This is a genomic window from Halorubrum salipaludis, from assembly GCF_002286985.1.
Classification (GTDB): Archaea; Halobacteriota; Halobacteria; order Halobacteriales; family Haloferacaceae; genus Halorubrum; species Halorubrum salipaludis.
Window position 1 is genome coordinate 276181 of the sequence record NZ_NSKC01000005.1, and the last position, 55367, is coordinate 331547.

The 55367-nt window shown below is 69.9% G+C and carries 58 protein-coding genes and 4 tRNA genes (2 of these 62 only partly in view); 29 read left to right on the forward strand and 33 right to left on the reverse strand.

Going from position 1 to position 55367, the window contains the following annotated elements; all coding sequences use genetic code 11:
• Positions 1-397, forward strand: partial view of a hypothetical protein gene (locus CK500_RS11225; RefSeq protein WP_095637309.1) — the 3' end only. The gene continues 416 nt to the left of window position 1, outside the view; 397 of the gene's 813 nt are visible here — the last part of the coding sequence; its start codon lies beyond the left edge, outside the window; it ends in the stop codon at positions 395-397.
• Between the two features lie 15 nt (positions 398-412).
• Here CK500_RS11225 and CK500_RS11230 read toward each other — a convergent pair whose 3' ends face one another.
• Both CK500_RS11230 and CK500_RS17410 read right to left on the reverse strand, forming a co-directional pair.
• Positions 413-1096 carry an HAD family hydrolase gene (locus CK500_RS11230; protein ID WP_095637310.1) on the reverse strand — a complete coding sequence of 228 codons (684 nt, stop codon included), beginning with the start codon at positions 1094-1096 and terminating at the stop codon, positions 413-415.
• Positions 1097-1147: 51 nt separating this feature from the next.
• A complete protein-coding gene (locus CK500_RS17410) occupies positions 1148-1288 on the reverse strand; it encodes a hypothetical protein (protein ID WP_198951551.1) in 141 nt (46 codons plus the stop codon).
• A 126-nt stretch (positions 1289-1414) separates the two neighbouring features.
• On the opposite strand from CK500_RS17410, the gene CK500_RS11235 reads away from it, so the two are divergent.
• On the forward strand, positions 1415-2554 hold the full coding sequence (locus CK500_RS11235) for a CBS domain-containing protein (protein WP_095637311.1): 1140 nt from the start codon (positions 1415-1417) through the stop codon (positions 2552-2554).
• A gap of 103 nt (positions 2555-2657) precedes the next feature.
• On the opposite strand, the gene CK500_RS11240 is transcribed toward CK500_RS11235, so the two are convergent.
• The 3 genes from CK500_RS11240 to CK500_RS11250 form a co-directional block, all read right to left on the reverse strand.
• Positions 2658-6251, reverse strand: a complete 3594-nt coding sequence (locus CK500_RS11240) for a S8 family serine peptidase (protein WP_233139126.1) — start codon at positions 6249-6251, stop codon at positions 2658-2660.
• A 77-nt stretch (positions 6252-6328) separates the two neighbouring features.
• Positions 6329-7030, reverse strand: coding sequence for a DNA repair and recombination protein RadB (gene radB / locus CK500_RS11245; protein WP_095637313.1), 702 nt, complete (start codon positions 7028-7030; stop codon positions 6329-6331).
• Positions 7031-7247: 217 nt separating this feature from the next.
• Complete coding sequence (locus tag CK500_RS11250) at positions 7248-7454, reverse strand: cold-shock protein (RefSeq protein WP_004595330.1); 207 nt, start codon at positions 7452-7454, stop codon at positions 7248-7250.
• A gap of 199 nt (positions 7455-7653) precedes the next feature.
• Here CK500_RS11250 and CK500_RS11255 point away from each other — a divergent pair, with 199 nt between their 5' ends.
• The 4 genes from CK500_RS11255 to CK500_RS11270 all read left to right on the forward strand — a co-directional run bounded on the left by CK500_RS11255 (position 7654) and on the right by CK500_RS11270 (position 10378).
• Positions 7654-8349 (forward strand): SCO family protein, encoded by a 696-nt coding sequence (locus tag CK500_RS11255; RefSeq protein WP_095637314.1) that lies wholly within the window; start codon positions 7654-7656, stop codon positions 8347-8349.
• A complete protein-coding gene (locus CK500_RS11260; protein WP_095637315.1) occupies positions 8346-8891 on the forward strand; it encodes a TlpA family protein disulfide reductase in 546 nt (181 codons plus the stop codon). The genes CK500_RS11255 and CK500_RS11260 overlap by 4 nt, the downstream gene beginning before the upstream one ends.
• Before the next feature lie 40 nt (positions 8892-8931).
• Positions 8932-9597 (forward strand): cytochrome c biogenesis CcdA family protein, encoded by a 666-nt coding sequence (locus CK500_RS11265; RefSeq protein WP_095637316.1) that lies wholly within the window; start codon positions 8932-8934, stop codon positions 9595-9597.
• Between the two features lie 124 nt (positions 9598-9721).
• Entirely contained in the window at positions 9722-10378 is a 657-nt protein-coding gene (locus tag CK500_RS11270) for an AIM24 family protein (RefSeq protein WP_095637380.1), read from the forward strand.
• A gap of 33 nt (positions 10379-10411) precedes the next feature.
• On the opposite strand, the gene CK500_RS11275 is transcribed toward CK500_RS11270, so the two are convergent.
• Positions 10412-11767, reverse strand: a complete 1356-nt coding sequence (locus CK500_RS11275; RefSeq protein WP_095637317.1) for a sodium-dependent transporter — start codon at positions 11765-11767, stop codon at positions 10412-10414.
• Between the two features lie 198 nt (positions 11768-11965).
• On the opposite strand from CK500_RS11275, the gene CK500_RS11280 reads away from it, so the two are divergent.
• The gene (locus CK500_RS11280; RefSeq protein WP_095637318.1) at positions 11966-13354 is read left to right on the forward strand and encodes an NAD(P)/FAD-dependent oxidoreductase; all 1389 of its coding nucleotides are present in this window, start codon (positions 11966-11968) and stop codon (positions 13352-13354) included.
• A gap of 44 nt (positions 13355-13398) precedes the next feature.
• Here the strand turns inward: CK500_RS11280 and CK500_RS11285 are convergent, their stop codons facing one another.
• Positions 13399-14520, reverse strand: a complete 1122-nt coding sequence (locus CK500_RS11285; protein WP_095637319.1) for a M24 family metallopeptidase — start codon at positions 14518-14520, stop codon at positions 13399-13401.
• A 169-nt stretch (positions 14521-14689) separates the two neighbouring features.
• Between CK500_RS11285 and CK500_RS11290 the strand changes: the two genes are divergently transcribed.
• The 3 genes from CK500_RS11290 to CK500_RS11300 all read left to right on the forward strand — a co-directional run bounded on the left by CK500_RS11290 (position 14690) and on the right by CK500_RS11300 (position 15782).
• Positions 14690-14764, forward strand: a tRNA-Val gene (locus CK500_RS11290).
• A 121-nt stretch (positions 14765-14885) separates the two neighbouring features.
• Entirely contained in the window at positions 14886-15236 is a 351-nt protein-coding gene (locus tag CK500_RS11295) for a 4a-hydroxytetrahydrobiopterin dehydratase (RefSeq protein WP_095637320.1), read from the forward strand.
• A gap of 63 nt (positions 15237-15299) precedes the next feature.
• Positions 15300-15782 (forward strand): hypothetical protein, encoded by a 483-nt coding sequence (locus CK500_RS11300; RefSeq protein WP_095637321.1) that lies wholly within the window; start codon positions 15300-15302, stop codon positions 15780-15782.
• 54 nt (positions 15783-15836) lie between these two features.
• Here CK500_RS11300 and CK500_RS11305 read toward each other — a convergent pair whose 3' ends face one another.
• The 6 genes from CK500_RS11305 to CK500_RS11330 all read right to left on the reverse strand — a co-directional run bounded on the left by CK500_RS11305 (position 15837) and on the right by CK500_RS11330 (position 19973).
• Positions 15837-16754, reverse strand: a complete 918-nt coding sequence (locus tag CK500_RS11305) for an ATPase (RefSeq protein ID WP_095637322.1) — start codon at positions 16752-16754, stop codon at positions 15837-15839.
• Positions 16751-17053 (reverse strand): DUF5827 family protein, encoded by a 303-nt coding sequence (locus CK500_RS11310; RefSeq protein WP_095637323.1) that lies wholly within the window; start codon positions 17051-17053, stop codon positions 16751-16753. The genes CK500_RS11305 and CK500_RS11310 overlap by 4 nt, the downstream gene beginning before the upstream one ends.
• Before the next feature lie 148 nt (positions 17054-17201).
• Positions 17202-17801 (reverse strand): superoxide dismutase, encoded by a 600-nt coding sequence (gene sod / locus CK500_RS11315; RefSeq protein ID WP_095637324.1) that lies wholly within the window; start codon positions 17799-17801, stop codon positions 17202-17204.
• 843 nt (positions 17802-18644) lie between these two features.
• A tRNA-Ser gene (locus CK500_RS11320) sits at positions 18645-18728 on the reverse strand.
• 64 nt (positions 18729-18792) lie between these two features.
• Positions 18793-19389, reverse strand: a complete 597-nt coding sequence (locus CK500_RS11325; protein ID WP_095637325.1) for a hypothetical protein — start codon at positions 19387-19389, stop codon at positions 18793-18795.
• A 59-nt stretch (positions 19390-19448) separates the two neighbouring features.
• Entirely contained in the window at positions 19449-19973 is a 525-nt protein-coding gene (locus CK500_RS11330; protein WP_095637381.1) for a hypothetical protein, read from the reverse strand.
• A 182-nt stretch (positions 19974-20155) separates the two neighbouring features.
• Between CK500_RS11330 and CK500_RS11335 the strand changes: the two genes are divergently transcribed.
• Positions 20156-20839, forward strand: a complete 684-nt coding sequence (locus CK500_RS11335) for an undecaprenyl diphosphate synthase family protein (protein WP_095637326.1) — start codon at positions 20156-20158, stop codon at positions 20837-20839.
• A 34-nt stretch (positions 20840-20873) separates the two neighbouring features.
• Here CK500_RS11335 and CK500_RS11340 read toward each other — a convergent pair whose 3' ends face one another.
• Positions 20874-22040 (reverse strand): inorganic phosphate transporter, encoded by a 1167-nt coding sequence (locus tag CK500_RS11340; RefSeq protein WP_095637327.1) that lies wholly within the window; start codon positions 22038-22040, stop codon positions 20874-20876.
• Between the two features lie 120 nt (positions 22041-22160).
• Here CK500_RS11340 and larC point away from each other — a divergent pair, with 120 nt between their 5' ends.
• Positions 22161-23660, forward strand: a complete 1500-nt coding sequence (gene larC, locus CK500_RS11345; RefSeq protein ID WP_095637328.1) for a nickel pincer cofactor biosynthesis protein LarC — start codon at positions 22161-22163, stop codon at positions 23658-23660.
• A 38-nt stretch (positions 23661-23698) separates the two neighbouring features.
• On the opposite strand, the gene CK500_RS11350 is transcribed toward larC, so the two are convergent.
• The gene (locus tag CK500_RS11350) at positions 23699-24010 is read right to left on the reverse strand and encodes a hypothetical protein (protein ID WP_095637329.1); all 312 of its coding nucleotides are present in this window, start codon (positions 24008-24010) and stop codon (positions 23699-23701) included.
• A gap of 542 nt (positions 24011-24552) precedes the next feature.
• On the opposite strand from CK500_RS11350, the gene aspS reads away from it, so the two are divergent.
• The 3 genes from aspS to CK500_RS11365 all read left to right on the forward strand — a co-directional run bounded on the left by aspS (position 24553) and on the right by CK500_RS11365 (position 27147).
• The gene (gene aspS / locus CK500_RS11355) at positions 24553-25857 is read left to right on the forward strand and encodes an aspartate--tRNA(Asn) ligase (RefSeq protein ID WP_095637330.1); all 1305 of its coding nucleotides are present in this window, start codon (positions 24553-24555) and stop codon (positions 25855-25857) included.
• Positions 25858-26111: 254 nt separating this feature from the next.
• Positions 26112-26411, forward strand: a complete 300-nt coding sequence (locus CK500_RS11360; RefSeq protein ID WP_095637331.1) for a hypothetical protein — start codon at positions 26112-26114, stop codon at positions 26409-26411.
• 1 nt (position 26412) lies between these two features.
• Entirely contained in the window at positions 26413-27147 is a 735-nt protein-coding gene (locus CK500_RS11365) for a DUF4382 domain-containing protein (RefSeq protein ID WP_095637332.1), read from the forward strand.
• 284 nt (positions 27148-27431) lie between these two features.
• Here CK500_RS11365 and CK500_RS11370 read toward each other — a convergent pair whose 3' ends face one another.
• The 3 genes from CK500_RS11370 to CK500_RS11380 form a co-directional block, all read right to left on the reverse strand.
• Positions 27432-28109 (reverse strand): TVP38/TMEM64 family protein, encoded by a 678-nt coding sequence (locus CK500_RS11370; RefSeq protein WP_095637333.1) that lies wholly within the window; start codon positions 28107-28109, stop codon positions 27432-27434.
• Positions 28110-28166: 57 nt separating this feature from the next.
• The gene (locus CK500_RS11375; RefSeq protein ID WP_095637334.1) at positions 28167-28694 is read right to left on the reverse strand and encodes a hypothetical protein; all 528 of its coding nucleotides are present in this window, start codon (positions 28692-28694) and stop codon (positions 28167-28169) included.
• Between the two features lie 161 nt (positions 28695-28855).
• Complete coding sequence (locus tag CK500_RS11380) at positions 28856-29683, reverse strand: NAD(+)/NADH kinase (protein ID WP_095637335.1); 828 nt, start codon at positions 29681-29683, stop codon at positions 28856-28858.
• A 121-nt stretch (positions 29684-29804) separates the two neighbouring features.
• On the opposite strand from CK500_RS11380, the gene CK500_RS11385 reads away from it, so the two are divergent.
• Positions 29805-31322, forward strand: a complete 1518-nt coding sequence (locus CK500_RS11385) for a KaiC domain-containing protein (protein ID WP_095637336.1) — start codon at positions 29805-29807, stop codon at positions 31320-31322.
• Positions 31323-31384: 62 nt separating this feature from the next.
• Positions 31385-31819, forward strand: a complete 435-nt coding sequence (locus tag CK500_RS11390) for a hypothetical protein (protein ID WP_095637337.1) — start codon at positions 31385-31387, stop codon at positions 31817-31819.
• Between the two features lie 270 nt (positions 31820-32089).
• Here CK500_RS11390 and CK500_RS11395 read toward each other — a convergent pair.
• Positions 32090-32160: transfer RNA gene (locus CK500_RS11395), tRNA-Gly, on the reverse strand.
• Between the two features lie 91 nt (positions 32161-32251).
• Between CK500_RS11395 and CK500_RS11400 the strand changes: the two genes are divergently transcribed.
• Entirely contained in the window at positions 32252-33697 is a 1446-nt protein-coding gene (locus tag CK500_RS11400) for a M28 family metallopeptidase (protein WP_095637338.1), read from the forward strand.
• Between the two features lies 1 nt (position 33698).
• On the opposite strand, the gene CK500_RS11405 is transcribed toward CK500_RS11400, so the two are convergent.
• The gene (locus CK500_RS11405; RefSeq protein ID WP_095637339.1) at positions 33699-34628 is read right to left on the reverse strand and encodes an NAD+ synthase; all 930 of its coding nucleotides are present in this window, start codon (positions 34626-34628) and stop codon (positions 33699-33701) included.
• A 493-nt stretch (positions 34629-35121) separates the two neighbouring features.
• Between CK500_RS11405 and CK500_RS11410 the strand changes: the two genes are divergently transcribed.
• Positions 35122-35655, forward strand: a complete 534-nt coding sequence (locus CK500_RS11410) for an Rrf2 family transcriptional regulator (protein WP_095637340.1) — start codon at positions 35122-35124, stop codon at positions 35653-35655.
• A 12-nt stretch (positions 35656-35667) separates the two neighbouring features.
• On the opposite strand, the gene truA is transcribed toward CK500_RS11410, so the two are convergent.
• From truA to CK500_RS11425, 3 genes are all read right to left on the reverse strand, one after another.
• Positions 35668-36600 (reverse strand): tRNA pseudouridine(38-40) synthase TruA, encoded by a 933-nt coding sequence (truA, locus tag CK500_RS11415; protein ID WP_095637341.1) that lies wholly within the window; start codon positions 36598-36600, stop codon positions 35668-35670.
• Positions 36597-37088: a universal stress protein gene (locus CK500_RS11420; RefSeq protein ID WP_095637342.1), complete on the reverse strand. Its 492-nt coding sequence runs from the start codon at positions 37086-37088 to the stop codon at positions 36597-36599. The genes truA and CK500_RS11420 overlap by 4 nt, the downstream gene beginning before the upstream one ends.
• 108 nt (positions 37089-37196) lie before the next feature.
• Positions 37197-37397: a XapX domain-containing protein gene (locus tag CK500_RS11425; protein ID WP_095637343.1), complete on the reverse strand. Its 201-nt coding sequence runs from the start codon at positions 37395-37397 to the stop codon at positions 37197-37199.
• A 134-nt stretch (positions 37398-37531) separates the two neighbouring features.
• Here CK500_RS11425 and CK500_RS11430 point away from each other — a divergent pair, with 134 nt between their 5' ends.
• Both CK500_RS11430 and CK500_RS11435 read left to right on the forward strand, forming a co-directional pair.
• The gene (locus CK500_RS11430) at positions 37532-38098 is read left to right on the forward strand and encodes a peptidylprolyl isomerase (RefSeq protein ID WP_095637344.1); all 567 of its coding nucleotides are present in this window, start codon (positions 37532-37534) and stop codon (positions 38096-38098) included.
• A gap of 87 nt (positions 38099-38185) precedes the next feature.
• The gene (locus CK500_RS11435; protein ID WP_095637345.1) at positions 38186-38551 is read left to right on the forward strand and encodes a hypothetical protein; all 366 of its coding nucleotides are present in this window, start codon (positions 38186-38188) and stop codon (positions 38549-38551) included.
• 69 nt (positions 38552-38620) lie between these two features.
• On the opposite strand, the gene CK500_RS11440 is transcribed toward CK500_RS11435, so the two are convergent.
• The 3 genes from CK500_RS11440 to CK500_RS11450 form a co-directional block, all read right to left on the reverse strand.
• On the reverse strand, positions 38621-39568 hold the full coding sequence (locus tag CK500_RS11440; protein WP_095637346.1) for a D-2-hydroxyacid dehydrogenase: 948 nt from the start codon (positions 39566-39568) through the stop codon (positions 38621-38623).
• A gap of 84 nt (positions 39569-39652) precedes the next feature.
• Positions 39653-40888 carry a cystathionine gamma-synthase gene (locus tag CK500_RS11445; protein ID WP_095637347.1) on the reverse strand — a complete coding sequence of 412 codons (1236 nt, stop codon included), beginning with the start codon at positions 40886-40888 and terminating at the stop codon, positions 39653-39655.
• 122 nt (positions 40889-41010) lie between these two features.
• Positions 41011-41121 (reverse strand) — tRNA-Glu (locus CK500_RS11450).
• Between the two features lie 351 nt (positions 41122-41472).
• Here CK500_RS11450 and CK500_RS11455 point away from each other — a divergent pair.
• The 7 genes from CK500_RS11455 to CK500_RS16890 all read left to right on the forward strand — a co-directional run bounded on the left by CK500_RS11455 (position 41473) and on the right by CK500_RS16890 (position 45591).
• On the forward strand, positions 41473-42471 hold the full coding sequence (locus CK500_RS11455; protein WP_095637348.1) for a phosphate signaling complex PhoU family protein: 999 nt from the start codon (positions 41473-41475) through the stop codon (positions 42469-42471).
• 111 nt (positions 42472-42582) lie between these two features.
• Positions 42583-42966, forward strand: a complete 384-nt coding sequence (locus tag CK500_RS11460) for a hypothetical protein (protein ID WP_095637349.1) — start codon at positions 42583-42585, stop codon at positions 42964-42966.
• Between the two features lie 61 nt (positions 42967-43027).
• Positions 43028-43315 (forward strand): ubiquitin-like small modifier protein 1, encoded by a 288-nt coding sequence (locus tag CK500_RS11465; protein ID WP_095637350.1) that lies wholly within the window; start codon positions 43028-43030, stop codon positions 43313-43315.
• Positions 43312-43677 carry a hypothetical protein gene (locus tag CK500_RS11470; RefSeq protein WP_095637351.1) on the forward strand — a complete coding sequence of 122 codons (366 nt, stop codon included), beginning with the start codon at positions 43312-43314 and terminating at the stop codon, positions 43675-43677. Before CK500_RS11465 ends, CK500_RS11470 begins: the two co-directional genes overlap by 4 nt.
• Positions 43677-44186 (forward strand): hypothetical protein, encoded by a 510-nt coding sequence (locus CK500_RS11475; RefSeq protein WP_233139128.1) that lies wholly within the window; start codon positions 43677-43679, stop codon positions 44184-44186. Before CK500_RS11470 ends, CK500_RS11475 begins: the two co-directional genes overlap by 1 nt.
• A 54-nt stretch (positions 44187-44240) precedes the next feature.
• Entirely contained in the window at positions 44241-44960 is a 720-nt protein-coding gene (locus CK500_RS11480) for a fumarylacetoacetate hydrolase family protein (RefSeq protein WP_095637352.1), read from the forward strand.
• Positions 44961-45312: 352 nt separating this feature from the next.
• Complete coding sequence (locus CK500_RS16890; protein ID WP_144049553.1) at positions 45313-45591, forward strand: hypothetical protein; 279 nt, start codon at positions 45313-45315, stop codon at positions 45589-45591.
• Between the two features lie 379 nt (positions 45592-45970).
• Here the strand turns inward: CK500_RS16890 and CK500_RS11485 are convergent, their stop codons facing one another.
• The 4 genes from CK500_RS11485 to CK500_RS11500 all read right to left on the reverse strand — a co-directional run bounded on the left by CK500_RS11485 (position 45971) and on the right by CK500_RS11500 (position 50720).
• Positions 45971-47191: a DUF418 domain-containing protein gene (locus tag CK500_RS11485; protein WP_095637353.1), complete on the reverse strand. Its 1221-nt coding sequence runs from the start codon at positions 47189-47191 to the stop codon at positions 45971-45973.
• Positions 47192-47275: 84 nt separating this feature from the next.
• The gene (locus CK500_RS11490; protein WP_095637354.1) at positions 47276-48346 is read right to left on the reverse strand and encodes a Gfo/Idh/MocA family protein; all 1071 of its coding nucleotides are present in this window, start codon (positions 48344-48346) and stop codon (positions 47276-47278) included.
• A 41-nt stretch (positions 48347-48387) separates the two neighbouring features.
• Positions 48388-48828 (reverse strand): hypothetical protein, encoded by a 441-nt coding sequence (locus CK500_RS11495; protein WP_095637355.1) that lies wholly within the window; start codon positions 48826-48828, stop codon positions 48388-48390.
• Between the two features lie 128 nt (positions 48829-48956).
• A complete protein-coding gene (locus tag CK500_RS11500; RefSeq protein WP_095637356.1) occupies positions 48957-50720 on the reverse strand; it encodes a thiamine pyrophosphate-binding protein in 1764 nt (587 codons plus the stop codon).
• Positions 50721-50831: 111 nt separating this feature from the next.
• Here CK500_RS11500 and CK500_RS11505 point away from each other — a divergent pair, with 111 nt between their 5' ends.
• Complete coding sequence (locus tag CK500_RS11505) at positions 50832-51596, forward strand: sugar phosphate isomerase/epimerase family protein (protein WP_095637357.1); 765 nt, start codon at positions 50832-50834, stop codon at positions 51594-51596.
• 18 nt (positions 51597-51614) lie between these two features.
• On the opposite strand, the gene CK500_RS11510 is transcribed toward CK500_RS11505, so the two are convergent.
• The 3 genes from CK500_RS11510 to trmB form a co-directional block, all read right to left on the reverse strand.
• Complete coding sequence (locus tag CK500_RS11510) at positions 51615-53522, reverse strand: DEAD/DEAH box helicase family protein (RefSeq protein ID WP_095637358.1); 1908 nt, start codon at positions 53520-53522, stop codon at positions 51615-51617.
• 638 nt (positions 53523-54160) lie between these two features.
• Positions 54161-54883 (reverse strand): hypothetical protein, encoded by a 723-nt coding sequence (locus CK500_RS11515; protein WP_095637359.1) that lies wholly within the window; start codon positions 54881-54883, stop codon positions 54161-54163.
• Between the two features lie 260 nt (positions 54884-55143).
• Positions 55144-55367, reverse strand: partial view of an HTH-type sugar sensing transcriptional regulator TrmB gene (gene trmB, locus CK500_RS11520; protein WP_095637360.1) — the end only. The gene runs 829 nt beyond the window's last position; 224 of the gene's 1053 nt are visible here — the last part of the coding sequence; its start codon lies beyond the right edge, outside the window — the gene reads right to left on this strand; it ends in the stop codon at positions 55144-55146.

Below are 55367 nucleotides of genomic sequence, written 5' to 3' on the forward strand. Positions count from 1 at the left end.
CCGGCTGCGGAACCTCCCGCCTGCGCCGTCGCGAGTCCGCGACGCCGCCCTCGTCGGCGTCGCTCTCGGTGGGGTCTTCGGCGTCGCCGCGGCCGCGCGGGTCGCCGCGTTCGGCGTCTCTCCGCGGACCGCGGTCCCGGTGATGGTCGCGACGACCACGCTCGCGGCCGCGGTACCGATCGCCGCGGCGGCCCTGGGGCTCGTCGCCCCGGCGGCCTGTTTCGCGCCGTTCGTTCCGCCGATCGCGCGCGGCGTGATCGCGGGGGGAGAAGGGGGTCCAATCCTCCTGTTATTTCTGGGGCCGGCGGCGGTCGCGTTCGCGGCGGTCGGGCTCGCTGAGCGGTGGCTTCGGCGGCGGCTGGACCGTGGGTCGGCGGAGCCTACGGGGACGCGGTGACCATCGGCCGGGCCGTCAGACCGGATCGCGCTTCTCGACCGGCGTCCGCCCGCAGATGCTCACAAGGTCGTGGAGGTCGTCGATCTCGTAGGTGGGCTGACAGGAGAGTTCGGTCGATCGCCGGTGCGGCCGCCGGACGAACGCGGAGTCGATCCCGGCGTTGTCGGCGGCGCGCACGTCGGACTCGTTGTCGCCGACGAAGATGGCGGTCTCGGCGCCGAGATCCTCGAGTGCGCGCTCGATGTAGTACGGGGACGGCTTCTTGCGCGAGAGGCTGGCGATGGAGGGCTCGCGGCCGTACGCGACCTCGAAGCGCCCGGAGAGCCCGAAGTGGTCGAGGACGGCGTCGACGGTGGCCTGCTGGTTCGAGGAGACGACCCCGAGCGAGGCCTCGAGGTGGCGGAGCGCGTCCACGTCGTCGTAAGGGGTCTTCCGCCCGCTCCGCGCCGCGTCGATCTGCGCTGTCGCCGCGGTCTCGTCGCGGACCCGCCAGAACTCGGCCGGGTCCAGCCCGTATCGCTCGCAGATGTCCGTCAGGGTGGCCGGGTCGACGCCGACCGCGATGTCGTCGACGTGGGCGAGATCGGGGTCCTCGACGCCGAGGCTCACGAAGGCGTCCCAGGCGGCCTCCCTGAGGGTGTCGAACGGGGTCCGACCGACGAGGACCCCGTCTTTGTCCAGGACAACGGCGTCGTACACGACATCCTCTCGGTCGGTAACCGGCAAAAAGCTTTCACCGGCCGGCGCGCCTCACAGGCCGAACAGTCTGAGCGCGAGCCCGGCGAGGAGGAGGACGGTTCCCGCGAGCAGGCCGACGAAGGGGATCGGAACCGGGAGCGGGACCACGATGAGCAGGAGTCCGACGGCGATCAGCGCCGTTGACGGTCGCATACCCCCGTTTCGTCGCCCGAACGGAAAGGAGTTCACACGCGCGTCGGTCGGGCGCCGAGCGATCCCAGCGACGGGCACGCCTCCCGCACTTTCAATACCCGGCGCGTCCAACCCTCAGATTGGACCATGAATATTGTTGATATCGCGGTGCCGGAGTACGTCGAGGTCGACGTCAGCGAACGACTCGCCAAGGTCCGGTCCATCTTCGAGCGCGAGAATCCGAAGGGGATCGTCGTCACCGAGGACGGCGAGTACGCGGGCGTCGTGGGCGAGAAACAGCTCATGCGCTCCCGAATGGAGGACGACACCAAGGTGTCGGCCGTGATGAAGTCGGCCCCGTCGGTCGACCGCCACGAAGACCTCCGCGAGACCGCCCGGCTCCTCGTCGAGGGCGACGTGAAGATCGCGCCGGTGTACGAGGGCGAGAAGCTCTACGGGATCGTCACCGTCGACCAGATCCTCGAGGCCGTCCTCGACAGCCTCGACGCGATCACCGTCGGCCAGATCGCGACCGAGGACGTGATCGGCATCAACGAGAAGGACACCGTCGGGAGCGCGATCAACCGCCTCCGCGAGAACGGGATCTCACGGCTCCCCGCTCTCGACGAGGACGGTCAGCTCGTCGGCGTCGTCACCACCAACGACATCGTCGAGTTCGTCGTCCGCGACCAGGAGCGGCAGGGCAGCGGCGACCGCGCGGGCGACATCGACCGGATGCTCGACATCCCCGTCTACGACATCATGTCGAGCCCCGTCGTCACCGCGACCGCCGACGAGACCGCGGAGACGGTCGTACAGCGCATGTTCGACAACGAGGTCTCCGGGCTGGTCGTCACGCCGACGGGCGCCGACACCGTCGCCGGCATGGTGACGAAGACCGACGTGTTGCGCGCGCTCACGTTCACCGAGCAGGACTCGATGGACGTGCAGATCACCAACGTCGAGCTGCTTGACACGACCTCCCGCGAGCACATCGTCGAGTCCATCGAGGAGGTCGCGAACAAGTACGCGGACATGCACGTCATCCACGCGCACGTCCGGCTCCACGCCCACAAGGAGAAGCTCCGCGGCACCCCCCTGATCCAGTGTCAGATCCGCCTCCGCACCAACGAGGGGCAGGTCGGCGGCTCCGGCGAGGGGTACGGCGCCGAACACGCCTTCCACGTCGCGCTTGACAAGCTGGAGCGCAACGTCTTGGAGATCAAGGGCGTCAACGCCGACGAGGAGTACCGCGGCCAGCTCCTCCGCAAGCTCGGCCAGCTGTAGCGCGACGCACGCGGTCACCCGCGGCGACGTTCCGACCGACTCCGCCCGCGATTCCCGCTTTTTCGCCCTCCGTCCGCGGACCGCGAGTTCCTTCTCCGAATCGCTACCGATCGGTCCCGTCGAGCCGACGCCCGAGCATCGCGAGCGCGACGAGCGCGAGGACCGCGACGAGGGCGCCGAATCCGGGCGCCTCGTCTTCGGCGCCGTCTTCTCCCGTAGCGCCCTCGCTGCCATCACCGTCGCCAGCGTCAGCGTCGTCCGTATCGTCGCCGCTCTCGTCGGCTTCGTCGTCCCCCTCTGACGGGTCGTCGACGGGTTCGTCGTCGGTCGGCTCGTCGTCGGTTCCGTTCTCGGGCTCGTCGATCGGCTCCTCGCCGTCGTCGGTCTCGTTTGTGGGTTCGTCATCGGTCGGCTCGTCGTCGCCTCCGGTCGGGGCGCCACCGGTACCACCGCCTCCGACACCGCCGCCTCCACCGCCCCCACCCCCATCGGTGCTCTCACCCTCCACCACATCGAACGAGACCGTCCGCGACCCGTCCGGCGTCGACGCGGTCGCGTCGTACTCCCCGGTCGCGGCGTCGTCGGCGACGGAGACCGCGAACGTCGGCGACCGGGTCGCCCCCGGCTCGACATCGGTTGCCGTCGCCGACCGCTGAACCCCGGTCGCCGTGTCGGTGAACGTCACCGTCACGTCGGCGGGGACGCCGCCGTCGTTCCGGACCGTCGCGGAGAACTCGCCGCTCGCCCCCTGCTCGATCTCGTCCGGTCCGGAGAGGTCGGTGACGCTGAACGCGGGCGACAGCGCGAAGTCCGCCTCGACGCTCCCGTTGGCCGGCAGCGAGACCGGGTCGCTCACGTCCCTGTACCCGTCCGCGGACGCCGTCACGTCGTACTCGCCGCGCGGGAGCGTGAGCGAGTAGTTACCGTCGGCGTCGGTCGCGTCCGAGTCCGACCCGACCGTCACCGTCGCCCCGTCGATCGGGTCGTCGGTCGCGCCCGCGGTGACGGTCCCCGACAGCGTCGCGTCGAAGGGCTCCAGCTCGACGTTCCGCGTCGTCGTCGCGTTCGGATCGACCTCGACGCCGGTCGCGTTCGCGGACGCGAACCCGGGAGCGTCGGCTTGGATCGCGTACGTTCCCGGCGGGAGATCGACCGCGTAGGCGCCTTCCGGCCCGGCGTCGACCCCGGCGACGGTCGCGTCCGTCTCGTTCGTCACCGTCACGGTCGCGTTCGCCGGGGGTTCGAGGCCGTCGGTCGCGCCCACGACGCCCGAGAGGGTCCCGTTCCGGAGCGACAGCGAGAGGTCCGCGGTCGCCGTGTCGCCGGAGCCGGTCAGGTTCGCGGTCGCGGTAGCGGGGGCGTAGGTCTCGTTGCTCCCGGTGACGGTCAGGTTCGCCGCCGGCACGTCGACCGCGTAGGTCCCGTCCGCCGCGGTCTCCGTCTCGCCGACGACCTCGTCGCCGTTCTCGACGACCACGTCGATCCCCGAAAGCGTCTCCGCCGTCTCCGCCGTCTCCGCGTCCGTGACGGTGCCGTTCACGGTTCCGACCGCCTCGGCGACCCGGATCCGACCGGTCTCGTTGTCGTCGGGCGAGCCGACCGCGAGGGTCGTCGCCCCGGTCGTCAGGTCGGCCGGAACGGGTCCGGAAAGCGACAGGGTCGTCGCGTTGCCGGCCCCCAGCGAGACGTTCGTCGCGTTCAGCACGCGCACGTCGCTCGTGTTCTCGGGGTCCGTGAGCCGCAGTTCGACGGTGCGATTGTCGCCGGCGACGACCCCCTGATTGGTGACGTTCGCGGTCGTGTCGAGCGTCGCGTTGCGCTCGACAATCGACGGCGCGGTGAGGTTCGTCACCTCGTAGAACGGCGCGTCGACCACCGAGATCGCGCTCGTCAGGTTCGAGTCGTTCGTGTACGCGCCGTGCTCGTAGGTCTTCCCCGTCTCCGTGTCCGCGGGCACGACGTACGAGAACGAGACGGTCGCCTCCTCGCCGGGCCCGAGCGAGACGTTCGCCTCGTCGCCGACGCTCCCGTTGAACCGGTACTCGACCGTCCCCGATCCAGGGTCGTCGCCGGTGTTGTTGACCGTCGCCGTCGCCTCGACTGTGGCGCCCGGCGCGGTCTCGCCCGGCGCGTCGAACGCGGTCACCGTGAGGTTCGACCGGTTCTCCGTCACCGCCGTGACCGCCGCGTAGGCGTCGACGATCCCCGTTCCGTAGCGGTCGTCCGGGTCGGTGGCGTCGTCGGGGTGGTCGGTCGTCTCGCGGAGCGTGTCGTACAGCTCGTCGTCCGAGACCTCTCGCGTGCTCGCCGAGAGCATCAGCGCGGCGACGCCGGAGACGTGCGGGGCGGCCATGGAGGTGCCGTCCTTGTATCCGTAGACTCCTCCTGGTTCTGCCGAGTAAACGTTCACGCCCGGCGCTGACACATCCGGAACCACGTATTCGTCGGGCCAGTCGCTCGGGGCATCCGAACCCCACGCGTCGGTTGTGTTGATCGTCTCGCCGCTGGATCTCGAGTCGACATCCCGGTTCTGGTCGACCGCCCCGACAGCGAGCGAGTCGTAGACGTTCCCCGGAGAGCTCGACGTACCTTGGCCGCTGTTTCCGGACGAGGCGACGACGACCTTTCCGGCACCGCGCGCGTTCCGGATCGGGTCGATGAACCCGTCGATGTATCCGTCGGCACCGAGGCTCATCTGGATCACGTCGACGCTCTCGTTCTCCGTCGCGTACTCCATCCCCGCGACGACCTGCGCGAAGGAACCCGATCCGGAATTGTTCAGGACCTTCACGCCGTACAGCTCCGACTCGGGCGCGACGCCGATCGCGGTCCCGCTCGCGTTGCCGCCGGCGACCGATCCGGCGACGTGAGTGCCGTGGCCGTCGATGTCGTAGGCGTTGTCCGGACCCTCACTCACCAGATTACCGTCCGCGTCGTACTCCGCCCACCCGCTCACCGTCAGATCCGGATGGTCCCGGTCGACGCCGGTGTCTAACACCGCCACCGTCGCGCCCTCGCCGCGGGTCTCGAACTCCTGCCAGACCTCCGGTGCGCGCACCATGTCGACGCCGTACGTCGCGTCGGTCGAAGTCGTGGAGACGCTCTTCGGCGTGGGGGTCGGCGCCGCACCGTCGAGCGCGCCCGGAACCGCGGTGTCGGCTCCGCCCGCGGCCGCGGCCGAGTCGAGTTCGACCGCGAAATTCTCGTGGACGCGCTCGACGCCCCGCACGTCGAGCAGTCGGTCGACCGGGACGCGGTCGGTGTCGACCGTGACGAGCATCGCGTTCGCGAGCCAGAAGCTCCGTTCGACCGTGACCGCGGAGCGGCCCTGGGCGAACGACTCGAAGTCGGCCTGCGCGCTCGCGGCGTTCGTCTTGAGCTCGTTCGCGGAGAGCGTCGCCGAGTCCCCCGTTCCGCCCGCGTCGCCGCCTCCGCCGCCGTCGGCTCCGAGGCGTGCGTCGCTCGCGAACCGCACCACGACTTCGACGGTGCCGTTCGCCGAGCGCAGGCCGGGAGCGACCGCGTCGTCGCCTCCGGACGAACCGGCGCCGAGCGCGGCGGAATCGCTCGACTGCGAGTCGACCGCGGCGGAACCGTCCGTCCCGGGAGCGTCCGCGGCGAACCCGCCCGCGACCGCGCCCGGCGCGACGGCGGCCGCGATCAGGCAGGCGGAGAGAAGTACCGCGGCCGCAGTCACACGCGCAGTTGGCGACCGGTCGTTCATTACCGGTTACGTCGGCGCGAGAGTGATAACTCCCTCGCCCCGCGCGACGCTTACGCGTCGGTGCCCTCGGCGAGCCCGTCGGCGACGATCCGGAAGGTCGCGGTGTCGCCCGCGGGCTTCGAGCGGTGTTTCTCCAGGGTCGCCCGGCGGTTCCCGCCGCGGAACCGGTCGACGCGGAGGATCGCGCCGGTCCAGTGGTTGAGGGTGTTGCCGCCGAGCGCGCGGTCGCGGTCGCTGTCGGGGTCGGTGAACACCTGGTTCGTGATGACGACGGCGATGTCGTGTCTGCGGGCCAGAGACAGGAGGTGCGTCACCTGCTTGGCGACCTTGCGGAGCGACTGGCCGCCCTCGGTGTCGCCGGCGCGCTCCAGCCGGTAGAAACCCGTGGCGGAGTCCAACACGATCAGCTCGACTTCCTCCGCGAGCTCCTCGGCGTCGCGGACGGCCTCGCGCTGGTCGTCGAAGTCGTACGCCTCCGAGATCACCAGCCGCGAGGCGATCTGCTCGACCGTCTCGTCGGCGTCGTCGGCGCGCCCCGCCGCCATCTGCTCGAACCGGTCGATGGAGAGTCCCTCGGTGTCGATGTAGAGGGCGCGGTCGCCGCCGGCCGCGACCTCGACGGCCGCGGCGAGCGCGAGGTTCGTCTTCCCGGCCGCGGGCGGGCCGTACACCTGGGTGACGACCCCGCGCTCGAACCCGCCGCCCAACAGGTCATCGACCGGCCGACAGCCGGTCGGGATCGAATCGCTCACTGTGGACATGTTCGCTCGCGCTCGTATTTAAACGGTCGATCGCGGAGCGCAGGGCCCGAGACGCGTCGCTCGCGGGCGAGCAGGCGCGCCGGTCGACGGAAGCGCCGTCGCTCGTCGAAGTAGTATAAGTGTGAAAGAGACGGAGATGGCGCCGATCACGTCGAGCGACGACCGAGATCCGCTGTTGCGTGCGGACGCGCAGTCCGCGACTTGGGGGTTAGTTGCGGACGAGGTTCGTCGCGCGGGGTCCCTTGGGGGACGATTCGATGTCGAATTCCACTTCCTGACCCTCCTCGAGGTCCGGGCCGCCGACGTCTTCCATGTGGAAGAACACGTCTTCGTCGTCGTCGAGGTCGCCGTCGTCAGTCGAGATGAAACCGTAGCCGCCAGTGTCGTTGAAGAAGTCAACCTTACCGTTTGCCATTGCAAACAAACGTACAGCCCGTTCGGGGATAAGGATTGCGAGGGTCACGGTACCACGACCGTCGGGTCGGCGAAAGATCCGGGTTCTGAGCGCCCGGACGCGCGGTAGACGGACGCACCAGCCCGCTTTCGCCCGTGTTCATCGCGTGCCATCAGCCGCGGGGTTCATTTACGCGCGACCACGTAAGTCGGGTAACACCATGGATCGCCGCCGCTTCCTCCGCTCGTTCGCCGCCACCGGCGTCGCCGCCGGCACGACCGCCACGGCCGGCTGTACCGGCGTCTTCGGCGAATCCGGCGCCGAGGGGACCGTCCTCGGTCCGCCGGAGCAGAGCCGGGGCGAGCCGGTCCACCCGATCTACGGCGACGAGATGCCGCACTTCACGGTTCCCGACCCGATCACGGGTGAGGAGATCTCGACGGCGGAGTTCGAGGGCGAGCGCGCGTTCCTGTGGACTTCCTTCTACACGAGCTGCCCTGACGGCGTCTGTCCCGCGCTGATCCTCCGGCTCCGGCGCGCGCAGGAGCACGCCGCCGAGGAGGGGTACGGCGACGAGGCGGCGTTCCTCGCGCAGACGTTCGACCCCGAGCGCGACACGACCGAGATCCTCCGAGAGTACGCCGGCCAGCGCGGCGTCGACCTCGACGCCGGGAACTGGCACTTCCTGCGCCCCGAGACCTACGAGGAGGGGAAAGAACAGATGATGGACGACTTCGGGCTGAAGATCGAGAAGGTGTACGACAACGACGTCGAGAGCCTCGAGTACACCTTCCCGCACTACGGCCTGATCCTGCTGGTGAACGATCGGGGGATCGTCGAGCGGTCGTACCCGCGCGGCCCGGCGACGGAGGTTGAGCGGATCGTGAACGACTTCGAGCGGGTGGTCACCGCGTGAGGCGACGACACCTGTTGGCCGGGCTCGCCAGCGTCGGGGCCCTGGGCGGCGCCGGAGCGGTCGCGACCGGGAACGTCCCCGCCGCGCTGGGCGGCGAGGACGCCCCCGAGCCGGTCGAGCCGGTGACGCTTCAGACGGTCGACGCGCCGGGGAGTCGCGACGGCGAGGTGACGCTTCCCGCGCCCGACCGCCCGACGTTCGTCGACTTCTTCGCGACGTGGTGTAACCCCTGCGTCGAGCAGATGCCGGACCTCGTCGAGGCGCACGACCGGCTCGGCGACGAGGTGCTGTTCGTCTCGGTGACCCCCGAGGACGTCGGCGGGTCGATCAGCGCGGAGGCGGTCGCCGACTGGTGGCGCGAGAACGACGGCGACTGGCTGGTGGCGGCCGACACGACCGCCGAGCTCGCGGCGCGGCTCAACGTGGGCGGCTACCCGAGCGCGCGCGCCATCGACGCGACGGGACGCGTCCGTTGGTCGACTGCCGGGACCCACACGACCGAGGAGTTCGTCGCCGGCATCGAGAGGGCGCTCGACCGATGACCCGACGAGCCGATCGACCGACAGAACGACGGGCCGGCCGATGACCGACGTCTCGCTCGCGACGAACGTCCCGTTCGCCGTGACCGCGGGGGTCGCGACGTTCTTCTCGCCGTGCGCGTACCCGTTGTTGCCGGGGTACGTCGGCTTCTACGTGAACTCCGTCGACGCCGACGAGGCGTCGGTGACCGGGGCCGGGGTCCGGGGGATCGCCGCCGCGCTCGGCGTGCTGGCGACGTTCGCGCTGCTCGCGGGCGCGACGGTCCGCGTGGGGCAGTCGGCGCTGTCGAACATCGCCGTCTTCGAGACACTCGTCGGCGGACTGCTCATCGCCTTCGGGCTGCTCGTCGTCCTCGGACGGGCGCCCTCCGTGTCCGTCTCGCTGCCGAAGCGCCGGTCGAGCGTCCTCGGGTTCGGGCTGTTCGGCGCGGGGTACGCGCTCGCGGGCGCCGGCTGCGTCGCCCCGATCTTCCTCGCGGTGATCGCTCGCGCGATCGCGCTCCCGGGCGACGCCGCGCTCCTCGTGCTCTCGGTGTACGCCGGGGTCGTCGCGGTCCTGATGGCAGCGACCACCGTCGCGACCGGCGTGGGGCTCATCGGCAACGCCAACCGGGTGATGGCTCACGCCGGCGCCCTGAAGCGGGTCGCGGGCGCGGTGATGGTCGTCGCTGGCGTCGGCCAGCTGTACCTCTCGCTGGTCGTGTACTGACGCGGATCGTCGGTGTTCGGCCGCCTCATCGGGCGTTTCGATACCCGACAGCGACCCCCCAGATTCATGTTCGATGGCGCGGAAGGACCGCCCAGCCGAACTCCCGACGTTCGGTCCCCGTACCATGAATCTCGATCAGTTCACCGCCGAGAACGCACCGACGGACAGTGCGGAGCCCTTCCAGCGCGAGAACAGCTACACCTTGGACGTCGAGGTCGACGGCGCCGTGATGGCGAAGGCCGGGTCGATGGTCGCGTACACGGGCGACGTCTCGTTCACCGGGAAGGCCTCCGCCGAGGGAGGGATCAAGGGATTCCTCAAGGAGGCGACCACGGGCGAGGGCACGCCCATCATGGCCGTCGAGGGCACCGGTCACGTCTACTTCGCGGACGACGGGAAGAAGGTCCAGGTCGTCGAGCTCGACGCCGGCGAGTCGATCACGGTCAACGGCGAGGACGTGCTCGCGTTCGAGGAGTCGCTCTCCTACGAGATCAGCACCATCGACAGCCTCGCCGGCGCGCTCGCCGGCGGGTTCAGCAACGTCTTCCTCGAGGGCCCGGGCTACGTCGCGCTCACCACGCACGGCGATCCGATCGTCTTGGAGCCGCCGGTGGCGACCGATCCCGGCGCGACCGTCGCGTGGGGCGGGACCTCCCCGAACGTGGAGGTCAACCGGAGCCTCTCGGACATGATCGGTCAGGAGTCCGGCGAGCGGTACCAGATGCGGTTCGAGGGACCGGACGGGTTCGTCGTGGTCCAACCGCGCGAGGAGCACGCCTGACGCGCTCCGGGGCGACCGGGACCGACGGTCCGATTACCGCGCCGCCAGCCAGTCCGCGAAGCCGCCGGTGAGGAAGTCGACGTAGTCGACGACCCCGAGGTACAGCGAGACGATCACGACGATCGCGATCGGAATCCGAACGATCCAGATCCAGGCGGACCCGAGGCCGCCGAGGTCACCGATCCCCTTCGCCAGCTCCTCCCGGGCGACGTCCGGGATCACCCAGCCGACGAACACCGCGAGCAGCAGCGATCCGAGCACGAGCAGGATCCCGTCCGCGAGTCCGTCGTACAGACTGAGGAAGATCAGGTCGATCGTCACCGGGACGCCGAGCACGAAGACGGCGACGCCCAAGGCGACCGAGGCCGGGACCCGAGCGACGCCGACCTCGTCGATCAGGTAGGAGACGAGCACTTCGAGGATGCTGATCGCAGACGACAGCGCCGCGATCCCGACCATCGCGAAGAACACGACCCCGATGAGCCGACCGCCGGGGATGGTGGAGAACGCCGAGGTGAGGCTCACGAAGATCGCGCTGGCGCCGGGGCCGCCGGGCTCGATCCCGGCCGCGAAGAGGAACGGGAAGACGACGAAGCCGACGATCACGGCGATGAGAGTGTCGAGCGCGACGATCACGCCGGCGTCGGACGCGAGGTTCCGGTCCTCACCGAGGTAGGAGGCGTAGGTGATCATCACGCCCATCCCGAGCGAGAGCGTGAAGAAGGCCTGCCCGGCGGCGGCCGGCAGGATGCTCGTCCAGTTCGCGGCGAGGTAGCCGAAGTCCGGCGTGAGGTAGTAGGCGTACGCCGCCCCCGCGGCGTCGAGCGTGAACGCGTATCCCGCGAGCCCGACGAGGAGCACGATGATCGCCGGGACCATCACCTTCACGCCGACCTCGATGCCCTTCCGGACGCCGGCGGCGATGATCCCGATGACGAGCGCCATGAACACGGCGTGGAAGAGGAGCGAGTCGATCCCGGTGGTGACGGTGCCGAACAGCTGCCCGGCCTCTTCTGGCCCAGCGAGCGCGTATCCGTCGGTGACGCCGATCAGCGTGTACCGGAGGAACCAGCCGGCGACGACGCTGTAGTACGAGAGGATGACGAAGCCGATCGCGACGAACAGCCAGCCGAGGTAGTTCCACGCCCCGCCGCCGAGCTCCCGTATCGCGCCGACCGGATTGAGGTTGGTGTACCGCCCGATCACGAACTCGACGAGGATCGCCGGGAAGCCGATCAATCCGACGAAAAGCAGGTAGACGAGGAGGAACGCGCCGCCCCCCTCCTGTCCGGTGATGAAGGGGAACCGCCAGATGTTCCCCAGTCCGACCGCGCTGCCGACCGCGGCGAGGATGAATCCCGCCCGGGTTGCCCATGTCTCGCGTGCCATTTGTGTGCAGGATTGAAACCCCGGACCCCGTAAAAACGTGTCTCTCCGCCGCCCTAACCACTAATAATCAAACATGATCAATCGGTCACCGGGCGGTAGCGGAGCCGATTCGATGTGGCGCGTCGGCGGCGAGCCGGGTCGGGCGGGACTCCCGTCGGGGACCGTGAATTTAATAGCCGGACGGCAACCTCACGGGGTATGGAACGCGTAGACGTCGCGATCGTGGGTGGCGGTCCGGCCGGCTCCTCCGCAGCGCACGCGGCCGCGACCGGCGGCGCCGACGCGCTCGTGCTGGAAAAGGGGGTCCCCCGCGCCGACCGGGACCGGCTCGGTCCCGACTCGACCGACGCCGCGGGCATCCTCGACTACTGGGTCGACATCATGGGGATCCACCCCGACGAGTTCGACGACGGAGTCGTCCAGCGCGAGCTGAACCGCGCCGAGTTCCGCGGCCCGGACGAGTCGGCGACGCTCACGAGCACCGGAATCGACTCCTCGTACGACAAGTTCGGCTACACCTTCCACCGCGCCCGGTTCGACGACTGGCTCCGCGACCGCGCCGAGGACGCCGGCGCCGAGTACCGGGCCGGGGTGTCGGTCCGCGGCGTCGACACCGACGTCTCGGTCTCGCCCGGGAGCGACGAGCCGCGCCACCGCGTCGAACTGGCCTCCGGGGAGACGGTCGGCGCGGACTTCGTGGTGCTCGCCGACGGCCCCCAGCGCACGGTGACGAACAAGGTGCTCGACAAGTACCTCCCCGCGGACGCGGCCGCGTCCGACCGGCTCGCCTCCCGGACGGCGAACCACATCGCGTACCAGGAGTACCGCCGCGTCCCCGAGGAGGTGTACGAGGAGGTGAACGACGCCATCGTCTTCTGGTGGGGCGTGATGCCCGGCGAGACCGCCTACCCGTGGATCTTCCCGAACGCCGACCGGGTCTGTCGGGTCGGGCTCACGATGCCGATCGGGCTCGACATCGACGCGTTCGACCGCGACGCCTACGCGCTGCTCGACGCCGACGACGAGTCGATCCCCCAGGGCGGCGAGTACGTCCGCCGCCTCCTCGAGTGGCAGTACGGCGACGAGTACGACATCGAGGAGGACTTCCCGCTCGTCGAGGACGCGGGCAAGCGGAACGGGACCGAGACCTACCCGATCTCCTCGACCCGCCCCATCGACTCGCCGACCGGTGCGGGGATCGCGGTCGCCGGCGGCGCGATGGGCACCACCTCCGCCTTCCACGAGGGCGGCGACCACGTCGCGGTCCGCACCGGCGCGATCGCGGGCGAACTGGCCGCCGCGGGCGACATGGCTCCCTACAACCGGCGGTGGAAGGAGGCGATCGGCGACGAGGTCGTCCGGAACGTGACGATGGCCGACATGGTCGCGGAGTACGGCCCAGACGACTGGAACCGGGTCATCGGCGCCGCCGACGCGATGCTCGCGGCGGAGGCCGGCGGCGGGCTCCTCTCGCACCCGTACCGCTCGGGCTGGGAGTCGCTGAAACTCATGGCCGGCTACAAGTGGAACAAGCGCCGCGTGAGGAAGGACTACGTCGGCATCGACGAGAGCGAGTACGTCTACTGACGCGAGCAGACGCTTTCTGTGGTCGCGGTCGGCGACGGTTCTGACTACCGAATGACCGGCGCGGACAGCTCCCGCGATTCGGTCTCGATCCCGTCGATATCGACCGGATCGACCTCGTGTGTCGGCCACTGGCCCGTCTTCGTCAGCGTCTCGGTCCGGTCGGGCGCCACGAGGTGCGTGTCCTCGCTTTTCGCTCCCTGCACCGTCGGGTTCCACGCGTAGCCCATCGGCCAGTGGACCGGCTCGTCGCTCTCGGGGGTCGCGATCCACTCGCGGCCGGCGAACCCCGCCGCGCCGCCCTGGTGGTGCTCGCGCCACTCCTCCGCGAAGCCGACGGCGTCGTACGCCTCGCGGATCGCGTCGAACACGTCGCCCGCGGTGTCCGGGCCGTCGGAGCCCGTCAGCTCTCCGGCCGCGGCGGCCTCGGTCGCCGCGAGCGCGGTCGCCTCGACGCGGGCGGCCGCGCGGTGGCGCTCCTCCAGCCAGTTGGGGGCGTCGAACGCGACGGTCCGGGTGAGGGAGGCGTACAGCCCGGCCCGCTCGGCGGTGACGGAGACGAGCGCGTAGTCGCCGAGCGTCGCGTCGCTCGGGGTGTAGTGGCGGTATCGCTGCGCGCGCTCCGCGCCGCCGACGAGCACGACCGGGGTGTCGACGTCGCGGGACGAAAGCGAGATGTCGACGCCGGCGGCGACCTCGTACTCAGGGTCTTCCGGTTCGAGGTTGCGACAGACTGTCTCGACGGCGGCGGCGGCCTCCCGGCCGAGCTCGCGGTAGCGCTCGACGTCGTCGTCCGTGAGCGGCTGTCGGAGCCGGCTCCCGTCGACGCGCTCGAAGCCCGGTACGTCGAAGTCGGCGGCCGCGGGGGCCGGGGAGCGCTCCGCGACGGCCTCGGCCAGCGAACTCGCGTGCCACGGGAACGACTCGACGGCGACCGGGTCGGGGAGCTCCTCGTCGGCGAGCCGGTTCGCCTCGATGTCGTCGGTGATCACTCGGAGCTCGCCGTCGTAGCCGGCGGCGGCGACCCCGAGGTCGGCGTCGGCGTCGACGACGTTGTCGCCCCCGGTGAGCCACGCGAACCCGTTCGGTTCGGCGAACCAGACCGCTTCGAGCCCGCGCTCGTCGAGGTACGCGTCGAGCCTCTCGGTGCGGGCGGCGAGATCGACCATATCCGACGACTCTCACCGAGCCAGTAAAACCGGTCGGAACCGCTTCGGTCCGCGGAAACGCGGGGGTGCAGGCGTGCGAATCGACCGACCGCACCCCGGCGCCGGCGACCGAAACGAAAGGTTCAATTACGTCCCCCGGAAACGAAGAGATGCGTCAGTAAGCCCCTGCGGGTTGGTAGTCTAGTCCGGTTATGACACCTCCTTGACATGGAGGAGGCCGGCAGTTCAAATCTGCCCCAACCCACTTCTACTTCAGCTTCAGTCCGGTAGCGGCCGATATTCTCACGGAGCGGAAGGTGGACGGAGCCGTTCTCGCCGAAGCGATCCGCGGAAGGTACAAACCGCTGGTCGCCCAACAGTGTGGTATGTCACCACCGCTCGCGGACGAGCCGGTCGAACCGGCGGACGAGGACGCCGAACCGCTGACCGACGACGAGTACGCCGAGTACCTCGCCGAGCTCGGCCCGGCATGGGAGGTCGTCGACGACCACCACCTCGAAGCGAGCTACGAGTTCGACGACTTCGCGGACGCGCTGGCGTTCACGAACGAGATCGGCGAGCTCGCCGAGGCGGAGTGGCACCACCCCGACATCCACCTCTCGTGGGGCGAGGTGGGCGTCGAGATGTGGAGCCACGACGTCGGCGGGCTCCACGAGGCCGACTTCGTGATGGCCGCGCGGATGGACCGGATCTACGACGGAGAGGGCGACGAGTGACGCCCGAGGGCGGCCGACTCGCCAACGAACGGTTTTAAACCCCTCCCGGCGGAAATGGGGGTAATGAGCGCGAACGTCTTCCTGGTCCCGATCGACCCGGAGAACTTCGATCGAACGGTCCGGTCCGCGGTCGACCTCACCGAGTACGACGACCGACCGGCCCCCCTCGCCGACCTCGACGAGGCCCGCCTGTGGGCCGTCGACGACGACAGCGGGAACGGCTCGACGTTCGAGCGGATGGAGGAAGGCGACCTCCTCCTCTTCTATAACGACGGCGAGTACCTCGCCACCGGTCGGGTCGGAACCACCTTCGAGGACGAGGACCGCTGGGTCTCCAGCACCTTCTGGACCGCGTTCCCGACGACGCGCGTGTACACTGTCACCGACTTCACGGCCGTCTCCGCCTCGAAGCGCGCGGTCAACGCCATCTTCGACTACTCCAAGTCGTACACCCCCGGCTTCATGCGCGTCGCCGACAGCCGGGTGAACGCCGAACTCTCCTCGATCGAGTCGGCGATCGACCACTACTCGAAGCGGAACGCCTGACCGCGTCTCGAACCCCTCCGGTTTTCGTCTCGCCGACCGCTCCCGCTTTCCCCGCTAGACCGCTTCCAAGAGCGTCTCGTAGGCGGGGGCGTACCGATCGGCGACGCGGTCCGGATCGCCGCGCTCGTCGCCCGACAGCGCCGGCAGACCGACGGTCGCCAGCGGCTCGATCATCTCCGTGACGGTTCCGGTGTGCTCCTCAATCGTCCCCTCGCGCGGGCTCCCCGAGGCGACCGCGCGCGCCTTCGCGTAGCGGTCGCCGGCGAAGATCCGCGCGCGACCGGGGTCGACGACCGCCACCGCGTCGGGCTCGACCGGCCCGTCCCGCGGGAGCGGTCCGGCGACGTCCGCGTACGACTCGACGACGACGGGCACCGACGCCGCCGCGACCCGCGCCGCGAGGCGGTCGAACGCCGGGAGGTAGTCGGCCGCCATCACGTCGTTGAACGCCGCCACGTCGTCGACGCTGGTCGCCTCGGCGAGCGGGAGCCGCTCGGCGAGGCCGTCAGGGAGGAGTCCCGCGGCCTCGGCCGCCCCGTTGACGACGAACCGGGACCCCTCCTCGGTCGTCACCCGATCGCAAAGGAAGGTTCGGTCCGCGTCGCCCAGCATGCCGGTCCGACCGGGCGTCGGCCGCCAGAGGCGGTGGACGGGGTTGATCGCCTCGGGCGTGATCGCCTCGGGGCGATCGCGGCGCCCGCTCCGATCGCCGACTGTCAGAAGCGGTCGCGTGCTCGCGGCCGCGAGCCGCCTCGCGTCCTTGCCGTAGAGCCGGCCCGCGTCGCTCGCGATCCGGTAGTCGTCGTGGTCGTACCAGTAGTCGTTGCCGGCGCGGGGCTTGACCCCGACCGCGTCGCCGGCGCGGGCGGCGAGGCGCGCGACCAGCCCGGTCGAGAACGTCGTCTTGCCGGCGTCGACGCGGGCGCCGCCGGCGACCAGGACCACCGGCGCGTCGGAGCGCTCCCGGCTCACGCTCCGTCTTCCGAGTCGGCGTCGTCGATCGCGTGAGGAGCGAGCCCGTAGTAGCCGGGGCCGTCCTCCTCCAGCGGCTCGCCGACGACCATGTCCTCGGCGTGGACCATCACCCACGGCACCGCCCAGTCGACGAGGACGGCCTCGGTGTCGGGGTCAACCTCGGCGTCGGCCTCCAGCCCCTGGAGGAGCCGACCGATCTCGGGGACCGTGTACATCTGATCCGGCTCGAACAGCTCCGCGGGCTCGTAGAAGTCACACGGGTAGGTGGCGTCGAACGCCGACTTCGGTTCGGGCATGGGGGACGATACGGGATCCCGTCCGTAAACGCTGCCGATACGGGCGGCACCGGGTGGCGCCTCGCCCGGGGAGACGACGCTGACGCTTTCGGGTCAGGGTGCGAAAAATTCGGGGTTTCGACGCGCGTAGCGCGTCAGGTGTGGAGCGTTACTCGAACAGCTCGACGGCCTGCTCGTAGCGGCTCGACGGTTCGTCCCAGTCGACGACCTCGAAGAAGTTGTCGACGAACTCGCCGCGGGCCGGGCCGTAGTCGTGGTAGTAGGAGTGCTCCCACACGTCCAGCGCCAGGATCGGGTGACCGCCCCAGATCGCGCCCTGGTCGTGCTTGTCCACCACGACGTTCCGAAGCTGATTCGAGAACGTGTCGTATACGAGAAGCGCCCAGCCGCCGGCCGCCGAGGCCGCCGCCTCGAACTCGCCCTTCCACGCCTCGTAGGAACCGAAGTCCTCCTCGATCCGAGCCGCGAGGTCGCCCTGAGGCTCGTCGCCGCCCTCAGGCGACATGTTCTGCCAGAACAGGTCGTGAAGGATGTGCCCCGACGAGTTGTGCGTCACGTTGCGGATGGCCCCGCCCGACGACGAGAAGTCGTGGTTCTCACGGTTCTCCTCGAGCGTCTCCTCGGCCGAATTCCACCCGTTTACGTACCCCTGATGATGGGTGTCGTGGTGCCATTCGAGCACCTGCTCGGAAATGTGCGGTTCCAGCGCGTCGTAATCGTACGGTAACGGATCGAGTTCGTAGCTCATCGTTGTATCACCTGTCTGCAACATGGCTCGGAAACCTGTTAAAGATAATGCGGTACACGCTATCACACGTCACTGGACGCGGCAGACCTCGATATCCGCAGATCGAGAACGCTGGGGTCGCGGTTCAGACTGCTGTGAGATAGTGGACCCGCGTTAGTCGGCACTCCGTCGATTCGGAGACGTAACTGAAAGTAGTTCCTCGGTGTCCTCCGAAACGCGCGCGGCGGGCTCTGTTGAAACCCTATTCTTCAAGCATAATGTCGGCTGAAACTGCCGATCGGTGAGGACTGCTTCTTGATCGAGAGCGGGAGTGAGTGTTGCACGTTGGTAATCTGGTCGTTTATACGTGATCGAGTGGTGTTGCTGGCGGGTGTTTATAAGCAAACAGCGATCCTGCGGTGAAGACCTGCAAAGCCCCAGCCGCGAGGGCGGCGCACGCTCGCTGCGCGCTTCAGTCGGTCGCTAGCGCTCCCTCCTTCCAGTGCTTACGTCGCCTGCGGCGCCCTCGCGACTGCCCCTTTGAGTCCCGCCCAGCACAGCACCGCAGCCTCACACCTCCCCAGCCTCGTCGCTGGCGGCTATCGCCGCCAGCGACTCCCTCGCGCGTGCTGGCTCGCGGCCGCCGTTGGCGGCCGCTCGCAGGCGCACGCCACCGCACCGGATTTATAGGGGATCGTCGCTGTCGCTCACGATCGGTTTATATACTGTCTCACCACTGCGGATCTGCAATACCCACTCCCGATGTCAATTACTACAGCACCTGTACTGACCGCAGGGGAGAAAATATGTCAATCTACAAATATTCAAACAGAGCCGCTCGACGCGGAGTGCGCCGCGCACTGACGGTGGGACTGGGATTCGAACCCAGGAAGCCGTGAGGCTACCGGTTTTCAAGACCGGCGCAATAGGCCACTCTGCCATCCCACCGCACTCGGACCGTCGGGAGCGTTCGACTAAGTGGTGTCGGTGTCGATCGGCGCGCGACCCCTTGTCACTCGAAGACGGCGACCAACTCGCCGTCGGCGATCGGGTCGGGCGCCTCGTCGACGATCTCGCCGCGCGACGGGTCCCGCGGTTCGTCGAAGACGAGCCGCGCCGCCCCGGTCTCGTCGATCGCGTAGACGACCTGAGTGTATCCCAGGTCGGCCTCCCAGAGCCCGCCGTCGTCGACACCTGACGACGCCCCGCCGGCGTACCGACAGAACACGAGCCACGCGTTTTCGCCGCGGTCGAACGTCTCGGTCCGTTCCGCGGAGAAGGTGACGGCGAGGATCCGCGTCGAGCCGCTCCGGTCGCAGACCGCGTCGTGGGTCACGTACGCCTCCTCGAACGCGACGACGTACTCCCGGACGACACGGTCGCCGAACCCGTCCGGCGGAGCCGGATACGGGATCGTCGCCGCCGTCTCGAACTCCCGGGTCTCCCCGCCCACGTCGACTTCGATCGTCTCGGAGTCGACCTCACACTCCGGCCGCGTCGGTCCGCCGTCGAACGCCTCCGCGACCGGATCGAACTCGGGCGGTGCGGTCCGCGAACACCCGGCGAGCGCGAGCGAGCCGACGGTGACGAGTGCAGTTCGACGTCGCATGCCGTACCGTCTTACACACGGCCGGTTATACCCTCGCGAGACACAAACAGGGGCTTGCGTTACGGAGTGTTCGACCCCTCAGACCCCCGGAGCCGGTAGTGGATCGCGAACACGACGAGCGCGGCCAGGACCGGCGGCACGACGCCCGCGATCTGCGGGAGCGCGTAGAGGGCGCCGACGACGGCCGACTCGGTCGGCTCGCGGAGCTCCGCCGGCGCGGAGATGACCATCCCGACGTACAGCGAACAGAGGAACAGGAACCCGCCGTACGCGAGCTTCCGGTCGTATCCCGGCTTGACGGGGTCGCCGCGGCGGTGTCGGCGCGCGACGAACAGCAGGGGCGCGAGCAGGGGCGCGACCGCGGCGAACCCGGCGATCACGTACAGCGACCGCGAGAACAGGAACGTCCCGCTCTGGACCTCCGCGGTCTCGGCCATCCAGACGACGAGCGCGAGGGTGACGACCGTCGCGATCAGCCCGGCCGCGAGCGCCCCGATCACGCCGTACACGCGCATCGTCCACGACTCCGTCTCGCGGATCGCGTAGGGGATCGCGCCGAACACCCCGCGGTAGCTGTCTGCCATCGACGCCGCTACGGCCGAGGGAGAATTAAACCCCTCGTCGCCGGACGCGAGCGCCGCGGGGAGCGGGGTCGACATCGGGGGGATTCGGGCCGGCGCCGGGGAAACGCGGTCGACGCCGCGCCCCCTTCCTCCTCGACGACGGCTGACGTGAGTTTTTATACCCCGCGGCGGGACCTCCTCACGTGGGTCTGTACGACACGTACCTCGCCGTCCGCCACCGCCTCCACGACGGCGATCCCCCCGAGCACGTCGCGCTCGTCATCACCGAGCGCGACCTCCTCGCCGACGGCGCGTTCGAGACCCTCTCGGCGGCGCTCGGGTGGGCCTTCGAGTACGGCGCGGAGCGCGTCACCGTCTCGGTGTCCGTGCTCGACGCCGCGGTCGCCCCCACGCTCGTCCGCGAGCTTCGCCGGGTCGACGCGCCGCGGCGGCTCGTCGTTCGCGGACCGGCGGACGCGCCGAGCGGCGAGGGGATCGCGGTCGACGCCGGGGACCAGGCCGAAGCGGGGCCGGGCCACCGTCGGTTCGACGAGCGACCAAACGACGCGCCGATCCGGATCACGGTCGGGCTCGGGGGGAAGACCGAGTTCGCGGCCGCGGTCCGGGAGCTCGCAGCCGACGTGGACGCCGGCGATCTCGACCCGGCGTCGATCGACGCGGCGGACATCTCGGACCGGCTGGTGTTCCCCGAGGAGCCCGATCTCGTGATCAAGACGGGCGCGGAGCGGCTCTCGGACTTCGCCATCTGGCAGTCGGTGTACGCCGAGCTCTACTTCACCGACGTGAACTGGCGGGACTTCAGAAAACGGGACTACCTCCGGGCGGTCCTCGACTTCCAGGACCGGCAACGGCGGTTCGGTCGGTAGGCGGGTCAGTAGATGCGTAGAATCCTCAGAACCCTCACCAGACGAACCGGAACAGCAGCGTGAACGTGACGAGCGCCCCGACGGTCGAGAGGATCGGGACGACGTTCTGCATCAGCACGACGCGCGCGCTCGTGGTCGGATTGAACAGGTCGGACGCCGAGGGGATGTCGGAGGGGTCACCCTCGCCGATCGGTCCCGTCTCGTCGGCTTTCAGCGCGCCGACGGAGACCGTCGGCTCCTTCTCGCCGCTGATCCCCTGTTTGACCGTGACGGTCCGCGTCGCGCGCCCCCACCCGAGGCCGACGATCGACATCGTCGCGATGATGACGAACGACGCCGGGATCCCGACCGCCGAGAGGCTGATGACGATACCGGAGGAGACGCAGGCGACGACGATCGCCGCGGTCAGCGGGAGGTCGGTGATGTCGTTGCCGAGCGTGTCGAGCGTCCGTCGCGCGATCGTGAACGCCCCGACCGCGACGGCGGCGCTCCCGAGGAGGATCATCGGCGTCATCTCGACGTTGTCGAGCGCGACGAGCGGCGCGATCGCGTTCGCGATGTTCGACGTGCCCGACGAAAAGGCCATCAGACAGCCGATCGCGATGACGACGAACCCGCCGACCAGCTCGCGGCGCGTCGTGTTCGGGCCCGGCACCGGCTTCGGAACGAGCCCGGAGCGGTCGAACTCGAACAGCGCACCCTCGGTGCTCTCGATCGCCACCCAGCTGTCGATCGCGGGGTAGAAGTACCGGCCGACGACGCCCGAGACCCAGAACCCGATGATCGGCGCGACGATCCACCAGATGGCGATCTCGCCCATCACGGCTCGGTCCAGAGTCCCCGTCGCCAGCCCGAGGCCGGCGATGGCGCCGACCGCCGTCATCGACGTCGACGCCGGCACGCCGGCGAAGTTGCCGACGAACAGCGCGCCGCCGATAAAAAAGAGGACGACGATGCTCGTCTCCAGCGTGAACACGTTGCCGCCGGTGACCAGGTCCTCGCCGAGCGTCGTCACGACGCGTTGCCCGAGCGTCCCCGCGCCGATGAAGAAGAACACCGACATCAGCGCCGCGGCGCCCGACTTGGATATCACGTCCGCGCCGACCGCCGGTCCGAACGCCGGCCCCGTCGTCGCGCCGCCGATGTTGTACCCGACGAACGCCGCGACCACGAACCCGACGAGAAGTAAGACCTCAACCATATAGTCGCCACAACGACACACGGCGGGTTAAACGAACAGGTTTCCGCATCCCGACAGGAGCGTCGGGACCGCGATCCGCGGACCCGGAGGTATTTGTCCGGCGGCGGCCTCCGGTCGCTCATGCGAACGCTCGTCTTCGACGGTCGGACCGGCGCCGCCGGCGACATGATCTGCGCCGCGCTGATCGCGGCCGGCGCCGATCCCGACGCGCTCTCCCCCGTGACCAATCGGCTCCCGGTCCGGTACGAGATCGGCGAGACGACGAAAAACGGGATCCGGGCGACGACCGTCGATGTGCTCCTCGACGGCGAGGACGACGCGGAGAGCGGCGGCCACTCTCACGACCACGATCACGCTCACGACGACCACGGGCACGATCACGATCACGGCCATGAGCATGACCACGGCCACGAGCACAACCACGAACACGACCATGACCACTCTCACGACCACGGTCACGAACACGACGATTCCGGCCACACCCCCGCTGAGGGCGCCGGCGTCCACCGGAGCTACCCCGAGGTCGTCGCGCTCGTCGAGTCGATGGACCTCCCCGAGCCGGTCGAGTCGGTCGCGCTCGACGCCTTCGAGCGACTCGGGCGCGCGGAGGCGTCGGTCCACGGCACCGACCTCGCCGAGACCCATTTCCACGAGGTCGGCGCCGACGACGCGATCGCCGACGTGGTCGGCGCGGCGCTCCTCTTGGACGACCTCGGCCCCGATCGGGTCGTGACCACCCCGGTCGCGACCGGCGGCGGCGAGGTGGAGATGAGCCACGGCGTCTACCCGGTCCCGGCGCCGGCGACGACCGAAATCGCGGCCGGCGCCGACTTCGCGGTGGTCGGCGGGCCGGTCGACCGCGAGCTGCTCACGCCCACGGGCGCCGCGATCCTCGCTGCGGTCGCCGAGGGCACCGACGCGATCCCGGACCTCGCGGTCGAGGCCGCCGGCTACGGCGCGGGCGACGCGACCCTCCCGGACCACCCGAACGTGCTCCGAGCGCTGGTCGGCGAGGGCCGCGAGCCGGCGGCCGACGGCGAGGCTCACGAGCACGACCACGAGGACGCGGCCCACCACGCCGACGATGCGGCCCACCACACCGACCACGACGATGCAACCCACCACACCGACGACCACGGTCACGGCCTCGTCCACGACGACGTGGCCGTGCTCGAAACGAACCTCGACGACGCCGCCCCCGAGGTGCTCGGCGGGCTCCAGGAGACGCTCAAGCGCGCCGGCGCGCGCGACGTGACGATCGTGCCGACCACGATGAAGAAGTCGCGACCGGGGCACCTCGTGAAGGTGATCTGCAAGCCCGGGGACGCCGAGACGGTCGCGGAGCGGCTCGCCCGCGAGACGGGGACCCTCGGCGTCCGCCAGTCCGGCGCGAGCCACCGGTGGATCGCCGAGCGCGCGTTCGAGACAGCTGTCCTCGCGGTCGACGGCGACGATTACGAGGTGGCGGTGAAGGTCGCGTCGACCGCCGAGGGCGACGTCTACGACGTGAGCGCCGAGTACGACGACGCGGCCGGGGTGGCCGAAGCGACCGGGATCCCGATCCGGGACGTGCTCCGGCGGGCGGAAGCCGACGTGCGCGATCGGCTCGGCGAGGAGTAGCGCGGAATAGCGAGGGTGAGGGACCGGGCTCGCCGCGGTCACCCCGGGGGCTCGACCCGTTCGACGCGCTCGGGCTCGACGCCGAACCCGTCGGCCAACCGGTCGGCGACGCGGTCGGCGACCCGCTCGTCGGGCCGGTCCGCATCCGCGACCGACAGGGTCGCGACCGCCTCGACCGTCGTGTCGTTGAGCCCGGGCTGGAGACCGGCGATCGACAGGTCCTCGACGGCGACGCCGTCGACCCGCTCGATCTGTTCGCGGGCGCCGGCGACGAGGTCGCCGGCGGCGGCCTGCGAGACGCGCACCGTCACGGTCGCTTCCACGGTCTGCGTGTGGATGGCTGCTGCCATAGCCCCTCGCCGCGAGTCGAACGCGGCGCGGACCGGTCCGCGGCCTCGAACGCGGGCCCGGCTTCGGCGGACCCGACGCTCGCGAGGGGAACACGGTCGCGTCCGGCGGTCGGCGATCGGCGGCGCGATCACCGGCGACACAGCGACGGCTGGAGAAGTCGGGATGCGGTCCGTCCCGCGGGGAACTCCCCAGCCGACGCGCGTTACGCGGTCGGGCGGACGGACCGTGTTTCCGGAATCCCGTAGCCGTTCCAGCCGAGGAGCGCGCCGCTGACGAGGGCGGCGGACGCCGAGACGGCGGAACGGAGGCGGGTCATACGTGGACTCCGGCGGCGCGAGGCGCCGTTACCGGTTCGGTATGTCGGGTAGTTATTAAATCTATGGCGGCCGTGTGACTCGGTAACTGTTGGCTTATATTCGGTGAGCGAGCGAATTGCGGCCGCGAATCCCGCGCAGATGACCCAGATCGGCCGGTTCCGGCGACGGCGAGACGACAGGCCTATGACGAACGCCCGACCAGTTGCGCGTAAGCAGCCACCGTCATGATCGAGCGAATCCACACGTCGGACGTCGAACCGGACGCGGACGAGGTCGCCATCGCCGGCCACGTCCACGAGATCCGCGACCTGGGAGGCCTCGTCTTCCTCATCGTGCGCGACCGCGAGGGGCTCATCCAGATCGTCTTCAAGGAGGAGCGCGAGCCGGAGCTGTTCGAGGCCGTCCAAGACGTGGGCGCCGAGGACGTGGTCCGTGTCGTCGGCGAGCCACTGGAGAGCGATCAGGCGCCCGGCGGCGTCGAGATCGCCCCGACCGAGTACGAGGTCATCGACGAGGCGGACTCCCCGCTCCCGCTGGAGATCTCGAAGGACATCGAGGTCGACCTCTCGACCCGGCTCGACAACCGCGCGCTCGACCTCCGCAAGCCGGAGACGCTCGCCGTGTTCACGCTCCGCTCGGAGCTGATGACGGCGATGGAGGAGTGGTTCGACGAGGAGGGGTTCGTCGACATCAAGACGCCGCTCATCTCGAAGGGCGGCGCCGAGGGCGGCGCGGAGCTGTTCCCGATCCTCTACTACAACCAGGACGCGTTCCTGTCGCAGAGCCCCCAGCTGTACAAGCAGATGCTGATGGCGTCGGGCTACGAGGCCGTCTACGAGACCGGCACCGCGTTCCGCGCCGAGGACTTCGCCACCTCCCGACACGTCTCCGAGATCGCGATGTTCGACGTGGAGCTGGCGTACATCGACGACCACGACGACGTGATGGACGTCCAGGAGGAGTCGCTGCGGTACGCGCTCCGCGAGGTCGCCGAGAACGCCGAACGCGAGCTCGACCTGCTCGACGTGGACCTGGATGTCCCGGAGGACGACTTCCCCCGGATCACCTTCGACGAGGCGCTCGACATCCTCGAGACCGAGTTCGGTCACTTCCCGGACGACCCGACTGACCTCGACACGAAGGGCGAGAAGCTGCTCGGCGAGCACTTCGAGGAGCAGGGCCACCCCGCGTTCTTCGTCGTCGGCTACCCCGACGAGAAGTTCTACTACATGCAGGACGTCGAGGGCGACGACATCGCCTCGCGGAAGTTCGATCTCATTTATAAGGGCCAGGAGCTCTCCTCGGGCGGCCAGCGCGAGCACGACGTCGAGCGCATGGTCGAGGTCATGGAGGAGGAGGGCGTCGAGACGGCCAACTTCGAGTTCTACATCGAGGCGCTCAGCTTCGGCACCCCGCCCCACGGCGGCTACGGGCTCGGCATCGACCGGCTCGTCCAGAAGGTCGCCGACCTGGACAACATCAAGGAGGCGATCATGTTCCCGCGCGACCCGAACCGGCTGGAGCCCTGAGGGGAGCGATCGTCTGACACGGTCGAACTCTTGATTCAGACGGACTTCTGATCGCCCTCCGTGAACCCCTGACACGATCCGCGGGCGAACCGTCGCTCGCGGGTCGCTCGCCGCGCTGTTTATAAGTAATGGCCGATGTCGCCGAATTCGGACTCTCAAGCCGCCTATCGGCGGTTAAACCGAGTTAAATCGGGCGAAACTCGGCCGAACGGCTTGGGGTATTAAAGGTGACAGCGGTCCGAGCGGGAACCGTCATGAACGCGATCCGAACGACGCTGATCGTGGCGCTCGCCACGGTGGTACTGATCGGGACCGGCGCGGCCGCCGGCGCCGTCGCGGCCGCTCCCGGACCGGACAATGGGTCCGGCGACGCGGGACCGCCGAGCGACCTCCCGGATCAGGTACCCGACTTCGTCGGCGACATCCTGAGTAGTGTGAACGACTTCATCGGCGGCGGGCTCGACGACCTCGGCGAGACCGTGAGCGGGATCGCCGGCGACGGCGCCGGTGAGGACGAGAGCGCGGACGGCGAGACCGACGACGGGGGTGCGTAACGTGACGGACCGCACGTCCGACCGTCTCGCGCTCGACCGACGGACGTACCTGCAGGCGACCGGCGCCGCCGCGCTCGGCGCGTCCGGCCTCGCCGGCTGCGTCGGCCGCGCGACCGGGACGCTCGCGACCGCAGTCACCGACCAGCCCGCCGACATCGGCGACTTCGAATCGCTCGTGGTCACCGTCGAGGGGATCTGGCTCGGTCCCGAGGGCGCCGAGAGCGGCGCGGAGGGGAATCAGACGGACGACGGGAGTGCGACCGACGACGGCGATGACGGTGCCGACGGCAACGAGACCGACGACGGAAGCGGGGCGGACGACGAAGACGATGGCGAAGAGGGCGAACCCTCCGGCCGCGAGTACCACGAGTTCGACGAGGCGCAGGAGGCCGACCTCGTCCAGCTACAGAACGGGGAGACGCAGCTGATCGACGAGCGAGAGCTGTCGGTCGGGACGTACCGGTTCCTCCAGCTCGACGTCTCGAACGTCGACGGCACCCTCGAAAGCGGCGACGAGGCCGAAGTCGACCTCCCGGGGAACGCGCCGCTGACGTTCAACGCGGAGTTCGAGGTGCGCGAGAACACCCGGACTGAGTTCACCGCCGACTTCGCCCCGGTCCGACGCGGCACCGGCGGGTACCTCCTGCGGCCGGTTCCGAGCGGGATCGAAGTCGACTACGAGGAGACGGACGGCGACTCCGGCGACGGGGACGGAACCGACGAGGAGTCGGGATAGCCGGCGGCGCGTCGCGTTCCCCTCGGTCCCCCGTTGAAGCCGCGACCGACCGCGGCTTCGGGGTCAGGGTTGGGAGCGGTCCCGGGATTCGGGGACCAGGGGAATGCACGCTCGCGTCGGTCCCCCGTCGGAGGCACACGACCCGTTCGATCGTCCCGCCGCGGTTCGACGCGTCGGGACGGTCGGGTTTCGTTCGACGTGACGCAGCGAGAAGACGCGAGACGACGCGAGATGCTGCGATAGACGCGAGACGACGCGAGAGACGCACACCGCACTCGCGCCGATCACGCGGTCGGCGACGCGCGATCTCTTATAAACGTCCGATACAGCGGCCCGGCGAGCAGCAGCGCTCCGAGGCCGGCCATCGCGACCAACACGGTCGGATCGATCGCGGCGACGCCCCCGGCCGCGAGCCGGGTGACGGAGACACCGATCGCGACGCCGACGACCGCCCACGGCAACTCGCCGAGGGCCGTGCCGACGAGCAGCGACCGGAGACCGATTCCCGACCCGCCCGCGGCGACCGAGACGGCGTCAGAGGGGACCGGCAGCAGCCGCGTCGCGGTGACGGCCCGGACACCTCCGGTAGCGTCGGCCAGTCGCTCGCCCGCGCCGCAGAGCCGGTCGGCCGTCCGCGAGCCTTCTCGGGCCCGAGTGCGTCCGATCCGCGCGAACCAGTACGGCGGGAGCGCCGTCGCGACCATCGCGGCGACGCCGACGGGGAGCCCGACCCACCCGTACCCGTAGCCGGCGACCACCGCGAGCAGCGTCGTCGGCCAGGCGAGGAACGGCCGGACCGCCGTCAGCGCGACCAGCGCGGCGCCGAACCGGATCGGATCGTCGGCGAGCCACGTCAGCGGCCCGAGCACGGCGCCGGGGGAGACGACCCACGCGGCCGCCGCGAACGCGGCCAGCGTACCCCCCGCGAGCGCGTACCCGACGATTCCGGTTCGGCGATTCACGAACGCCGGTGCTCTCTCGGACGATAAACGCTTTGTGGAGTCGACCCCGCCTCGGCCTCACTCATCGAGGAGCTCCCGACGGAACGCCGGGGAGAGGTGCTCCCGCTGCCACGCCTCGATCGCGGCCTCGTCGAGGCGGCTCGCCCAGAGCGCGAGCAGGCCGACCGCGAAGGCGACTCCGGGGAGGATCAGGACGGCGGCGTCGACGAACAGCTCCGGCCGAAAGAGGAAGCGGGCGATCCGGTCGCGGAACGCGCCCCACGCCGGCCCGAACGCGACCCATCGGAACGCGGTCGGGACGACCGCCACTGTGACGACCGGGTAGACGAGCGCGTCCGTCACCGGCCCGCCCTTGCCCCGGGCGAACGCGGCAGCGTAGAACCCCCAGCAGGCCAGCGACGCGACCGCCGACGCGACTCTCCGAGGCCCGTCCGGCGCGCCGTGATCGAGGGCGCCGAGTCCGAACAGGAGGGCCGCCGCGCCGACGTAGCCGAGCAGGCAGGCGAGCGCGCCCCCGAGGAGGACGCCTGCGTGAGCGGTCCGCGACTGGTTCGCGAACGGGGTCAGACCGATCGGAAGCGCCATGGCCGGAGGATGCGGCCGGCCGGCGGTTGAAGGTTGCGAGTCGACCGACGGCCCGAAGTCGGGACGCGGGAGATCGAATCGGGACGCCGAGCGGCCTCGCGTTTCTCGACTCTCGCGCTCCCCGACTCACGACAGCTCCCCGACCACGACAGCTTCCCGACTCACGAGAGCTTCCCGAGCGCCTCGAAGAAGTCGGAGGGGGGTCCCGCGATCCGCATCGGCGGGGTCGTGCGCTCGACGGTCACCTCGGTCGGAGCGGGGAGCGTCGTCGTGTTCCGGCCGTCGCTGGCGACGACGGCCTCCTCCACTCCCTCCACCGCCACGGTCACGGTCGCGTCGGCGTCGACCACGAGCGGGGGCATCCCCTCGTCGGCGACCATCTCGTTGACGACGAGCCCGCTCACGCCGGGGTGAACGAGCGGACCGCCCTCAGAGAGGTTGTACGCGGTCGAGCCGGTCGGCGTCGCGACGAGGACCCCGTCGGCGTGCCCGCCCGCGTACCGGCTCCCGTCCACGCGCACCTCGTAGTCGATCCCGGCGCCCGGACCCCGCCGGCCGCCCTGGATCACAACCTCGTTGGCGGCGGGGACGGAGGTCCACCCGTCGGCCCGGGCGGCGAGCCGCGGGGCCTCCCGTACGTCCATCTCCCCGCGGTCGAACGCCTCGACCTCCGAGAGGACGGCCGCCGCGGCGTCTTCCGGCGGAACGGCGTTGAGGAAGCCGACCTCTCCGAGGTTGACGCCCACGATCGGGGTGTCGCCGGCGTTGCGCGCGACGAAGAGGAACGTCCCGTCGCCGCCGACCGCGACCGCGAGGTCGCAGTCGGTGAGCGCGTCGACCGGGCGACCGGCATCCGGCTCGTCGAGGGCGTCGGCGGTCTCCGCGTCGAGCCAGACCGACGCCCCGGCGCCGGCGACCGCGTCGCGCAGCTCCTCGGCGACGGCGACCGCGCGCTCGCTCCCCTTCCGCGCCACGATTCCGACCTCCATGCGCCACCGATTCTCGCCGCCCGACAAAAGGATGCGGACATCGGACCGCGGTTCCGGAAAGTTTCAAGCCGCCCGCCCGCCTTGCGGGAACCATGTCGACCCCCCACGGCCGACCGGAACCATGAGCGAGGAGGACGACTGGTTCGAGCGCGCGCTGCGGGACATCGACGCGGACAGCGACGCGGTCGACGACGGGGAGACGGACGATAGCGACGGGGCGAGAGGAGACGCCGAAGCGGGAGACGAGGCACCGGATGGCGAGGCCCCGGACGAAGGGCCGGACAGCGGGGCCTCCGAATCCGAGGGAGCCGGCGAGCGCGACGACGAGCGCGGGAGCGACCCGTTCGGCGGGATCCGCGAGGGCGAGCGGGACCCCGAGCGAGACGCCCCCGGTGACCTCGCCGAGGGTAATTTCGGCGATGAGGGGTTCGGTGATGGCGACTCGGATGGAGGCGATTTCGACGCGGACGATTCCGACGCGGGCGCTTTCGACGGCGACGACTTGGATAGCGACGCGTTCGGCGGCGACGAATCGGAAGGCGATCCGTTCGGCGGCGGCCCGTCCGAAGACGAGCCGCCCGGCGAGGGGTTCGGCGGCGGATCGTTCGGCGAGGACGACCCGTTCGGCGGCGGATCGGCGGCGGGCGAGGCCGCGGAACCGACCGACCTAGGCGGGGGTTTCGGCGGCGGATCGTTCGGCGAGGACGACCCGTTCGGCGGCGGCGGGAGCGCCCCGGGCGGCGGACCGACCGGCGGTGGACCGGGCGGCGGACAGACCGGCGGCGGACCGGCGGGCGGATCGGCGGACCCCTTCGGCGGATATCGGGGGGACGCCCCGGGCGGATCTGGAGGCCCGAACGACGCGGGGTTCGGCGAGTTCGGCGGGGAGGGCGGCGACCCGTCGCCGGAGTTCGACGCCGACCCCGACGACTTCGAGTCGTCCATCGAGCGCACCGACGTCGGGATCGAGGGGCTCGACGAGATGATCCTCGGCGGGGTCCCGCGTCGCTCGCTTTTGTCGGTCATCGGCGGCGCCGGGACCGGGAAGACGACGTTTGCCCTCCAGTTCCTCAACGAGGCGCTCGAATCCGACCGGAAGGGGGTGTACATCACCCTCGAACAGACCCGCGAGTCGATCCTCGCGACGGCCGAGGAGAAGGGGTGGTCGTTCCGCGAGCACGCCGACGAGGACCGGCTCGCGGTGGTCGCCATCGACCCGATCGAGATGGCGAACTCGCTGGCGTCGATCCGGAACGACCTTGTCCGGCTCATCGCCGAGTTCGACGCGGACCGGCTGGTGCTCGACTCCGTCTCCCTCCTTGAGATGATGTACGACCACCCGGCGAAGCGCCGCTCGGAGGTGTTCGGGTTCACCCGGTCGCTGAAGGAGGCGGGCGTCACCACCCTGCTCACCTCCGAGGCGAGCGAGCGGAACCCCTTCGCCTCCAGGCACGGGATCGTCGAGTACCTCACCGACGCGGTGTTCGTACTCCAGTACATCCGCGGCACCGACTTCCGGGAGACGCGCCTCGCCGTCGAGATCCAGAAGATCCGCGACGCGAACCACTCCCGGCAGTCGAAGCCGTACGAGATCACCGACACCGGCATCTCTGTGTACGGGCAGGCGAACATCTTCTGAACCCGCCGACGAACGGGCCCGCGCGGCGGACTTTTAAGAGTCGGACTGAGCAACGAACGCCCGTGTCTCCCGAGAACGCCCCCCTCTCCTCCTCCTCGCTCTTCCCATCTCGTCGAGCAGTCGGGATCGGCCTGCTCGCCGGTCTCGCTCACCTGATCGTCGTCGCCGCGCTCACCGAGTGGTTCGATCTCTCGTTCGGTCGCAACCCGTTCCTCGTCTACGTCGCCGTCGGCGCCCTGTCGCTCGGGGCGCTCCCGGCCGCGCTCTTCGTCGAACACCGGCTCGTCGCCCCGTCGATCGCGGTCGCCCTCGCGCTCGTCGCGTCGACGTACGGGACGTGGTCGGTGTACGTCGCGCCGGAGACGATCCCGACTCCGGTCGGCCCGACGCCGTTGGGGTGGTACCTGATCGGGTGGGTCGCGGTGGTCGGGGTGGCGCTGATCGCTGGCGGCGTGGAGTACGGCATCCGTCGGGCGATGGTCGCGCGAGGCGAGTGAGAGGGTACTACAGTCGGGTGATTTCTCTCACTACGTTCGAGAAATGCACCGTCCGGGAGTCACGCGAGCGAAGCGAGCGTGACAACGGACGGTACACGACCGGAGGGAGTTTGCCGAGCGAAGCGAGGCAAACGTCGACTGACGGAGTCAGTCGGAAGTGCACCGTCCGGGAATTGAACCAAAATCAGACGTGCTCGCTCACTGCGTTCGCTGCGCGCGACTGATAGGGTTCAATTCCGTCCGGTGATTTCTCTCACTACGTTCGAGAAATGCACCGTCCGGGAATTGAACCCGGGCTATTAGCTTGGGAAGCTAATGTCCTACCACTGGACCAACGGTGCTCACTCGGCAGTATCCGACCTTCCCACTTGAACGTAGCGTTTCCGGTGCCGCGAGCCACACGCTTAACCCGCCGCCGGCGGACTCCACCCCATGCACTCACAGCCGAACGAGACGGACGTGTCGATCGATCCGGCGGCCGTCGAGCGCGTCCGCGAGCGACGCGCCGAGCTCGCGCCGGCGCTCGGCCGGACATGGACCGACGGCGGACCGCGGCGCTTCCTCACCGACCTCACCGCGATTGGGAGCCGGATGGCCGGCAGCGAGGGGGAACGCCGGGCCGCCGCGATCGTCGCCGACGCGTTCGAGCGGGCGGGGCTCTCGGGGATCGAGACGCGACCGTTCGAGATGGACGCGTGGGAGCGCGGGGACGCGACGCTCCGGGTGACGGCGCCCGGACGCAACGGCGCGGCGGCGACCCGCGAGTTCGAGGCGCTCGCGCTCCCGTACTCGCCCGAGGGGAGCGTCGACGGCGCGCTCGTCGACGTGGGATACGGGACGCCCGCCGAGATCGACGAGCGGGACGTCGAGGGCCGGATCGCGGTCGCGTCGACGACGACGCCGGAGGGCGGCCGGTTCGTCCACCGGATGGAGAAGTTCGGCTACGCGATCGACGCGGGCGCGGTCGGCTTCGTCTTCGTCAACCACCTCGACGGCCAGCTCCCGCCCACGGGGTCGCTGACGTTCGGCCGGGAGGCCGACGCGGTCGCCGTCGGCGTCTCGAAGGAGACCGGCGCGTGGCTCCGGGAGTACGCGGTCGGCGGGGGCGGCGGGAACGGGGAGACCGCCGAATCGGGCTCCGTCGCGCAGGCCGAGCTGTCGGTGACGGCGACGACCGAACCGGGCGAGAGCCGGAACGTGATCGGTCGCGCGGGTCCGGACACCGACGAGCGGCTCCTCCTCGTCGCGCACTACGACGCCCACGACATCGCGGAGGGCGCGCTCGACAACGGCTGCGGGATCGCGACCGTCGCGACCGCGGCGGCGATCCTGACCGAGGCGGACCTCCCGATCGGCGTCGACGTGGTCGCGGTCGGCGCGGAGGAGGTCGGGCTCCTCGGCGCGGAGCGGCTGGCCGAGCGGCTCGACCTCGACCGGGTCAAGGGCGTGGTCAACGTCGACGGCGCGGGGCGGTTCCGCGACCTGGTGGCGCTGGCGCACGCCTCCGAGACCGCGGCGTCTGTCGCGGAAGCGGTGTCGACGGCGACCAACCAGCCGATCGCGGTCGACGCCGAGCCGCACCCGTTCTCCGACCAGTGGCCGTTCGTCCGGCGCGGGGTGCCCGCCCTCCAGCTCCACAGCGACTCCGGCGACCGCGGGCGGGGATGGGGGCACACCCACGCGGACACCCTCGACAAGGTTGACGACCGAAACGTCCGGGAGCACGCGATGCTCACGGCGCTGCTCGTCGCCGAGTTCGCGGCCCCGGAGCGCGACGCCCCCCGGCTCGACCGCGAGGACCTGATCGCGGCGTTCAGAGAGGCCGACTTCGAGACGGGCATGCGCGCGGCCGACCTCTGGCCGGCCGGGTGGGAGTGAGTCAGTTCCCTCGGTCCGCCGGCATCGGCGGGGTCGTGCGCTTGTGCGCCGTGGCGCGGTGGCGCGCGAGCAGGTCGGCGACGGTCTCCGCCGAAACGTCGACGTCGCCCGTCAGCCGCTCGGCGACCGCCTCGGCGTCGAGCCCGCGGTCGACGCCGAGCCGCAACACGGCGTCGATCGCCTCGTACGAGGCCCCGAGGTCGTCGGCGTCGCGCTGGCCGGGGAGAAAGCCCGCGGTCGGCGGCTTCTCGACGACGAACTCGGGCACGTCGAGCTCCGCGGCGAGCGCGCGGACCTCGGTCTTGTACAGGTGCCCGAGCGGGAGCAGGTCGGCCGCGCCGTCGCCGTGTTTCGTGACGTAGCCGAGGAGGCGCTCGCTCCGGTTGGTCGTCCCGCAGACGAGTCGGTCCGTCGCGTTCGCGGCCAGATACGCCATCGCCATCCGGAGCCGCGCGATCGCGTTCCCGGAGCGGACCGGCTCGTCGTGGAGGTCGAACCGGTCGGGCGCGACCGCGCCGAACTGCGCGAACAGTGGCTGGAGGTGCACCGTGTCGTGGTCGATCCCGAGCGCGTCCGCGAGCGCTTCCGCGTCGCGGGCGTGGGGTGCCCCGATCTTGTTGCAGGGGAGGATCAGCCCATACACGCGGTCGGCGCCGAGCGCCTCCACCGCCAGCGCCGCCGTGACCGTGGAGTCCAGACCGCCGCTCATGTTGACGACCAGCCCCGCCGCGTTCGCGGCCGCGACCTCGTCGGCGAGAAACGTCCGGATCCGCTCCCGTTCCGCGGCCGGGTCCGGAGCGTCGGACGGGTCGAGGGCGCCGGAGTCGGCGGTCGCGACGCGGTCGGACGAGTCGTCTCCGGTCGACGCCGCGGCCGCGGATCGATCGGGGATCGCTCCCGGCTCGAACGCGCTCGACCGGCGGTCACCCATCGGCCGGCCCTCCGAACGGCGGTTTCTGAACCGATCGGTGTGGCGGCGATCGGTTCGGAGCCGCTCGGCGTGGAGGTGATCCCCGAGAAGCGTGCGGTTCGCGGGGACTGCGGGGAGTGCGGAGAGTCCGATCGACCGTCACGGTTCGAACCCGCCGCAAACGCGTGCGGGCGTCGTCTCGAAAGCTCATGTTCGCCTGCCGCTTCCGAACGAACGGGTAAATACTCACGGTAGTGTTTGTTTAAGGTCTTCCCCATATTGCATCCAGAACACCAAGACCAAACACGATTTGTACATTGACAATCAACATTTTTGGGAAATAGATGTAGAATCTGGCAATATATTCTTGTAAAGATATCGTATGAAACAGACGCATACATATATCTCTAATTGAGACCATATACTGAACTTTAATCGCCATTCTCTGTCTGGATAAACAATATAAGGAGAAAATAACCCAATACTTATACAGACAGATTCACTCGATTTGTCCATGTCGTCGATCCAGCTCACGACGAGTCAGAGACGGGTGCTCACCGCGCTCGTGAACCTCTCCGAGAACGCCGACCGTCCGGTGTCCGGCAGGCGGATCGCCGAGTCGATCGACCGGAACGCCGGTACCGTCCGGAACCGGATGCAGAGCCTGCGCGACATCGGGTTAGTCGAGGGCGTCGCCGGGCCCCACGGCGGGTACGTCCCGACTGACGCGGCCTACGAGACGCTCGACATCGAGCGCATGGACGGCGCCGCCAGCACCCCGGTCGAGCGCGAGGGCGACCCGGTCGAGGGTGTCAACGTCGAGGAGATCGACCTCTCGAGCGTCGCCAATCCCGAGCTGTGTCGGGCGGAGCTCGTGATCCGCGGGCCGGTCGGCACCTTCGACGCCGGCGACCGCGTGACCGTGGGTCCGACCCCCGGCGCGGGGCTCCGACTCTCGGGGGTCGTCGACGCGACCCACGTCGACGGCAACACGCTGTTGGTCCGGGTGGAGGGGATGGAGACTCCGGGCAAAGAGCGGGCGGCGTAGCGCGGTCGGCCGTTATCCGGTCGTATCGGTCCCCGCGATCCGGTCCCGGATCGCGCCCGTCGCCGCGGCGGCGTGTCTGGCGTCGCGGTACCGCTCTCCGAAGGCGACGCGGGCGCTTTCGGCGGCCTCGCCGTCGACCGCGAACGAGACGCCCTCGTAGGCCACGTCCCAGAGCACCAGCGGCTCCGGCGGCGCGGGACCGATCCCGAGCTCGCCGGGGACCGGTTCGGCGTCGAGCAGCCGGTCGATCAGGGAGAGGTCGGCCGTTCCGCGCCCGACCGCGCGGACGGCGGCGACCAGCCGGCGCACGAGCGCCCGCGGGAACCCGTCGGCGCTCACCTCGACGACGAGGAGGTCGCCCGCCCGGGTCGCAGTCGCGGAGAGGTCGCGGACGGTCCCGGTCTCGTCGCTCGTCAGGTTGTGGAAGTCGTGCTCGCCCGAGAGCCGCGCGAGCGCCTCGCGGACGCGGTCGTCGTCGACGGCGTGGTCGGGGTCCGCGTCGCGACGGCCGGAGCTATCGCCGGCGTCTCCGCGGTCGCGACTCCCGTCCGCGTCGCGGACGGGCGCGTACAGGTGATAGCGGTAGGTCCGCCGGACCGCGTCGTGGGTCGCGTGGAGCCCGTCCGGCACGTCGGCGGCCGCCCACACGCGCACCGAACCGGGGAGGTGGCCGTTGAACGCGCGCGGCGTGAGCCACTCTGGCGCCGCGAACGCGACCGTCTGCGCGACCGCGGAGACGCCGGCGTCGGTCCGCCCCGCGGCGGCGTACCCCGGCGGCGTCGCGTGCGTCGGGCCGTCGCCGCGGTCGACGATTCCGTGTTCGGCGAGCGCCCGCAGGAGCGTGCCCTCGACGGTCGTCGCGTGCGGCTGGCGCTGGAAGCCGGCGTACTCGCGGCCGTCGTACGCGACCCGGAACGCGCGGGTCGCCGTCGGGCCGTCGGTCACTCCGGGTCGGGGCCGTCGCCCGCGCCCGCGGCCTCTCCGTCCTCCGCTTCTTCCGCATCATCGTCGGCCATCGGCACCGTGACGACCGGGACGGGCGAGACGCGCACCACCTTCTCGGTGACGCTCCCGAGCAGGACCCGCTGGAGGCCGGAGCGCGCGTGGCTCGGCATCACGACGATGTCGGCGCCCACGTCGTCGATCGCGTTCTCGATGACGTCGACGGGCTCGCCGCGGACGACGCTGCCCACCACGTCGACGCCCGCCGACTCCAGCTCCGCCGTCACGGTCTCGACCCGCTCCTCGGCCGCGTCTTCGACGCGCTCCGCGAACGCGCCGGCCTGCGGGCCGCGCAGCGTCTGCGCGACCGTGTCGATCGCGGAGACGACGTGGACGGTCGCGTCGTACCGCTCCGCGAGGCTCTCCGCGTGCGGGATCGCGTCGTTCCCCTTCCCGCCCGGCGCCACGGGGAGGAGGATGTCGTCGTACATACGTGACGGTCCGCCCGCCGGGTGGAAAACGGTACCGGCCGTCGTGTCCGAGAGGACCGTCCGCGGAGGCGGTCGCTCACGGAGGCGGTCGCTCACGGAGGCGGCCCCCTACAGCCCGAGCGCGTCGAGCAGGTCGAAGCCGACGCCGGCGTAGCCGACCAGCTTGAAGCCGAGGTAGATCCCGACGATCGCCACCACGCCGGGGAGTTCGGGCGGGGCGGGGATCGGGACGCGGAGGAAGGCGAACAGCGCGCCGACCGTGAGGCCGACGATCAGGGCCGCGACCGTCAGCACGGGCGTGGAACTCATGTCGGCGGGTCGGCGGCGTCGACTCATAAGGCCGACGTTACGGGCCGGTCCGTCGACGTCGAGGTGGACCCCGGCCGCCGGCCGGCACGGCGCGGATGGGCAGGGTTTTCAGACGGGCGCCCCTCCACGGGGACATGGCACGAGAGGTTTCCAACCCCGACAACCCGCAGGTGACGCTCCACACGAACCACGGCGACGTCGTCGTCGAGCTGTTCGCCGACCGCGCGCCGAAGACGGTCGAGAACTTCCTCGGACTCGCGCGTCACGACCCCGCCGCGGACGCCGAGCCGGCCCGCGACACCAACACCTGGGAGGACCCCGAATCCGGCGAGGTCCGCGGCGACTCGCTGTACGAGGGCAACGTCTTCCACCGCGTCATCGAGGGCTTCATGATCCAGGGCGGCGACCCGCAGGAGTCCGGTCGCGGCGGCCCCGGCTACCAGTTCGACGACGAGTTCCACGACGACCTCACCCACGACGGTCCGGGCATCCTCTCGATGGCGAACTCCGGCCCGAACACGAACGGCTCGCAGTTCTTCATCACGCTGGACGCCACGCCCCACCTCGACGGCAAACACGCCGTCTTCGGGCAGGTCATCGACGGGATGGACGTCGTCGAGGAGATCGGCTCCGTTCCGACCGACCGACAGGACGAACCCCGCGACACGGTCGAGATCGAGCAGGTCACCGTCGACGAGTAGGACGGAGACCCGCGGTCGACGCCCGCGAACGATCCTCCGAGGCGGTGAGCACACTTTTAAGTCCGTGATCGCTGATGTGCGAGTCAGATGCCCTCCAACAAACGCACCGCCATCGCGGCGGGATTAGTTCTGATCGGTATCGCCGTCTTCCTGTACGCGGTCGTCCTTCAACAGCAACTCCTCCGCGGCGCGGGAATCGGGCTCTCCGCCCTCGTCGTCGCGGCGCTCGTGTACTACGGCGGTACCAATCGGCGGACGCTCGTCCGGGCCACCGTCGTCGTGACGGTCGTCTACGGCGTGTTCACCTTCCAACTGCCGCTCGCCGTCATCGCGGCCTGCGCCGTCTACCTCTCCGCGTGGCTCACGGGCGCGGACGGTCCGTTCGACGCGCCCGACACGACGATATTCCCGATCGAACGGGCGACGGCCGGAGAGACAGAAGATAGCGAGTGACGCCTTTGCGCCACTCCTGTTTATAAGCACCCCCCACGCATTCCGGCCGCCCGCTCACACGACCCGGTTTCACACGACCCGGTTCTCGAGCTCCTCGCCGCCGTCGAGCCGGCCGACGTTCTCCGCGAGGATGTCGGCGACGCGCTCGTAGTAGTGCGGGGTGTGGCCGGCGTTGTGCGGCGTGATCGTGACGCTCCCGAGCCCCCACAGCGGGTGGTCCTCGGGGAGCGGCTCGGGGTCGGTCACGTCGAGCGCGGCCCCGCGGATGCGGCTGTTCCGGAGCGCCGAGACGAGCGCGTCCGTGTCGACGACCGGCCCGCGCGCGATGTTGACGAGCACCGCGTCCGCCCGCATGGTCCGGAGCGCGTCGGCGTCGACGAGCCCACGGGTCGTCTCCGTCAGCGGACACGCGAGCACCACGTACTCGGCGTCCGCGACCGCGTCGTGGAACTCGTCGAACCCGTACACCTCGTCGGTCGGCCCGCCCTTCTCGGGCGAGTAGCGGACCCCGGTGGTGTCGACGTCGAAGGGCTCCAGCCGGTCGACGACGGCCTCGCCGATCGCGCCGAGCCCGACGACGGCGACGGTCGAGCCGTACACCTCGGTCGTCTCGTAGCTCCGCCACTCCCGGCGCTCCTGCTGGCGGTGCGCGCGCGGCCACTGGCGGGCGTGGGTGATCATCGACCCGATGACGTGCTCGGAGATGTTCGGCCGGTGGACCCCCGAGGCGTTCGTCAGGGCGACGCCGTGGTCCGCGAGCGCGTCGCGGGGGAGGTGCCCCGTGCCGGCGAACACGCACGCGAACAGCTCCAGGTTTTCGGCGGCGGCCAGCAGCTCCTCGTCGACGTCGAGCCCGACCGCGATCCGCGCGGTCTCGAGCAGCTCGCGCTCCTCGGTCGGCGTCCGCGCCAGCGCGACCGATCGGTCGGGGAGTCGCTCGCGGATCGCCTCGGCCAGCGCCGAGCCGTCCGAGCCGTGGATCGTCTGCCGCAACACGACGATGTCTGGGTCGCTCATGGCGGGGAGACTCGGCGCAACGGATAAAAAGGATGCCCGTCCGGCGACCGGTGCCGGATCCGCTCGTCCGCAGTCGGTCCCGGCCTACTCGAGCGCCGCGTCGAACGCCCGCTGGAGGTCGGCCTTCATGTCGTCGACGTGCTCGATCCCCACCGAGACCCGGATGAGCCCGTCAGTGAGGCCGGCAGCGAGCCGCTCCTCGCGCGGGATCGCGGCATGGGTCATCGCGGCCGGCTGCTCGATCAGGCTCTCGACGCCGCCGAGCGACTCCGCGAGCGTGAACACCTCGGTCTCGCTGACGACCGTCGACGCCTGATCGAGGGTGCCGTCGAACTCGAAGGAGAGCATGCCCCCGAACGCGTCCATCTGCTCGGCCGCGAGCTCGTGGTCCGGGTGGCTCTCTAAGCCCGGGTAGTAGACGCGGCTCACGTCGTCGTGGTCCGCCAGCCACGCCGCCAGCTCCATCGCGTTCTCGCAGTGGCGGTCCATCCGGACGGAGAGCGTCTTCGTCCCGCGCAACACGAGGAAGGAGTCGAACGGGCCGGGCGTCGCGCCCACCGAGTTCTGGTAGAAGCCGAGCCGCTCGTCGAGCTCGGCGTCGTCGACGATCAGCGCGCCGCCGATGGTGTCGGAGTGGCCGCCGAGGTACTTCGTCAGCGACTGGGAGACGATGTCGGCGCCGTGTTCGAGCGGGCGCTGGAGGTACGGGGTCGCGAACGTGTTGTCGACCGCGCAGAGCGCGTCGTTCGCGTGGGCGATGTCGGCGAGCGCGCCGATGTCGTTGACGTTCAACAGGGGGTTCGTCGGCGTCTCGACCCACACGAGCTCCGTCTCCTCGCGCATCGCGTCCCGGACCGCGTCGTGGTCCCTCGTGTCGACGAACGTGGTCTCGAGGTCGTACTGCTCGTACACCTGCGTGAGGATGCGGTGGGTCCCCCCGTACACGTCGTCGCCGGCGACGACGTGGTCGCCCGCCTCCAGCAGGTTCAGGACGGTGTTTATGGCGGCCATCCCGGAGGCGAAACAGCGCGCGTGGCTCCCCGACTCCAGCGAGGCCAGGTTCGATTCGAGGTCGGTCCGCGTCGGGTTCCCCGTCCGGCTGTACTCGTAGCCGCGGTGTTCGCCCGGCCCGTCCTGCTGATACGTGGAGTTCGCGTGGATCGGCGTCATCAGCGCGCCGGTCTCCGGGTCGGGCTCCTGCCCGGCGTGGATCGCGCGGGTCTCGAAGCGTCGGTCGTCGTCGCGGGAATCGTCCCCGTTGCGGGAGCGGTCGCCGTCGCGGGTGTCGTCGTCCTCGCCGGTGGCGGATGGGTCGCTCATACCGGACGGTCGTCGCCGAGGGGAGTGATTCTTTCCCTTCCGAGGTGCGGGAGGAGTGAGGGGAGAGGGGTGAGGGGAGCGAACGACGAGCGCGGCCGCTGGCGGAGCGGGACTGAGAGAAGTGCTCGGTCAGGGATTTGAACCCTGGTCGTCGGCTGTCTTCCAAACCGGCGCGTCGGTGCGCCGCGTCTGCCGAAAGGCCAACATGATTGGCCGGACTACACCAACCGAGCGCAATTTCGGGTTGTGCCGCATCCGATTTAACTCTTCTTAACTCGCGGCACCGTGGGAGGCGTCGGCAGGGTCCTCGTCGTCCGGTTCGGACCGGAGTCGGGCGGCGGCTTCAGCCCTCGCTTCGGTTCCGGCTTCGGCCCTGACTCGCCTCCGAATTCGGGCTCTCGATCGCATTTCGGATATGGTATATAGTGCTATATAAAATATAGACCAATAACAATTAATCTGTATTCCTCGAGGGTGTAGATCTGGGTAGTCCTATAAATCCGAGTATATCGGCTCTTAGAGGCATTTATAGGAGAGTATATATTTCAGGTAAATTTAAGGGAGACGGAGGACCACATCGAGATATGGAGACGAGGAAGGTGCAAGTCACCGGCGGTTCGACGTACACGGTCTCGATTCCGAAGACGTGGGCGACCGACAACGACGTCGAGGCGGGAACCGAGATCGAGTTCCACCCCGACGGTGACTCGCTGTTCCTCACGCCGCACTCCGAGGAGGAACGCACCCGCGGGACGCTCGACATCTCGGATCTGACGGGACAGGCGCTCACCCGCGCCGTGACGACGATGTACGTCAGCGGGTTCGACGTGATCGAACTCGAAGGCGCCGAGATCACCACCGAGCAGCGGTCGACGGTGCGCGAGTCGGTCCAGAGCCTCGTCGGGCTGGAGGTGTTAGAGGAGACCCGCGACCGCGTGGTCGTGCAGGACTTGCTCGACTCCTCGGAGCTGTCCATTCACAACGCGGTCACGCGGATGCGGCTGATCTCGCTGTCGATGCTGGAGGACGCCATCGCGGCGCTCTCCGAGCGCGACCACGACCTCGCGCGCGACGTGATCGGGCGGGACGACGACCTCGACCGGCTCTGGCTCGTCGTCTCCCGGATCTTCCGGGCGACGCTCCGGACGCCGAAGGCGGCCGAAGAGCTCGGGCTCCCCCGGGAGGAGTGTTTCGACTACCACTCCAGCGCCCGCCAGCTCGAACGGATCGGCGACCACGCGACGAAGATCGCGCACCTGACGCTGAGCATCGAGGAGCCGCTGCCCGACGACGTGGTCGAGGCGGTCAACGAGCTCTACGGCGACGCGATCGAGGTGATAGACACCGCGATGGACGCGCTGTTCGCGGACGACAGCGAGGAGGCGACCGCCCTCGCGAACGAGGCGCGCACCGGCGTCCGGGCGATCGACGAGCGGGTGCGCGCCATCGACGAGCTGCTCCGGGAGCTGGACCCAACCCGCGCGCAGCTGCTCGGGCTCGTGGTCGACTCCGTGCTCCGCTCGGCCGACTACGGCGGCAACGTCGCGGAGACGGCGCTCCAGAAGGCCGCGCCGACGCCGTGACCGCTCGGCTCCGAGCCGACACGGTGAACTGACGCGTCCCGATCGCCGAAGACCGTCGGTCGAATCGCCGGGGAAGCGGGTTTTTTGGGCGTCGCCGTCGGACGGATCGGTATGCCAGAGATCGAACTCGGCGTGCCGAGGGGCGTCGTCGAGTCGCTGCCCGAGGAGGACGGCACCGCCGAGCAGGACATGCGGCGCGCGATCGCCGGGATCCAGTCCCGGCTGAACGACGAGATCGCGGACGCGGAGCCCGCGGAGGCGGCCGAGGTCGTGGCCGACGCCGTCGAGCGCATGGAGGCGCAGGCGAGCACGTACCACGAGTTCGTCCCGGAGCTGCGCGCGTGGGGCCAGTCGCCGATCTACGCCATCGCGTGGCGGAACCTCTACGTGGAGCTCATCGGCCAGCTCTACGAACACGAGTGGCTCGGCGGCGAGCTGGACCGCGAGCGGAACTTCCGGCTCGTCGAAGACGGGATCCGGCTGTCGGACTTGTAACCGGTCCGACGGCTCCGCCGCCGGCGCCCGTTTTTAAGCCGCCCCGGCCCGATGCACACGTATGGAACTCGAACTGCGGTTCTTCGCGACGTTCCGCGAGGCCGCCGGAGGAAAGACCGTCATCGCGGAGTTCGCGGACGGATCGACCGTCGGCGACGTGTTGCGAGACCTGGAGGCGGAGTACGAGGGGATGAACGGACGCCTGATCGTCGACGGGGACCTCGCGCCGCAGATCAGCGTCCTGAAGAACGGCCGCGAGGTGCTCCACCTCGACGGGCTCGACACCCCGCTCGACGACGGCGACCGGGTCTCCGTGTTCCCGCCGGTCGCCGGCGGGTGCGAGACATGACTGACGCGGGACGCGAGAGCGACGCCGAGGACGCGAACGACGGAGCGCTCGACGGCGACGTCGATCTCCCGCCAGCCGAAGACGGCTGGGAACGCGAGGAGGTCGCGTACAGAGGCATCTCGCGGCGCCTCGCGGCCCACTACCTCGTCAACCTCGGCGGCGAGCTCGTCGGCACCGACGACCCGGCGGAGGCGACCCGCGTGGACGGCGACGAGTGGCGCGTCGCGCTCAGCGCGGAGAAGGTGCAGGCCACCGGGGCCATCTCGCTCACCGAGGTGACCGCCTCGTTCGCGGGCGACCCCGAGGCGCTCGCGGAGCTGCTCCCCAGATACCGGCAGAAGGCGATGCGCGCCGGCGGGTGATGACGGACGGCGACGCCCCCGCCGACGATCGCTCCGAGGGCGAGGGCTCCGACGGTGCCGACCCCGAGGCCGCCGACGGCCCCGACCCCGACGGCTCCGGATCCCCCGGCCCGTATCCGATCGACGGGACCGCCCTCGTGAAGACGGCGGCGCTCGCGAGCGTTCCCGCCGAGCGTCTCCCCGACCTCCTCGCTCGGGTGCAGGCAGATCTCGGTCCGCGGATCGACGAGTACCGCCGCCGCTACGAGCGGATCGCGGCGGAGCCGGACCGCGAGACGTTCCTCGTCGAGCCCGACCACTGGGAGGGGATCGCCGACCGGCTGGCTCTCTCGGACCGCGAGCGCGACGCGGTCGCCCGGGCCCACGAGGCCGCGGTCGAACGCGCCGGCGACGACGACCGGCGGGCGGAGTTCGAGACGGCACTGGAGATCCGGTCCGGCGTCGTGATCGGGACTCCCGGAGCCCCGGATGGGACCCCCGGAAACCCGGATCGTCGCGACGAGGAGTGACGGCTCGCTTGCGGCCACCGACGCCTTTTCGACGCCGCGCGCAGACGTGCCGGCATGCGACTCGCTCGCCTGCTCACGCCGGACGGACCGGTTTCGGGGCGCTACGAGGACGGGACCGTGATCGCCGAGGACGGCCGGTACGAGGTCGGCTGCGACGGGCGGCTCCTCCCGCCCTGTGACCCGAGCGCGCTCTACTGCGTCGGCCGGAACTACGCGGAGACGCTCGACCAGATGGAGTACGAACGACCTGAGGAGCCCGACTTCTTCATCAAGCCGCCCGCGAGCCTGCTCGCGCACGGCGAGCCGGTCCGGTACCCCGAGTGGACCGACGAGCTGACCTACGCCGGCGAGCTGGTGGCCGTCATCGACGAGCGGTGTCGGAACGTCGACCCAGAAGACGTGCCCGAGGTCGTCCGCGGGTACACCGTCATGAACGACGTGGACGCCTTAGACCAGCAGGGACGGACCGCGCGCAAGGCGTTCGACGGCTCCGCGCCGCTGGGCCCGTGGATCGAGACCGACGTTGACCCGACGAACCTCGACATCTCGACGACCGTCGGCGGGGAACAGCGGCAGGACGCGAACACCGAGCTGATGCTGTTCGGGCCCCACGAGATCGTCTCGTATCTCTCAAAGCGGTTCACCTTCGAGCCGGGCGACTGCATCGCCTTCGGGAGCCCGGCGAACCCGGGGCTCGTCGAGCCCGGCGAGCGCGTGGAGATCACCTACGAGGGTGTCGGGACGCTATCGAATCCGGTCGTCGACGGGGAGTGACCGGAGTCAGCGTTCCGATCGGTATGCGGTGGCGTGCACATCCGAGTCCCGCCAGTTTGGTTGGTCTGGCTCACCCTCAAACACCTGTACTTAGGATATATTCTACAATCTACAAGTAGCACCGACAGACACAACCCAACGTGATCGCTTCGCCATATGACGATACGAGGCAGATGTGTCGTGTTTGCTGTGCCGGAGAACGCGCTAGATTACAACGTACTGGTGGTCCCGACAGCGATGGATGTCCGTGGGTCTCGTTTGATGTCGATCGCTCTGTGATTAAGCGTCTATTTGATCGTTGTGAGCCAGGTGTGCTCCTCGCAAGTTGGGGTCGTGGCCCAATCGGCACTCAATGAGCGATACAGCACCCGGCCAGGCGAACCAATATGTTCTCGATGCCGACACCACCGGCGAGATCGAGTACGGTGAGTCTACGATCACGTATACGGACACCGGCGGTGAGACCGCTTCCTCAGGTGGCCACTCATTCACGCTTCATACTGATGATCTGACGGCAGTACGAATTGAAGAGAACACGACACTTACCGGAGCCCGAACACTAGGGGTCTTCTTCACCCTTGTTGCGCTCGTCCTCACCGGTGGGCGGGACTTTTCGTCAACGGATATCTGAGTCAGCCACAAGCGGAATTCACGCTCACGTCGACGAGTCTTACGATAGGTCTTCTCACAGTCGTGGCCATCATCAGTGCGTGGGTAACTGGGTTCGAGTATTTATTCGCTGATACGCCGACTGTCGTTGACGTGTATCTTGAGACAGATACACAGACACGAGTATTGTGTAATGAGACGGCAAACGCCGAGTTCACCGAATTCTGTGCCTTCCTTCTCAGCGAAGACCTCCCGACGACATGCCGAAGCGACTCGCTGCACGACCATATCTCCGCTTGAATCGCTCACCGCCTCAGCAACGAGTTACGAACCGCAAATCGGCGCTCAGTAGGATCCCACGGTGAAGTTCTGACGGGTCCTCCAGACCGCCCGATTACCACTCACTCCGGGTTCCGCATCGGCTGTTTCTCCCCGTAGGTAAGCGTCCGCCACACCCACTCGACGGGGCCGAACCGGTAGTACCTGAGCCATGCCACCGACAGAACGATCTGCGCCGCCCAGACGGCGGCGACGAACCCGAGCTGTTCGACGCGGGTGACGGAGCCGAACAGCCCCAGTCCGTGGCCGTAGAAGACGGTGGTGGCGATCACCGTCTGGAGCAGGTAGTTCGTGAACGCGGTCCGACCGACCGCGGCGAGTCCGCGCGTCACTGGCCCGTCCGGGCGCCGGCGGGCGTACAGCATCACGAGCCCGAGGTAGCCGCCGGCGAGGGGGAAGCTGCCGACGTAGATGAACTGCCGCCAGTACAGCGCGGCGTCGGCGCTCCAGTCGTTGGCCTGGATGTAGGCGACGCCGGCGACGGTGATCGCGAGGCCGACGACGCCGAGCGCGACGAGCCGCCGGTAGAAGGACGACGACCGCTCGCCGGTCATCGCGCCCACGCGGTACAGCGCCATCCCGAGGAGCATGGTGCCGCCGACCTGCCAGAAGCTCCCGCTGATGTACCCGCTGGTCTGTCGGCTGATCGACGAGGAGACCCGGTGGTCGAGCTGTCCGATCCACCCCCCGCGGTACGTCGCGACCTGCTCGCGGAGCACGGACTCCGCCGGCGCCCACTGGGACGCGATCGCGTCGCCGCCGAGGCTGACCGCCGCGAGCAGCTCCGTGACGGGGAGAAACAGCAGGAAGACCGCACCGACCCCGGCGAGCTGCCGCGCATCGAGGTCCCGGAACGCGACGACGACCAGCGCGGTCACCCCGTACGCGACGAGGATGTCGCCGTACCACAGCAGGTACGCGTGCATGAGCCCGATCGCGATCAGGATCGCGGTCCGTCGGTAGTGGAGCCGCACCGCGTCTTGGCCCTTCTCCTCTTTGCTGTCGATGAACAGCAGAATGCCCGCGCCGAACAGCGCCGAGAACAGGGTGATGAACTTGTTCTGGGCGAACACGTGGCTGAACGCCCACGCCCAGTAGTTCGCGCCCGCGAACTCGCCGTACACGGCGCCGTCGGCGTAGATGGTGGGGTTCAACAGCGTCTGCTCCGGCATCGAGAACGACCAGACGTTGATCAGGAGGATGCCGAGCAGGGCGACACCCCTGAGCGCGTCGAGGGCGACGATTCGGTCAGAGGGAGGCGTCGGGCCGGCGTCGCGGGTCACGAGTTGGCTCGTAGATGGGAACGCAGGACCGAATAGGTTCGGAATGCGGTCGAAGGTGGTCGTCCGGCAGACCAGACCGGCCCGCTAGTCCAGCCGAACCGCCTCGCCGCGCTCCGAGGACCGGTAGATCGCGTCGATCACGCGCTGGACGGACAGCGCCTCCTCGACCGTGTTGATGTCGGGTGCCTCGCCCGCGGCGACCGCCTCGAGGAACGCCGCCTGCTCGGCGGCGTGGCTGTCGCCCGCCCGTGTCTCGATCTCGGCGTCGGAGAAGTGGTGGTGGTCGCCGTCGAAGGCGGTCGCCTCGTGGAGCGTGAGCTCCTCGCTCCCGCGGTCGTACGTCGCGCCCGCCTCCGTGCCGCGGACCGCGAACCCGTCGTTCGTCGGGCGGTTCGTCGCCCACGCGACCTCCAGCGAGACGGTGGCACCGCCGGCGGTGCGGACGAACGCGGACGCGGAGTCCTCCACGTCGAACCCCTCGGCCCCGGCGTCGTCGCCCCACATGTCGATGTACGCGTAGTCGTCGCGGCCGCCGAACTCCGAGCGCGTCTCGCCGGACACCTCGACCACCTCCGGGTGATCGAGGAAGTAGAGCGCCAGGTCGATCGCGTGGACGCCGATGTCGATGAGCGCGCCGCCGCCGGCGACCTCGCCGGACGTGAACCACGAGCCGCGGCCGGGGACGCCCCGGCGGCGGACGTAGTTGGCCTCGACGTGGGTCGTCTCGCCGAACCGGCCCTCCGCCTGGTACTCCTTCAGCACCTGCACCGGTTCCGCGAACCGGTTATTGAACCCGGCCATGCAGAACCCCTCGGCGTCGCGGGCGGCCTCGGCGATCCGCTCCGCGCTCTCCAGCGAGTGCGCCAGCGGCTTCTCCAAGAGCACGTCGAGGCCGGCCTCGAGCGCGGAGACCGCGTACTCCTCGTGGAACCGGTTCGGCGTCGTGACGAGCACGGCGTCGCAGGCGTCGTAGAGCGCCGATTCCTCCTCGTAGGCGTGCACGTCGAACTCCTCGTGGAACCGGCGGCGCGCGTCCGCGTCGATGTCCATCCCGCCGACGAGGTTCGCGCCTCGGTCGGCGAGCTTTCTCGCGTGGTGGTGACCGATCCCGCCGAGGCCGACGATGCCGACGGCGACGTCGTTCGCGCGTGTCATGGGCCGAGTTCACAACGGTTGTTGTTAAGACTCACGCCCGGTTACGCGAGGGCGACGACAGCGGAAAGCAGCACGTCGAGCAGTTCGATCAGCTGCTCGGTCGACTCCCCGCCGACGCCGAGACCCTCGCCGCCGACCAGGAGCCGTTCGAGTCGCTCCGACTCTCGGGTCCACACGAACCGGCCGAGGACCCATCCGCTCCCGAGGAACGCGACCGTCGCCAGGAGCCGCGAGATGAGGAGCAGCCGCAGGAGGAGGGGAAGCAGGAGCGCCGCGGCCAGCGCGGCGACCACGTACGTGACGACCGTCTCCGCCGACCCGTCGAGCACGGGGTCGACGACCCCGGTCGCCGAGAGGAGGACGAACCCGCCGACTGCGACGGCGAGGGCCGCCCAGACCAGGGTCGCGAGGAGCCCCACGTGCCCATCGTACCCGGTGTCGGCGCCCTCCGGCACGTCGTCGTGGACCCAGGGGTTGCGCATACGCCACGTCGACGTTCCCCCGACATATATCTCGCTTCAGATACCCGAAACGCGACCCGTGAAGGGAACCGAGGCGGACGGGAGGCGGGGACGCGGAGGTCGGGAGCGGCGCGGAGCCGCGACCGAACTCACCGCTCCCGCGTCATCCACTCGCTCGCCTGCGGCTCGTTCGGATCGGTGACGATCTCGATCAGCGCGGGGCCGTCGTGGGCCACCCCGGACGCGACCGCGTCGCCGACCGCCTCCAGTTCGGTCACCCGGTCGGCCCGGACGCCCATCCCTTCCGCGACGGCGACGAGGTCCAGCCCCGCCTCGGCCCACCCGTACGCGCCGGCCGGGAGGTCGTGCGACCGCGACGCCGCCTCGCTGATGATCGCGTAGTCGTCGTTGTTGAACGCGACGACGGTCACGTCGAGCCCCTCCGCGGCCAGCGTGTGCAGCTCGTGAACGCACATCAGGAGCCCGCCGTCGCCGACGAGCGCGACCGCGCCGCGGTCGGAATCCGCGAGCGCCGCGCCGATCGCCGACGGGAGCGCGGTTCCCATCGTCGCCCACGACCCCGGATTCACGTACTCCGAGGGGCCGGCCGCGGGGAACGAGACGAGCGTCCACTGCCGAGAGCCGCCGGCGTCGGCGGTGACGACGGCCGACGCCGGGACCGCCTCGCGGACCTCCCGGAGGGCCTCGACCGAGCTGAGGGGAGCTCCGGGGGCGCGTCCGTCGGTGAGCGCGTCGAACCGCTCGCGGTCCGCAGCGCGGACCGCCTCGGCCCGCGCGGCGCCGGTCGACTCGTCGGGGTGGTCCACCGGCGCCTCGGTCGCTCCGGCCTCACTCGCCGACCCGTGCGTCTCGTCGCGGCCCGCCAGCCGGTCACCGAGCGACCGGAGGAACCGGTCGGCGTCCGCGACGACCCCGAGATCGGTCTCGTACCCGAACCCGATGTCGTCGCCGTCGAGCGTGACGTGGACCAGCGACTCCGGCAGCGAGACGGACCACGAGGCGGTCGCGACCGCGTCGAGGTCGGAGCCGACGACGAGCCCGCGGTCCGCGTCGGCGAGGAGCTCGCGGAGTTCGGTGCTCGATCCCCCGCAGAGCACGCCGGCGGAGAGGGGATGGGTCTCGTCGAGCGTCCCTTTCCCCTTGTACGTCGTGACGACCGGAGCGTCGAGGCGCTCAGCGACCGCGCGGAGCGAACCGCTCGCGCCGGAGCGCCTGACGCCGCCGCCCGCGAGGATCACCGGCACGTCGGCCCCGGCGAGCAGGTCGGCCGCGCGGTCGACCGCGTCCGCCGGTGGTTCAGGCGGTGCGGCCGGCTCGCGCTCGCCGACCGCCGGCTGGGGCGTGCGGCTCGCGAGCACGTCCTTCGGGATCCCCACGCGGACCGGCCCCTGCGGGTGCTCGCGCGCGACGCGGATCGCCTCGGCGACGGCCGGGACCGCGCCGGCGGGCGAGTCGACGAGGACGTTCTCCTTGACGACGGTGTCGTACGTCTCCGGCGGCGTCTCGTGGATCCCGTCGCCCCCGCGGACCTCGCGTTCCGTCTCGACCGCGAGGTGGAGGAGGGGGACGCAGTCGTTTTTGGCGTTCTTGAGGCCGTTCATCGCGTTCATGTCGCCCGGGCCGGGGACGACGATCGACGCCGCCATCTCGCCGGGGTCGCTCGTCTCCGCGTACCCCCAGGCCTGGTGGGTTACGGCGGTCTCGTGGCGGGCGACGACGAACCGCGCGTCGCGGTCGGCGAGCGCCCGGTTCAGCGGGAGGGTCTGCTTGCCGGGGATCCCGAAGGCGACGTCGACCCCGCGGTCGAGCATGCGCTCGACGACCGCCTCGGCGACGGTCGGGGCGTCGGCCGCGCTCGGGTCCGTACCGCTCGGGGACTCGTCCGTGTCCATACTCCGAGGTCGACGGACCGGGTGTTGAAAGCTTCGACGGCGGGAGATCGGCCCCCCCTCTCGCCCCTCACGAACCAGAACCGATACGGCGCCGGCCGAGAGACGGCGGACATGGTCGACACCGCGGTCCAGCTGTACACGCTGCGCTCGCTCGACGCCCCTGTTCCGGAGCTTCTCGACCGGGTGGGCGCGGCCGGTTTCGACGGAGTGGAGTTCGCCTACCGAGTACGCGAGTCGCCGGTCGAGGAGGTGCTCGCGGCGCTCGACCGTAACGGCCTCGACGCCGCGTCCGCGCACGTCCCGATCGAGTCGCTGGAGGACGCGCCGACCGAGGCGCTGGAAGACGGGTTCGACGAGACCGTCGACCTGTACGACCGGCTCGGCGTCGACACCCTGGTGGTCCCGTGGCTCGACGCGGAGCAGTTCGAGAGCGCGGCCGCCGTCGACGCGGTCGCGACGCGGCTGAACAGCCTCGCGGACGCCCTCGGCGCCGAGGGCGTCCGGCTCGCGTACCACAACCACGACCAGGAGTTCGCCGCGGTCGACGGGGCGCCCGCGATAGAGCGGCTGATCGACCGGACCGACGAGCGCGTCGGGTTCGAGGTGGACGTGGGCTGGGCGCTCGTCGGCGGGGCGGACCCCGCCGCGCTCATTGACCGACACGCCGACCGGATCACCCACGTCCACGTGTCCGACGCCGACCTCGGACGAGGCGAGTCGGTCGCGCTCGGCGAGGGCGACGTGGACCTCGACGCGGTCGTCGCGAGCGCCCGTGACGCCGACTGCGAGTGGCTCGTCTACGAGCACGACGACCCCGCCGACCCGATCGCGTCGATCGAGCAGGGGGCGCGGGCGCTGCGTGACGCGCTGGTGTGACTCGGCGCGGACCGCCGCTCACTCCGCGACGTTCGTCTCGCGCACCCGGATTCCCTTGCGCGCGAGGTGACGCATCTGCCGTTGCGCGAACTCCTCCTCGCTCGACCCGCGGGTCGCGAGCACGTACACGAGCGCGGAGCCGGTCGGCCGCATGGTGCGACCCGCGCGCTGTGAGCCCTGTCGGCGCGACCCCCCGAGCCCGCTGGCGACGACCGCGAGTTCGGCGTTCGGGAGGTCGATCCCCTCGTCGCCGACGCGGGAGACGACGAGCGTGTCGATCGCGTTCCGGTCGCGGTCTGAATCGGCCGACGACTCCCCGTCGGCTCGGAACCGCCGGAACAGCTCCGCTCGGTCGCGGTGGGGCGTCTCGCCGCTGATGAAGGGAACTCCCAAGGCGTCCGCGATCGCCTCGCCCTGATCGAGATACTCGACGAACACGAGCGCCTTCTTGTCGCGGTGCGCGGCCAGCAGGTAGCGGATCTCCTCGATCTTCGCGGGGTTCTCGGCCGCGACCCGCGTTCGCTCCCGGCCGTCGGCCGCGGCGTACTCGCTCTGCGCCAGCTCGTCGCGCCACGGGACGTACCGGATCTCCACTTCCGGCTCCTGGACGAAGCCGGCCTCGAAGAGGGCGTCCCAGTCCGCGCCGATCGGCCGCCCGATCAGGGTGTAGATCTCCTCCTCGCTGCCGGTCTCGCGGACCGGGGTGGCCGAGAGGCCGAGGCGGTGTTTGGTCTGTAGCTCCGCCGTACGGCTATAGACCGGGCTGCTGATGTGATGCGCCTCGTCGAAGCAGATCAACCCCCACTTCCGGGAGTCGAACAGCGAGCGATGGCGGTCCATCCCGGCGATCTGGTAGGTGGCGATCGTCACCGGTCGGATCTCCTTTTGACCGCCGTGGTACAGTCCGATGTCCGCGGGGTCGATCGTGGAGTGGTCGAGCAGCTCCTCCCGCCACTGGCCGGCGAGCTCGCGGGAGGGAACCAGGATGAGGGTCTCGCCGCCGACCGCCGCGATGGTCGCGATGGCGGCGACGGTCTTCCCGGAGCCCGGCGGGCCGACGTACACTCCGGAGCGCGCGTCGAGGAAGGTCTCGACCCACGTCTCTTGGTAGTCGCGGAGGTCTGTCGTCAGGTCGACGTCGACGGGGTCGCCCACGTCGAGGTCGCGGTCGTCCTCGACCGGGTAGCCGGCGTCGTAGAGGGCGCGTTTGACCGCGGCGACGGCGTCCTCGTTGACCCACGCCTCCGTCTCGGAGATGGGCGCCCGGAGGTGGTCGTCATCGAGGTGCTGGTCCGCGACGTTGCCCATCAGGCTCTCGGAGGCCGCCTGGAGGACGACGTAGCCGTCCTCGTGGGTGTACAGCCGAAAGCGGTGCGCGCGGCGCCACTGGTCGCGGATCCAGTCCTCGAGGTGGTCGAACCGGCGGGGGAGCACCGACCGGAGGCTCGAGATGAGTCCGTCGGCGTCCTCGAACGGCGCGGCCCACACGTCCTCCTGTCTGATCCGGTAGAGGTACCCGCGCGTCCCGGGCTCGGTGCCGGTGGTGTCGATCAGGTGCGCGAACTGCGAGAGGCGGGCGCGGGTGAACTGCGTCGGCCGGTCGACGACGATCTCCCGTCGGTCGGGGAACGCGACGACGCGCTCGCGGCTCGCGAGCGCGCCCCACTCGCGGGGGTAGAAGACGACGGGGTCGCTCTCGACGTCGAGCCGGTCCACGTCGCCGCGGTCGACGAGCGCGGCGAGGGCGTCGCGCGCGGTCGCCTGCGAGGTCCCGAGCCGGCGCGCGACCTCGCTCGCGGTCGCGACCGGTCGCTCCTCGGCCTCCAACGCCTCGTGAAAGCGGTCGATCGAGAGTTCCGCTGCGGCGTCGTCGGAATCGACAGCCTCACCGGCGGCGGGTTCGGAATCGCCGGAGTTGTCGGTCATTACCTCCGGTTCGGTCGCGAGGGGGAAATGGATAGCGTCCGCGGCCGACGACGGAGCAGGATGAAGGAGATTCGTTGAAACCTTCCCTTTCAGGGGGATACTCGCCCGAAATGACCGGTCGCTGAGGAGTGGTTCCTGATTGCGGGAGTAAGTCTCGCAGATCGTCGGTGGTGAGACAGTATATAAACCAGCCGTGAGCGACAGCGACGATCGCTTATAATAACGGTGCGGTGGCGTGTGCCTGTGAGCGGCCGCTCCTAGCGGCCGCGAGCAGCCCGCACGAGGGAGTCGCTGGCGCCTTATAAGGCGCCAGCGACGAGGTTGGGGAGGCGTGAGGCTGCGGTGCTGTGAGGGGCGGGGTGGGACTCAAAGGGGCAGCCGTGAGGCGGGCGCAGGCGATGTAAGCACCGCAGGAACGAGCAACGCGAGTGACGAGGAGCGCAGCGAGTGTGCGCCCGCCTCACGGCTGGGGCTTTGAAAGTGTTCACAGTCGATCCGTAGTCAACGGCTTATAACCGAGCGGCTGGGGCTTTGGAGATCTTCACCGTAGCATCGTCGATCACGTATAAATAGCCGCCAGAAACACCACAATCCGACTTATAAACAACCGACCCGCCGCGGTGATTCGCGTACTCCCGCTACCGACCGGATCGACCGTGACAGCCGCGGCCGGTGATGGCGTCCTTCGACCGGAACCGACAGCCGCAGGCCGTACAGCGGACGAACGGCTCGCCGGGCTCCGTCTCCAGTCGGTGCTCGCCGACCTCGAACGGGCGCGTCACGGTCCGGGGGCGGATCCGGTCGGGGATCGGCGTGGAGGCGGACTCGGAGAGGGCCGTCCGCACGGCGATGGTATCGACGTCGACGGGGTCCCACCGGGGGGCCTCTAAGGCCGCCTCGCGGTCGGCCACCTCGGTCCAGCCGGTGACGACCACCGGGGAGTTCGTCTCCGTGTCGCTCACGACGACGACGAACCGGATCCCGCCGTCGACGAGGGCGAACCGCCAGCCGTCCGTCCGGTTCCAGCGGAGTTGGCCGCGACGGATCGCGTCGCTGACGGTCCGGGTCGAAACGTATCTCCCGGGCTGTTCCAACCGCTCGCGGAAGTGATCGGTGAGGGCGTAGAGCTCGGGGTCGCGAACTGGCGGATCCTCCGCCGTTCGCCCTACCGACGGTCGCTTCCCCGCGTTCGGGGTCCGGCTTCGAGGGGCGTCCGGGTCGGACCCGTGCGGGAGGGAGTCCGATCTCGTCGCCGCCCGCCGGCGAGCCCCCGCCGGCGCGGTCGTGGACGCGGTCCGACGCTCCGTCGATCCGGGACGGGATGACTCGGCGTCTCCCGGCCCGCCCTGTCGGGATGCCACTGGGTATCGATACAGAGTGTGCTCTTAAGTGTGTTACGGCGGCACAGGGGGTCGGCGATCGTCGACTTCGGTGACCGCGACGGCGGTGCGTGGGGCTGAGACGGCGATGCGTGGGGCTGAGACGGCGGTGCGTGGGGCTGAGACGGCGATGCGTGGGGCTGAGACGGCGATGCGTGGGGCTGAGACGGCGATGCGTGGGGCTGAGACGGCGATGCGTGGGGCTGAGACGGCGATGCGGGGACCCCGGCCGACTCAGACGGTCACAGCGCCGGCGGCTCGCCGCGACCGATAACGATCTCCTGACCCTCGACGTCTTCGAGGGAGGCGACGCGACCGCCGATGTCGACCCGGCCGGACTCGGTCTCGACGGTGAGCGACGCGACCTCCTCGCTGTCCTCGAACGCGAGGTCGACGACGCGCCCCCGGACGGTCACCGAGTCGCCGGTCTCGATGTCGCGGCCCTCCACGGTCGCGTAGAACTCCT

Coding starts and splice junctions, on each gene's coding strand:
- CK500_RS17410 (WP_198951551.1), bottom strand. CDS start 1,288: ATGCGACCGTCAACGGCGCTGATCGCCGTCGGACTCCTGCTCATCGTG.
- CK500_RS11235 (WP_095637311.1), top strand. CDS start 1,415: ATGAATATTGTTGATATCGCGGTGCCGGAGTACGTCGAGGTCGACGTC.
- CK500_RS11250 (WP_004595330.1), bottom strand. CDS start 7,454: ATGGCAAACGGTAAGGTTGACTTCTTCAACGACACTGGCGGCTACGGT.
- CK500_RS11255 (WP_095637314.1), top strand. CDS start 7,654: ATGGATCGCCGCCGCTTCCTCCGCTCGTTCGCCGCCACCGGCGTCGCC.
- CK500_RS11265 (WP_095637316.1), top strand. CDS start 8,932: ATGACCGACGTCTCGCTCGCGACGAACGTCCCGTTCGCCGTGACCGCG.
- CK500_RS11270 (WP_095637380.1), top strand. CDS start 9,722: ATGAATCTCGATCAGTTCACCGCCGAGAACGCACCGACGGACAGTGCG.
- CK500_RS11275 (WP_095637317.1), bottom strand. CDS start 11,767: ATGGCACGCGAGACATGGGCAACCCGGGCGGGATTCATCCTCGCCGCG.
- CK500_RS11280 (WP_095637318.1), top strand. CDS start 11,966: ATGGAACGCGTAGACGTCGCGATCGTGGGTGGCGGTCCGGCCGGCTCC.
- CK500_RS11285 (WP_095637319.1), bottom strand. CDS start 14,520: ATGGTCGATCTCGCCGCCCGCACCGAGAGGCTCGACGCGTACCTCGAC.
- CK500_RS11295 (WP_095637320.1), top strand. CDS start 14,886: ATGTCACCACCGCTCGCGGACGAGCCGGTCGAACCGGCGGACGAGGAC.
- CK500_RS11300 (WP_095637321.1), top strand. CDS start 15,300: ATGAGCGCGAACGTCTTCCTGGTCCCGATCGACCCGGAGAACTTCGAT.
- CK500_RS11310 (WP_095637323.1), bottom strand. CDS start 17,053: ATGCCCGAACCGAAGTCGGCGTTCGACGCCACCTACCCGTGTGACTTC.
- sod (WP_095637324.1), bottom strand. CDS start 17,801: ATGAGCTACGAACTCGATCCGTTACCGTACGATTACGACGCGCTGGAA.
- CK500_RS11325 (WP_095637325.1), bottom strand. CDS start 19,389: ATGCGACGTCGAACTGCACTCGTCACCGTCGGCTCGCTCGCGCTCGCC.
- CK500_RS11330 (WP_095637381.1), bottom strand. CDS start 19,973: ATGGCAGACAGCTACCGCGGGGTGTTCGGCGCGATCCCCTACGCGATC.
- CK500_RS11340 (WP_095637327.1), bottom strand. CDS start 22,040: ATGGTTGAGGTCTTACTTCTCGTCGGGTTCGTGGTCGCGGCGTTCGTC.
- larC (WP_095637328.1), top strand. CDS start 22,161: ATGCGAACGCTCGTCTTCGACGGTCGGACCGGCGCCGCCGGCGACATG.
- CK500_RS11350 (WP_095637329.1), bottom strand. CDS start 24,010: ATGGCAGCAGCCATCCACACGCAGACCGTGGAAGCGACCGTGACGGTG.
- aspS (WP_095637330.1), top strand. CDS start 24,553: ATGATCGAGCGAATCCACACGTCGGACGTCGAACCGGACGCGGACGAG.
- CK500_RS11360 (WP_095637331.1), top strand. CDS start 26,112: ATGAACGCGATCCGAACGACGCTGATCGTGGCGCTCGCCACGGTGGTA.
- CK500_RS11375 (WP_095637334.1), bottom strand. CDS start 28,694: ATGGCGCTTCCGATCGGTCTGACCCCGTTCGCGAACCAGTCGCGGACC.
- CK500_RS11380 (WP_095637335.1), bottom strand. CDS start 29,683: ATGGAGGTCGGAATCGTGGCGCGGAAGGGGAGCGAGCGCGCGGTCGCC.
- CK500_RS11385 (WP_095637336.1), top strand. CDS start 29,805: ATGAGCGAGGAGGACGACTGGTTCGAGCGCGCGCTGCGGGACATCGAC.
- CK500_RS11400 (WP_095637338.1), top strand. CDS start 32,252: ATGCACTCACAGCCGAACGAGACGGACGTGTCGATCGATCCGGCGGCC.
- CK500_RS11405 (WP_095637339.1), bottom strand. CDS start 34,628: ATGGGTGACCGCCGGTCGAGCGCGTTCGAGCCGGGAGCGATCCCCGAT.
- CK500_RS11410 (WP_095637340.1), top strand. CDS start 35,122: ATGTCGTCGATCCAGCTCACGACGAGTCAGAGACGGGTGCTCACCGCG.
- CK500_RS11420 (WP_095637342.1), bottom strand. CDS start 37,088: ATGTACGACGACATCCTCCTCCCCGTGGCGCCGGGCGGGAAGGGGAAC.
- CK500_RS11425 (WP_095637343.1), bottom strand. CDS start 37,397: ATGAGTTCCACGCCCGTGCTGACGGTCGCGGCCCTGATCGTCGGCCTC.
- CK500_RS11430 (WP_095637344.1), top strand. CDS start 37,532: ATGGCACGAGAGGTTTCCAACCCCGACAACCCGCAGGTGACGCTCCAC.
- CK500_RS11435 (WP_095637345.1), top strand. CDS start 38,186: ATGCCCTCCAACAAACGCACCGCCATCGCGGCGGGATTAGTTCTGATC.
- CK500_RS11440 (WP_095637346.1), bottom strand. CDS start 39,568: ATGAGCGACCCAGACATCGTCGTGTTGCGGCAGACGATCCACGGCTCG.
- CK500_RS11445 (WP_095637347.1), bottom strand. CDS start 40,888: ATGAGCGACCCATCCGCCACCGGCGAGGACGACGACACCCGCGACGGC.
- CK500_RS11455 (WP_095637348.1), top strand. CDS start 41,473: ATGGAGACGAGGAAGGTGCAAGTCACCGGCGGTTCGACGTACACGGTC.
- CK500_RS11460 (WP_095637349.1), top strand. CDS start 42,583: ATGCCAGAGATCGAACTCGGCGTGCCGAGGGGCGTCGTCGAGTCGCTG.
- CK500_RS11465 (WP_095637350.1), top strand. CDS start 43,028: ATGGAACTCGAACTGCGGTTCTTCGCGACGTTCCGCGAGGCCGCCGGA.
- CK500_RS11470 (WP_095637351.1), top strand. CDS start 43,312: ATGACTGACGCGGGACGCGAGAGCGACGCCGAGGACGCGAACGACGGA.
- CK500_RS11475 (WP_233139128.1), top strand. CDS start 43,677: ATGACGGACGGCGACGCCCCCGCCGACGATCGCTCCGAGGGCGAGGGC.
- CK500_RS11480 (WP_095637352.1), top strand. CDS start 44,241: ATGCGACTCGCTCGCCTGCTCACGCCGGACGGACCGGTTTCGGGGCGC.
- CK500_RS16890 (WP_144049553.1), top strand. CDS start 45,313: ATGAGCGATACAGCACCCGGCCAGGCGAACCAATATGTTCTCGATGCC.
- CK500_RS11490 (WP_095637354.1), bottom strand. CDS start 48,346: ATGACACGCGCGAACGACGTCGCCGTCGGCATCGTCGGCCTCGGCGGG.
- CK500_RS11495 (WP_095637355.1), bottom strand. CDS start 48,828: ATGCGCAACCCCTGGGTCCACGACGACGTGCCGGAGGGCGCCGACACC.
- CK500_RS11500 (WP_095637356.1), bottom strand. CDS start 50,720: ATGGACACGGACGAGTCCCCGAGCGGTACGGACCCGAGCGCGGCCGAC.
- CK500_RS11505 (WP_095637357.1), top strand. CDS start 50,832: ATGGTCGACACCGCGGTCCAGCTGTACACGCTGCGCTCGCTCGACGCC.
- CK500_RS11510 (WP_095637358.1), bottom strand. CDS start 53,522: ATGACCGACAACTCCGGCGATTCCGAACCCGCCGCCGGTGAGGCTGTC.